The sequence below is a fragment of the Mycolicibacterium novocastrense genome, assembly GCF_001570485.1.
In the GTDB taxonomy this organism is placed as follows: Bacteria; Actinomycetota; Actinomycetes; order Mycobacteriales; family Mycobacteriaceae; genus Mycobacterium; species Mycobacterium novocastrense.
This window is the reverse complement of sequence record NZ_BCTA01000056.1, coordinates 1-57,671: the sequence shown is the minus strand read 5'-3', so window position 1 is coordinate 57,671 and position 57,671 is coordinate 1. Positions and strand designations below refer to the sequence as shown.

Annotated in this window: 51 protein-coding genes and 3 tRNA genes (1 of these 54 running past the window's edge); 17 read left to right on the top strand and 37 right to left on the bottom strand. The window is 66.4% G+C overall.

What is annotated here, in order from left to right; all coding sequences use genetic code 11:
- The 5 genes from RMCN_RS20910 to RMCN_RS20890 all read right to left on the bottom strand — a co-directional run.
- Positions 1-26: the 5' portion of a PaaX family transcriptional regulator C-terminal domain-containing protein gene (locus RMCN_RS20910; protein ID WP_067393269.1), read on the bottom strand. The gene continues 733 nt to the left of window position 1, outside the view; 26 of the gene's 759 nt are visible here — the first part of the coding sequence; the start codon lies at positions 24-26; its stop codon lies beyond the left edge, outside the window.
- A complete protein-coding gene (locus tag RMCN_RS20905; protein WP_067393266.1) occupies positions 26-964 on the bottom strand; it encodes a crotonase/enoyl-CoA hydratase family protein in 939 nt (312 codons plus the stop codon). Before RMCN_RS20905 ends, RMCN_RS20910 begins: the two co-directional genes overlap by 1 nt.
- Entirely contained in the window at positions 961-2,616 is a 1,656-nt protein-coding gene (locus tag RMCN_RS20900; protein ID WP_067393264.1) for an acyl-CoA dehydrogenase family protein, read from the bottom strand. Before RMCN_RS20900 ends, RMCN_RS20905 begins: the two co-directional genes overlap by 4 nt.
- A 63-nt stretch (positions 2,617-2,679) precedes the next feature.
- Entirely contained in the window at positions 2,680-3,909 is a 1,230-nt protein-coding gene (locus tag RMCN_RS20895; RefSeq protein WP_084377614.1) for a phosphatase PAP2 family protein, read from the bottom strand.
- Between the two features lie 55 nt (positions 3,910-3,964).
- Positions 3,965-4,720: a deoxyribonuclease IV gene (locus tag RMCN_RS20890; protein ID WP_064345563.1), complete on the bottom strand. Its 756-nt coding sequence runs from the start codon at positions 4,718-4,720 to the stop codon at positions 3,965-3,967.
- 116 nt (positions 4,721-4,836) lie between these two features.
- Between RMCN_RS20890 and RMCN_RS20885 the strand changes: the two genes are divergently transcribed.
- Positions 4,837-5,934, top strand: a complete 1,098-nt coding sequence (locus RMCN_RS20885; protein ID WP_234787736.1) for a YihY/virulence factor BrkB family protein — start codon at positions 4,837-4,839, stop codon at positions 5,932-5,934.
- Here RMCN_RS20885 and RMCN_RS20880 read toward each other — a convergent pair.
- The 13 genes from RMCN_RS20880 to RMCN_RS20820 all read right to left on the bottom strand — a co-directional run bounded on the left by RMCN_RS20880 (position 5,858) and on the right by RMCN_RS20820 (position 28,822).
- Entirely contained in the window at positions 5,858-6,853 is a 996-nt protein-coding gene (locus RMCN_RS20880; protein WP_067393259.1) for a calcium/sodium antiporter, read from the bottom strand. The two genes, RMCN_RS20885 and RMCN_RS20880, sit on opposite strands and share 77 nt — an antisense overlap.
- A gap of 134 nt (positions 6,854-6,987) precedes the next feature.
- Complete coding sequence (locus tag RMCN_RS20875; RefSeq protein ID WP_067393256.1) at positions 6,988-10,932, bottom strand: DNA-directed RNA polymerase subunit beta'; 3,945 nt, start codon at positions 10,930-10,932, stop codon at positions 6,988-6,990.
- Positions 10,933-10,964: 32 nt separating this feature from the next.
- Positions 10,965-14,468, bottom strand: coding sequence for a DNA-directed RNA polymerase subunit beta (gene rpoB, locus RMCN_RS20870; protein ID WP_064415487.1), 3,504 nt, complete (start codon positions 14,466-14,468; stop codon positions 10,965-10,967).
- Between the two features lie 381 nt (positions 14,469-14,849).
- Entirely contained in the window at positions 14,850-16,799 is a 1,950-nt protein-coding gene (locus tag RMCN_RS20865) for an alpha/beta hydrolase (protein WP_110765900.1), read from the bottom strand.
- Between the two features lie 58 nt (positions 16,800-16,857).
- A complete protein-coding gene (locus tag RMCN_RS20860; protein ID WP_067393254.1) occupies positions 16,858-19,098 on the bottom strand; it encodes a molybdopterin-dependent oxidoreductase in 2,241 nt (746 codons plus the stop codon).
- 40 nt (positions 19,099-19,138) lie between these two features.
- Positions 19,139-20,218, bottom strand: coding sequence for an ABC transporter ATP-binding protein (locus RMCN_RS20855; RefSeq protein ID WP_064415484.1), 1,080 nt, complete (start codon positions 20,216-20,218; stop codon positions 19,139-19,141).
- 193 nt (positions 20,219-20,411) lie between these two features.
- Positions 20,412-20,804, bottom strand: a complete 393-nt coding sequence (rplL, locus tag RMCN_RS20850; RefSeq protein ID WP_064345556.1) for a 50S ribosomal protein L7/L12 — start codon at positions 20,802-20,804, stop codon at positions 20,412-20,414.
- Positions 20,805-20,902: 98 nt separating this feature from the next.
- Positions 20,903-21,436, bottom strand: coding sequence for a 50S ribosomal protein L10 (gene rplJ, locus RMCN_RS20845; RefSeq protein WP_064345555.1), 534 nt, complete (start codon positions 21,434-21,436; stop codon positions 20,903-20,905).
- A gap of 337 nt (positions 21,437-21,773) precedes the next feature.
- On the bottom strand, positions 21,774-22,211 hold the full coding sequence (locus RMCN_RS20840) for an anthrone oxygenase family protein (protein WP_067393250.1): 438 nt from the start codon (positions 22,209-22,211) through the stop codon (positions 21,774-21,776).
- A 136-nt stretch (positions 22,212-22,347) separates the two neighbouring features.
- Positions 22,348-23,274, bottom strand: coding sequence for an ROK family protein (locus RMCN_RS20835; protein ID WP_067393248.1), 927 nt, complete (start codon positions 23,272-23,274; stop codon positions 22,348-22,350).
- Positions 23,274-23,840 (bottom strand): DUF7158 domain-containing protein, encoded by a 567-nt coding sequence (locus RMCN_RS20830; protein ID WP_067393245.1) that lies wholly within the window; start codon positions 23,838-23,840, stop codon positions 23,274-23,276. The genes RMCN_RS20835 and RMCN_RS20830 overlap by 1 nt, the downstream gene beginning before the upstream one ends.
- A complete protein-coding gene (locus tag RMCN_RS20825; RefSeq protein WP_067393242.1) occupies positions 23,837-28,012 on the bottom strand; it encodes a glycoside hydrolase family 38 N-terminal domain-containing protein in 4,176 nt (1,391 codons plus the stop codon). Before RMCN_RS20825 ends, RMCN_RS20830 begins: the two co-directional genes overlap by 4 nt.
- Before the next feature lie 42 nt (positions 28,013-28,054).
- Positions 28,055-28,822 (bottom strand): endonuclease/exonuclease/phosphatase family protein, encoded by a 768-nt coding sequence (locus RMCN_RS20820; RefSeq protein WP_067393290.1) that lies wholly within the window; start codon positions 28,820-28,822, stop codon positions 28,055-28,057.
- 60 nt (positions 28,823-28,882) lie between these two features.
- On the opposite strand from RMCN_RS20820, the gene RMCN_RS20815 reads away from it, so the two are divergent.
- Positions 28,883-29,434 (top strand): nucleotidyltransferase family protein, encoded by a 552-nt coding sequence (locus tag RMCN_RS20815; protein WP_110765899.1) that lies wholly within the window; start codon positions 28,883-28,885, stop codon positions 29,432-29,434.
- Here RMCN_RS20815 and RMCN_RS20810 read toward each other — a convergent pair.
- Positions 29,424-30,377: a helix-turn-helix transcriptional regulator gene (locus RMCN_RS20810; RefSeq protein WP_067393237.1), complete on the bottom strand. Its 954-nt coding sequence runs from the start codon at positions 30,375-30,377 to the stop codon at positions 29,424-29,426. The genes RMCN_RS20815 and RMCN_RS20810 overlap by 11 nt on opposite strands.
- A gap of 61 nt (positions 30,378-30,438) precedes the next feature.
- On the opposite strand from RMCN_RS20810, the gene RMCN_RS20805 reads away from it, so the two are divergent.
- A complete protein-coding gene (locus tag RMCN_RS20805) occupies positions 30,439-30,969 on the top strand; it encodes a DinB family protein (protein ID WP_067393234.1) in 531 nt (176 codons plus the stop codon).
- Positions 30,970-30,971: 2 nt separating this feature from the next.
- Positions 30,972-31,574 carry a DinB family protein gene (locus RMCN_RS20800; protein ID WP_067393231.1) on the top strand — a complete coding sequence of 201 codons (603 nt, stop codon included), beginning with the start codon at positions 30,972-30,974 and terminating at the stop codon, positions 31,572-31,574.
- Here the strand turns inward: RMCN_RS20800 and RMCN_RS20795 are convergent.
- On the bottom strand, positions 31,569-31,919 hold the full coding sequence (locus tag RMCN_RS20795) for a hypothetical protein (protein WP_067393228.1): 351 nt from the start codon (positions 31,917-31,919) through the stop codon (positions 31,569-31,571). The genes RMCN_RS20800 and RMCN_RS20795 overlap by 6 nt on opposite strands.
- A 191-nt stretch (positions 31,920-32,110) precedes the next feature.
- Positions 32,111-32,707 carry a TetR/AcrR family transcriptional regulator gene (locus RMCN_RS20790; RefSeq protein WP_067393288.1) on the bottom strand — a complete coding sequence of 199 codons (597 nt, stop codon included), beginning with the start codon at positions 32,705-32,707 and terminating at the stop codon, positions 32,111-32,113.
- Between the two features lie 102 nt (positions 32,708-32,809).
- On the opposite strand from RMCN_RS20790, the gene RMCN_RS20785 reads away from it, so the two are divergent.
- The 7 genes from RMCN_RS20785 to RMCN_RS20755 all read left to right on the top strand — a co-directional run bounded on the left by RMCN_RS20785 (position 32,810) and on the right by RMCN_RS20755 (position 41,538).
- On the top strand, positions 32,810-33,808 hold the full coding sequence (locus RMCN_RS20785; RefSeq protein WP_067393285.1) for an oxygenase MpaB family protein: 999 nt from the start codon (positions 32,810-32,812) through the stop codon (positions 33,806-33,808).
- Positions 33,809-33,959: 151 nt separating this feature from the next.
- Positions 33,960-35,327 carry an ABC1 kinase family protein gene (locus RMCN_RS20780; RefSeq protein ID WP_067393225.1) on the top strand — a complete coding sequence of 456 codons (1,368 nt, stop codon included), beginning with the start codon at positions 33,960-33,962 and terminating at the stop codon, positions 35,325-35,327.
- The gene (locus tag RMCN_RS20775) at positions 35,328-36,260 is read left to right on the top strand and encodes an alpha/beta fold hydrolase (RefSeq protein WP_067393222.1); all 933 of its coding nucleotides are present in this window, start codon (positions 35,328-35,330) and stop codon (positions 36,258-36,260) included.
- A 123-nt stretch (positions 36,261-36,383) separates the two neighbouring features.
- The gene (locus RMCN_RS20770) at positions 36,384-37,253 is read left to right on the top strand and encodes a cyclopropane mycolic acid synthase family methyltransferase (RefSeq protein WP_067393219.1); all 870 of its coding nucleotides are present in this window, start codon (positions 36,384-36,386) and stop codon (positions 37,251-37,253) included.
- A gap of 143 nt (positions 37,254-37,396) precedes the next feature.
- Positions 37,397-38,293: a cyclopropane mycolic acid synthase family methyltransferase gene (locus RMCN_RS20765; RefSeq protein ID WP_064415470.1), complete on the top strand. Its 897-nt coding sequence runs from the start codon at positions 37,397-37,399 to the stop codon at positions 38,291-38,293.
- Between the two features lie 60 nt (positions 38,294-38,353).
- Positions 38,354-38,653, top strand: a complete 300-nt coding sequence (locus RMCN_RS20760; RefSeq protein WP_067393216.1) for a hypothetical protein — start codon at positions 38,354-38,356, stop codon at positions 38,651-38,653.
- A 137-nt stretch (positions 38,654-38,790) separates the two neighbouring features.
- Positions 38,791-41,538, top strand: a complete 2,748-nt coding sequence (locus RMCN_RS20755) for a helix-turn-helix transcriptional regulator (protein ID WP_308206390.1) — start codon at positions 38,791-38,793, stop codon at positions 41,536-41,538.
- Positions 41,539-41,541: 3 nt separating this feature from the next.
- Here the strand turns inward: RMCN_RS20755 and RMCN_RS20750 are convergent, their stop codons facing one another.
- From RMCN_RS20750 to RMCN_RS20680, 15 genes are all read right to left on the bottom strand, one after another.
- A complete protein-coding gene (locus tag RMCN_RS20750; RefSeq protein ID WP_084377612.1) occupies positions 41,542-42,969 on the bottom strand; it encodes a sugar nucleotide-binding protein in 1,428 nt (475 codons plus the stop codon).
- A 13-nt stretch (positions 42,970-42,982) separates the two neighbouring features.
- Positions 42,983-43,981 (bottom strand): dTDP-glucose 4,6-dehydratase, encoded by a 999-nt coding sequence (rfbB, locus tag RMCN_RS20745; protein WP_067393209.1) that lies wholly within the window; start codon positions 43,979-43,981, stop codon positions 42,983-42,985.
- On the bottom strand, positions 43,981-44,850 hold the full coding sequence (rfbA, locus tag RMCN_RS20740) for a glucose-1-phosphate thymidylyltransferase RfbA (RefSeq protein WP_067393206.1): 870 nt from the start codon (positions 44,848-44,850) through the stop codon (positions 43,981-43,983). The genes rfbB and rfbA overlap by 1 nt, the downstream gene beginning before the upstream one ends.
- A 68-nt stretch (positions 44,851-44,918) precedes the next feature.
- Positions 44,919-46,748 carry a PE-PPE domain-containing protein gene (locus RMCN_RS20735; RefSeq protein WP_067393204.1) on the bottom strand — a complete coding sequence of 610 codons (1,830 nt, stop codon included), beginning with the start codon at positions 46,746-46,748 and terminating at the stop codon, positions 44,919-44,921.
- A gap of 298 nt (positions 46,749-47,046) precedes the next feature.
- Positions 47,047-47,754 (bottom strand): 50S ribosomal protein L1, encoded by a 708-nt coding sequence (gene rplA, locus RMCN_RS20730; RefSeq protein WP_067393201.1) that lies wholly within the window; start codon positions 47,752-47,754, stop codon positions 47,047-47,049.
- A 100-nt stretch (positions 47,755-47,854) separates the two neighbouring features.
- A complete protein-coding gene (gene rplK, locus RMCN_RS20725; RefSeq protein WP_059101294.1) occupies positions 47,855-48,283 on the bottom strand; it encodes a 50S ribosomal protein L11 in 429 nt (142 codons plus the stop codon).
- Positions 48,284-48,373: 90 nt separating this feature from the next.
- A complete protein-coding gene (gene nusG / locus RMCN_RS20720) occupies positions 48,374-49,198 on the bottom strand; it encodes a transcription termination/antitermination protein NusG (protein ID WP_067393198.1) in 825 nt (274 codons plus the stop codon).
- Between the two features lie 41 nt (positions 49,199-49,239).
- Positions 49,240-49,653: a preprotein translocase subunit SecE gene (gene secE / locus RMCN_RS20715; protein ID WP_067393194.1), complete on the bottom strand. Its 414-nt coding sequence runs from the start codon at positions 49,651-49,653 to the stop codon at positions 49,240-49,242.
- A 75-nt stretch (positions 49,654-49,728) separates the two neighbouring features.
- A tRNA-Trp gene (locus tag RMCN_RS20710) sits at positions 49,729-49,801 on the bottom strand.
- A 193-nt stretch (positions 49,802-49,994) separates the two neighbouring features.
- Positions 49,995-50,558 carry a (3R)-hydroxyacyl-ACP dehydratase subunit HadC gene (hadC, locus tag RMCN_RS20705; RefSeq protein ID WP_067393191.1) on the bottom strand — a complete coding sequence of 188 codons (564 nt, stop codon included), beginning with the start codon at positions 50,556-50,558 and terminating at the stop codon, positions 49,995-49,997.
- 2 nt (positions 50,559-50,560) lie between these two features.
- The gene (hadB, locus tag RMCN_RS20700; RefSeq protein ID WP_064415459.1) at positions 50,561-50,989 is read right to left on the bottom strand and encodes a (3R)-hydroxyacyl-ACP dehydratase subunit HadB; all 429 of its coding nucleotides are present in this window, start codon (positions 50,987-50,989) and stop codon (positions 50,561-50,563) included.
- On the bottom strand, positions 50,976-51,452 hold the full coding sequence (gene hadA, locus RMCN_RS20695) for a (3R)-hydroxyacyl-ACP dehydratase subunit HadA (RefSeq protein WP_064415458.1): 477 nt from the start codon (positions 51,450-51,452) through the stop codon (positions 50,976-50,978). Before hadA ends, hadB begins: the two co-directional genes overlap by 14 nt.
- A gap of 52 nt (positions 51,453-51,504) precedes the next feature.
- On the bottom strand, positions 51,505-51,672 hold the full coding sequence (gene rpmG, locus RMCN_RS20690) for a 50S ribosomal protein L33 (protein ID WP_059101288.1): 168 nt from the start codon (positions 51,670-51,672) through the stop codon (positions 51,505-51,507).
- Positions 51,673-51,709: 37 nt separating this feature from the next.
- Positions 51,710-51,783 (bottom strand) — tRNA-Met (locus RMCN_RS20685).
- Positions 51,784-51,816: 33 nt separating this feature from the next.
- Positions 51,817-51,889 (bottom strand) — tRNA-Thr (locus RMCN_RS20680).
- 133 nt (positions 51,890-52,022) lie between these two features.
- On the opposite strand from RMCN_RS20680, the gene RMCN_RS20675 reads away from it, so the two are divergent.
- The 6 genes from RMCN_RS20675 to RMCN_RS20650 all read left to right on the top strand — a co-directional run bounded on the left by RMCN_RS20675 (position 52,023) and on the right by RMCN_RS20650 (position 57,343).
- Positions 52,023-52,883 (top strand): NYN domain-containing protein, encoded by an 861-nt coding sequence (locus RMCN_RS20675; RefSeq protein WP_064415457.1) that lies wholly within the window; start codon positions 52,023-52,025, stop codon positions 52,881-52,883.
- A 34-nt stretch (positions 52,884-52,917) separates the two neighbouring features.
- Positions 52,918-53,631: an MBL fold metallo-hydrolase gene (locus RMCN_RS20670; protein WP_067393188.1), complete on the top strand. Its 714-nt coding sequence runs from the start codon at positions 52,918-52,920 to the stop codon at positions 53,629-53,631.
- A 207-nt stretch (positions 53,632-53,838) separates the two neighbouring features.
- Positions 53,839-54,894 (top strand): phospholipase effector Tle1 domain-containing protein, encoded by a 1,056-nt coding sequence (locus RMCN_RS20665; protein ID WP_067393185.1) that lies wholly within the window; start codon positions 53,839-53,841, stop codon positions 54,892-54,894.
- 140 nt (positions 54,895-55,034) lie between these two features.
- Entirely contained in the window at positions 55,035-55,853 is an 819-nt protein-coding gene (locus tag RMCN_RS20660) for a DUF8453 domain-containing protein (RefSeq protein ID WP_084377618.1), read from the top strand.
- 170 nt (positions 55,854-56,023) lie between these two features.
- Complete coding sequence (locus RMCN_RS20655) at positions 56,024-56,725, top strand: crotonase/enoyl-CoA hydratase family protein (RefSeq protein ID WP_067393182.1); 702 nt, start codon at positions 56,024-56,026, stop codon at positions 56,723-56,725.
- Between the two features lie 9 nt (positions 56,726-56,734).
- Positions 56,735-57,343 carry a TetR/AcrR family transcriptional regulator gene (locus RMCN_RS20650; protein ID WP_064426551.1) on the top strand — a complete coding sequence of 203 codons (609 nt, stop codon included), beginning with the start codon at positions 56,735-56,737 and terminating at the stop codon, positions 57,341-57,343.
- Positions 57,344-57,369: 26 nt separating this feature from the next.
- Here RMCN_RS20650 and RMCN_RS30855 read toward each other — a convergent pair whose 3' ends face one another.
- On the bottom strand, positions 57,370-57,639 hold the full coding sequence (locus RMCN_RS30855; protein WP_131808585.1) for a hypothetical protein: 270 nt from the start codon (positions 57,637-57,639) through the stop codon (positions 57,370-57,372).
- Positions 57,640-57,671: the final 32 nt, after the last annotated feature.

Sequence of the window (57,671 nt, the reverse complement as noted above, 5' to 3'; positions counted from 1 at the left end):
GTCATCCGCGAGAGCGACTTCGCCATCAGACCTCGGATGCCCTGCGGCCGTGATCGCCGAACGGTTCGTCACGTTGGCGGACCGCTTCTCGGAATCCGTGTTCGCGCGACTGCGCGACGAATGCGTGCCCCTCGGGTGTGTGGCGGGCGATGCCGTCGAACACGGTCGAGACCATCGCGCTGTTGGCCGTCCCCTGTGAATACAGCGCGGAGTTCATCGCGAGCTTGACCATGATCAGCTGGTTGATCGGCACGCGGGCGATCCGCTCCACCAGTCGTTCGGTGCGCTCGTCGAGGTCCTCGGGTGACGGCGCCTCGACCGCCAGGCCCCACTCGGCGGCCTGTGCGCCGGTGATCGAATCACCGGTTAGCAGAAGGCGTTTGGCACGCTGATCGCCGAGGCGGTGTGCCCACATCCCGGCGGCGGGCACCCCCCACACGCGGGTTGGCGGGTAGCCGATCTTGGCGTCCGACGCGGCGATCACCTGATCGGCGTGCAGTGCGATGTCGGTGCCGCCGGCCACGCAGTACCCGTGGATCTTCACCACTGTCGGCTTGTCGCAGTGCATCAGGCTGGAGAAGCCGCGGACGAACCGGCTCATCATCTGGTAGTCGATCATCGGATCCCACGGCTGATTCGGCAGGTGGTTGACGGCCTGCGTCCTGCCCGACAGCACGGTGTCGCGATAGGGGCTGCCGCCACCGGCCGATGACGACCCCTCGGCGTAGGCGGACAGATCGAATCCGGCGCAGAACCCTTCGCCCCGACCGGAAACCAGGATCACGTGCACGTTCGGGTCGAGGTCGGCACGTTCGACGAGCGCGGACAATTCCAGCGGCGTGTCCGCGACGATGGCGTTGCCCTTCTCCGGCCGGTTGAACGTGATGCGGGCTACCCGGTCGGTGACCTCGTAGGTCATCGTTGTCAGATTGTCGAAGTCGACCGGCCTGATCGCGTGGGTCATCCGTTGTCGGTCCTGCCCGCGTCCGGAGCCTTGACCAACGCGCGTTCGATGATCGGCGCGAGATCGAGTCCGGTGGGCAGGGTTCCGAACGCGCCGCCCCAGGCGCCGCCCATGCGGGTGGCCAGGAACGCCTCGGCGACGGCGGGATGCCCGTGGCGCACCAACAGCGAACCCTGCAGCGCGAGGCTGATGTCCTCGGCGACCTTGCGGCCGCGGTACTGGATGGTCTCGAGGTCACCCAGGGCGGGCCGCAACGCGCCCACAAACGCATCCAGTCGCGCATCGACACCCGCGGTCCGAGCGAGTTCGTCGAACAGCACGTCGACGCACTCGGGGCGAGTCGCCATGGCCCGCAACGTATCCAACGCGCTGACGTTGCCCGACCCCTCCCAGATGCCCATCAGCGGCGCTTCCCGATACAGCCGCGGCATACCCGACTCCTCGACATAGCCATTGCCGCCCAGACACTCCATCGCCTCGGCCGCGTGCGGGGTGGCACGTTTGCACACCCAGTACTTTCCGGCCGCCAGGCCGATGCGCCGCAGCAAGGTCTCGCGGGCGTCGCCGCGCACTGCGGCATCGGTCGCGCCGGCCATGCGCATAGCCAGGATCGTGGCCGCCTCCGCCTCGACCGCGAGGTCGGCCAGCACGTTGCGCATCAGTGGCTGATCGATCAGGTACTCGCCGAACGCCTTTCGGTGCTGGGTGTGATGGATCGCGCGGGCCAGTCCGTTGCGCATGCTGGTTGCACTGCCGAGTGTGCAGTCCAACCGTGTCAGGTTGACCATCTCGATGATGGTCGGGACGCCGCGGCCCTCTTCGCCGACGAGCCATGCGACGGCGCCGTCGTATTCCACCTCGGACGACGCGTTGGCGTGGTTGCCGAGCTTGTCCTTCAGCCGCTGCAGGAACATTCGGTTGCGGCTGCCGTCGGGCAGGACTCGCGGCAGCAGGAAACACGAGAGCCCGCCGGGCGCCTGCGCGAGCACCAGGAAGATGTCGCACATCGGCGCCGAGGTGAACCACTTGTGCCCGCGCAGTGAGTAACTGCCGTCGCCGTTGGGGGTCGCCTCGGTGGTGCCCGCGCGCACATCGGACCCACCCTGCTTCTCGGTCATCGACATGCCCGCGGTGATGCCGGCCTTGGTGGTGGGCACCTTCAGCTCGGGGTCGTACTCGCGACTAACGAGCAGCGGCTCGTACACCGCCGCCAGTTCGGGGTTGTGCCGCAGCGCCGGCACCACGGCGTAGGTCATCGAGATCGGGCAGATGTGACCGGGTTCGGGTGTCCACACCGAGGTCTTGGCCGCGCGCACGACGTGGGCGCCGGGCCGGTCGTCAGCCCATGGCGCGGCATGCAGGCCGTGCTTGATGGCCACCGTCATCAGCGAGTGGTAGGCGGGGTCGTACTCGACCTCGTCGACGCGGTGGCCGTAGCGGTCGTGAGTGCGCAGGATCGGCTGGTTGCGGTCGGCCAGCTCGCCCCACCGCTGGGCCTGCCGCGAGCCCGACAGCGCGCCCAACTCGGTGACCTCGTCGAGGCCCCATTCACCGCCCTCGCGGATCAGCGCCTCGGTGAGTACGGGCGAGGTCGCCGGGTTGTAGTCCTCCAGCGGCGGGACCTGGTTGGTGACGACATGGGTATCGGCCATGAGACCACTATTACACTTTCACGAACAGCTGCACAATAGTCGTAACAACAGCCGCGGAAGGGGTCAGCGGCTGTCGACCTCTGCGACGACGTCCCGCCGGCGCGGCTCAGGTTCGTCAACGGGTTCCGGCTCGGCGACAGGCTGGGACTCGACCGCGGGGCTCGACTCGGTCGCTACCGCGGGATCGTCCCGCCGGTCGTAGAGCGGAACCATCTCGCCCGCGCGGTCCGCCGAGCGCGCCGCCCTCCCCCGCCGCCACCCCTGGTAGCGGTGGAGGACGGCGATGACCGCGGCCGCCAGCGCCCAGCCGAGCAGGATGTCGATGACGTAGTGCTCGGCGGTGTACACCAGCGTGAAGGCCATCAGGAGCACATATGCCACGAGCAGTGGGCGCCACGCTCCGTGCACGCGACGCCACAGGAAGGCCGCGACCGCCGCGGTCATCCCGGCGTGCAGGGACGGTATCGCCGCCACCAGGTTGACGCTGGCCTGCCCCGCATCGAGCAGCGCGCTGGCGGTGTGCATGTTCAGGTTGCCCCAGCCGCGGCCGACAATCCGCTCGATCCACGGGTTCGCCCCGTCCTGGCTGGATTGCATCGCCCCGAGCACACCGCCGTCGGGCACTCCGCGCGCCGAGCGGAACATGCAGCGCGCGTAGGCCGGTCCGCCTTCGACGTCGTCCGGGGTGCAGCGAGCCGCGGCCCACGGCGGCGCGGCAGGCACCAGGGCGTAGATGACCAAGCCCGCGAAGTTCAAGCCGACGAACAGACGCACGAACGCCTTCCACTCCGCGCGGTCACGCAGCCACAGCACCCCGGCCACCGCGTACGGAAGGATGAAGAACGACATGTAAACGCAGCTCAGGATCACCTCCCACCACGGCGGATGTCCCTGTTTGAGCTGCTCCTGAAGCCATACGGTCGGCACGGTGCCGAAGAAGAGCCAACGATCGGCCTCGACGGGCCACTCCCACAGCGTCGGGCGCCCGATCATGTCGGCGGCGCCACGGCTCAGGTCGTAGGCGATCAGTATCAACGCGAAGGGAAGCCAGTCGCGGATGACGTAGAGCATGCGGCGGACCTGGCCGATGCTCGCGGCCAGCAGACCGGTGGCGATGTAGAGCAGCACGAGCTCGCGGTTGAACGCAAAACCTTCGGTGACCGTGCGAAACACGATGACGGCAGCCCATATCGCGACGGCGGTCCGGCGCACGTACTTGAGCCGGCGTTCCCGCGTCTGGGCTGCCTTGGGGGAGCGCTGCGACGCAACTGACGACTCGTCGACCGCAGACACTCCGTTGAATCTAGTTCACCCCGCAGTTGCCGAGCGTTCGACTGCGGTTCGGTTATCAGGTCGTGATGTGCTCGCGCAGGAAGGCGATGTCGTCTTTGCGGCCCTCGTCTGCGGTTTCGCAGATGACGGGGGCGCCGGCGGCCTGCACCACCGCGACCAGCAGCTGAGGATCGATCTGGCCGGTGCCGAAGTTGGCGTGCCGGTCGGCGCCCGAACCGGCGGCGTCGCGTGAGTCGTTGCAGTGCACCAGGTCGATGCGCCCGGTGATGGCCTTGATCCGGTCGACGGCGTCGATCAGCTTCTCCCCCGCGGCCCACGCGTGGCAGGTGTCCAGGCAGAAGCCGATGCCCTTGTCGCCGATGTGCTCCCACAACCGGGCGATGACGTCGAAATGGCGGGCCATCGCGTGGTCGCCGCCCGCGGTGTTCTCCAGGTAGACGGGCACATCGGTTTCGAGATAGTCCAGCGCCTTGACCCAGCGTTCGAAGCCGGCTTCCCAGTCCTTGTCGTCGGCGTGCCCACCGTGCACGATGACCGCCGTCGCGTTGATCTCCGAGGCGGCGTCACAGGTGTCCTGCAGGATCTTGCGCGACGGGATCCGCACCCGGTTGTTGGCCGATGCGACATTGATCAGATACGGCGCATGCACGTACAGCGGGACGCTCGAAGCCTTGAGTACATCGGCGTCCTCGCGCGGTTTGGGTTTCTTCCAGCTCTGCGGATTGCCGAGGAAGAACTGCACCACGTCGGCACCGTCTGCCTCCGCGGCGGCCAGGGGGTCGTCACCGTGGACGTGCGAACCGATCAGCACGACGCCCAGTCTAGGCAGGGCCACCGACATGGCCACCGCACCGGCCCACGGTCACGGCACTCGATCGCACCACTGGCGTTCGCCGCACGCGTGACGGCGCCGCCTAGGCTCGGAGCGTGGGACCTGGAAGCGACCCGTCTCCGTTCGCGTCGTTGTCCGACGCGGTCGCCTCCGCCCGTTCGACTCTGCAACGACGCGCCCTTTCGATGTTGTCTCGTGCGCCCCGGCCGGTGCGGACGGGCCGGCTGATCGTCCGAACCGTCAACGACACGCTCCGAGACCGCGTGCCCGGTCTGGCGGCCGAGGTCGCGCTGTTCTCCTTGATCTCGCTGCCGTCGCTCCTGATCGCGGTGCTCGGCTCGCTCGGTTTCATCGCCGAAGCGCTCGGCCCTGAAGGCACGGCGCGACTGCATCGGCTGCTGCTCGAGGTGCCCAGCTCCTTCCTTGCCGAGCGGACCTTCGAGTCATACCGTCGCATGGTCGAGGCCGGGCTCACACAATCGCGTGGAAGCGTGGTCTCCATCGGAATCGTGCTCAGCCTGTGGTCGGGTTCGCGGGCGGTGAATCGGTACCTGGAGACAATCACCATCGCCTACGGTGTCGAGCCCCGGCCTGCCTGGCGACGACGGCTGCTGGCGTTGGGGCTGACCGCGGGCGGACTCCTCGGTGCCGTGGCGATTCTGCCGCCGCTCGTCCTCGGGCCCGACCTGGTGGCGTGGGTGACGCCCGACCCGTTGACCGAAAGCACCTTGCGCGCACTGGATCTGCTGTTCTGGCCCGGGGTGGCGCTGCTGATCCTGGTCGGATTGGTCACGCTGTATCACCTCGGTGTGCCCTGGCGACTGCCGTGGCGCCGCGACATTCCGGGGGCGGTGTTGGCGATGGTGCTGTGGTTGGTGGCATCGGCGGGGCTGCGCGCCTATCTGTCGGTCAGCGCACGTGACGACGCCGTGTACAGCCAGCTCGCCGTGCCGATCGCCGTCGTCGGGTGGCTTTACATCACGGCCTTCGCGGTGTTGCTGGGCGCGGAGTTCAACGCCGAGATCGAAAAGATGTGGCCGCATGAGAAGCATCCGTGGCGGCTGCGTCGGCGTCGGCGGGCAAGCCAGGACCGCCCCACCCCGCCGACACGTTCCGTCAGGTCCGGACGGTCAGCAGCAAGATCAGGTACGCCGCGTAGGCCGCAACCATCAGCGCGCCTTCGACGCGGGTGACGCGCCGACCCGAGATGAAGATCGGGATACAGAGCAACGCGACCGCCACCATGACCGGCAGGTCGATGGTCACCAGGCTGGACGGCAGGTTCAGCCCCTGAGCCGGCACCAAACAGGTCACGCCGAGGATGAGCAGGATGTTGTAGATGCTGCTGCCGATCAGGTTGCCGATCGCGATGTCGCGGTCGCCGCGGATGGTGGAGATGATGGTGGTCACCAACTCCGGCGCCGAGGTGCCGATCGCGACGATGGTCAGACCGATCAGCGCGTCGGACACCCCGAACTGTCTGGCCATGCCGACCGCACCGTCGACAAGCCAGTCGGCTCCCAGTACGACGACGGCGATACCGCCCAGCGTCATCGCGACGTTGATCGAGGTGCGATGCCCCTTGGTGGCCACCGCGCCCACCTCTTCGGTGGCGTACTCAGCGACCAGCTCGGCTGCGAATTCCTCGACGACAGCGTGGGATTCGCGACGTGCAGACCAGATCACCGCGACGGTGTAGACGAACGCGCAGGCGACCAGGATGGCGCCGTCCAGACGCGTCAGCACACCGTCGGCCGCCAGCGTCCACAGCAGCAGCGCCGCAGCGGCCATGATCGGCAGTTCGAAACGGATGGTGCGCGACTGCAATGTCAACGGCACCAGCGCGGCGCTCAGACCGAGGATGAGCAGGACGTTGACCACATTGGTGCCCGCGATGTTGCCGACCGCCAGCGCGCCGCTGCCCTCCCCGGCGGCCACCACACCGACCGCCAGTTCCGGCATGCTGGTGCCGATCGACACGATGGTCAGCCCGATGACGATCGGGCTGATTCCCAGTCGCACAGCGACTTCCGCGCCACCGCGGACCATGACCTCGGCGCCGACGATCAACGCGCCCAGTCCGAACAGGAACCACGCGGCGTTCGCCAGCATCAGATCCTCACCGCCGAGTGTGGGCTCGTGTCACGCACAGACCGCGCAGGACGTGCGGGTAACCCACGTTCGGCGCAAACCTCGAGGCACGAAAAAGCCCCCGGGTCGAAACCCGGAGGCCTTTCCGTGGACTGTTAGCGGTAATCGCTGTAGCCGTAATCGTCCAACGGCACCGCGGCACCGGTGGCCTGGCCGAAGTCCGGGCTGTAGTACTGATCCTCGTACGACGGGATCGTGTACGCCGCAGCGCGGGCTTCTTCGGTCGGCTGCACCTGAATGTTGCGGTAGCGGTTGATACCGGTACCGGCCGGGATCAGCTTGCCGATGATCACGTTCTCCTTCAGACCCTGCAGCTTGTCGCTGCGGCAGTTGATCGCCGCATCGGTGAGCACGCGGGTGGTCTCCTGGAACGACGCCGCCGACAGCCACGAGTCGGTGGCCAGCGACGCCTTCGTGATACCCATCAGCACCGGACGACCGGCCGCGGGCTCGCCGCCCTCGGCGACCACCCGACGGTTCTCGGTCTCGAACTCGCCGCGCTCGGTCAGCGAGCCGGGCAGGAACTCCGTTGAGCCCGAGTCGATGATCGTGACGCGACGCAGCATCTGCCGGACGATGACCTCGATGTGCTTGTCGTGGATCGACACGCCCTGGGCCCGGTAGACCTCCTGGACCTCCTTGACGAGGTGGATCTGCACCTCGCGGGGGCCCTGGACACGCAGCACCTCGTGCGGGTCGGCCGCACCTTCCATCAGCTGCTGGCCCACCTCGACGTGGTCACCGTCGGCGAGCAGACGCTCGGTGCCGTCGTCGTGCTTGAACACCTTCAGGCGCTGACGACGAGAGAGCTTGTCGTACACCACTTCTTCGCCACCATCGTCGGGGATGATGGTGATCTTGTAGAAGCGCTCGCCCTCTTCGAGCTGCACCCGGCCGGTGACGTCGGCGATCGGCGCCTTGTTCCGCGGGATGCGGGCCTCGAACAGCTCCTGCACACGGGGCAGACCACCGGTGATGTCCTCACCCACGCCGCCCTGGTGGAACGTGCGCATGGTCAGCTGCGTGCCGGGCTCACCGATGGACTGCGCGGCGACGATGCCGACGGCCTCGCCGATGTCGACGAGCTTGCCCGTGGCCATCGAGCGGCCGTAGCACATCGCGCACACGCCGGTGCCCGTGGCGCAGGTCAGCACGGAGCGGACCTTCACCTCGGTGATGCCGGCGGCCAGCAGTGCCTCGATCGCCGGATCGCCCAGGTCGTGGCCGCGCTCGACGACGACGTTGCCGTCCTTGTCGACCGCATCGGTGGCCAGCGTCCGGGCATAGGCCGACGTCTCGATGTGCTGATCGCGCACCAACGCGTCGCCCTGTAGCTCGGCCAGCGTGACATTGATGCCGCGCTCGGTCTCACAGTCGGTCTCGCGCACGATGACGTCCTGCGAAACGTCGACCAGACGGCGGGTCAGGTAACCCGAGTCTGCGGTACGAAGAGCGGTGTCCGCCAGACCCTTTCGGGCGCCGTGGGTGTTGATGAAGTACTCCAGCACCGTCAGGCCCTCACGGAACGAGGACTTGATCGGACGCGGGATGAACTCACCCTTCGGGTTGGTCACCAGACCCTTCATGCCGGCCAGCGTCCTGGTCTGCGTGAAGTTACCCGTGGCACCCGAGTCGACGATCGTGATGATCGGGTTGTCCTTCGGGTAGTGCGCCCGCAGCGCCTCGCCGACCTCTTCGGTGGCGTCCTGCCAGATCTTGACCAGTGCGTCGTTGCGCTCGTCGTGGTTGAGAGCACCGCGCTGATACTTCTTCTCGATCTGGTCGGCTTCCTTCTCGTAGCGGTCCAGGATCTCCTGCTTCTGCGGCGGCACCAACACGTCGGCCATCGACACGGTGACACCCGAACGGGTGGCCCAGTAGAAGCCGGCGTCCTTGAGCTTGTCGACGGTCTGCGCGACCACGATCATCGGGTAGCGCTCGGCGAGATCGTTGACGATCCGCGCCTGGACCTTCTTGTGCATCTGCTCGTTGACGAACGGATAACCGTGCGGCAGAAGCTCGTTGAACATCACCCGACCCAGAGTGGTCTCCGCGGTCCAGGCGTCGCCGGGCTTCCAGCCCTCCGGGAACAGCTCGGCTTCCAGATCGGCGGACGGACGCAGCTGCGTCAACCGAACGCGGATCTTGGCCCGCACCGACAGCGCACCGCGGTCCATCGCCATGATCGCCTCGGCGGGCGAGCTATACACACCGGTCTCCGGCTGATCCTTGGCGGCCGGCGTGTACTCGCCGGTGTCGCCCTCGATCATCGTCGTCAGGTAGTACAGGCCGGTCACCATGTCCAGACGCGGCATGGCCAACGGCCGACCCGACGCCGGGGACAGGATGTTGTTCGACGACAGCATCAGGATGCGCGCCTCGGCCTGCGCCTCCGCGCTCAGCGGCAGGTGCACGGCCATCTGGTCGCCGTCGAAGTCGGCGTTGAACGCCTCGCAGACCAGCGGGTGCAGCTGAATGGCCTTGCCCTCCACCAACTGCGGCTCGAACGCCTGGATACCGAGGCGGTGCAGCGTCGGTGCGCGGTTCAGCAGCACCGGGTGCTCGGCGATGACCTCTTCGAGGACGTCCCACACCTGCGGACGCTGACGCTCGACCATGCGCTTGGCGCTCTTGATGTTCTGCGCGTGGTTCAGGTCCACCAGACGCTTCATCACGAACGGCTTGAACAGCTCGAGAGCCATCAGCTTGGGCAGACCGCACTGGTGCAGCTTGAGCTGCGGGCCGACCACGATGACCGAACGGCCGGAGTAGTCGACGCGCTTACCGAGCAGGTTCTGACGGAACCGACCCTGCTTGCCCTTCAACAGATCCGACAGCGACTTGAGCGGACGGTTGCCCGGTCCGGTGACCGGACGGCCGCGGCGGCCGTTGTCGAACAGCGCGTCCACCGACTCCTGAAGCATGCGCTTCTCGTTGTTGACGATGATCTCGGGCGCGCCGAGATCGATCAGTCGCTTCAACCGGTTGTTGCGGTTGATCACGCGGCGGTACAGGTCGTTGAGGTCCGACGTCGCGAACCGGCCGCCGTCGAGCTGCACCATCGGGCGCAACTCCGGCGGGATCACCGGAACCGCGTCGAGCACCATGCCCATCGGCGAGTTGGAAGACTGCTGGAACGCCGCGACCACCTTGAGCCGCTTCAGTGCGCGAAGCTTCTTCTGCCCCTTGCCGCTTCGGATGACCTCGCGCAGCTCCTCGGCCTCGGCCTCGATGTCGAAGTTCTCGATGAGCTTCTTGATCGCCTCGGCACCCATCGCACCGGTGAAGTACTCGCCGTAGCGGTCCTGCAGCTCCCGGTAGAGCACCTCGTCGACGACGAGTTGCTTGGGCGCCAGCTTGGTGAAGGTATTCCAGATCTCCTCGAGCCGGTCCAGCTCCCGCTGGGCACGGTCGCGGATCTGGCGCATCTCGCGCTCGCCACCGTCGCGCACCTTGCGGCGCACGTCGCTCTTGGCGCCTTCCTTCTCCAGCTCGGCCAGGTCGGCCTCGAGCTTCTGGGACCGCTCGGCCAGATCGAGATCGCGCTGATCCTCAACGGCCTTGCGCTCCACGGCCATTTCGGCTTCGAGCGTGGACAGCTCGTTGTGGCGCATCTCGTCGTCGACGGCGGTGATCACGTAGGCGGCGAAGTAGATGATCTTCTCGAGATCCTTCGGCGCCAGATCGAGCAGATAGCCCAGCCGCGAGGGCACACCCTTGAAGTACCAGATGTGCGTGACGGGCGCGGCCAGCTCGATGTGGCCCATCCGCTCACGACGCACCTTGGCGCGAGTGACCTCGACGCCGCAGCGCTCACAGATGATGCCCTTGAAGCGGACGCGCTTGTACTTGCCGCAGTAGCACTCCCAGTCGCGAGTCGGTCCGAAGATCTTCTCGCAGAACAGGCCGTCCTTCTCCGGCTTCAGCGTGCGGTAGTTGATGGTCTCCGGCTTCTTGACCTCACCGAACGACCAGTTACGGATGTCATCCGCGGTGGCAAGACCGATGCGGAGTTCATCGAAGAAGTTGACGTCTAGCACGTAACTCCCTTTCCCCTTGCGGGACTAGAAATTTAGGCCAAATCTTCTACGGACGCGGATTCGTTGCGCGACAGGTTGATTCCCAGGTTCGCCGCGGCGCGCTCCAGATCCTCGTCGTCGCCGTCGCGCATCTCGATCGCGGCGCCGTCGCTCGACAGCACCTCGACGTTGAGGCACAGCGACTGAAGTTCCTTGAGCAACACCTTGAACGACTCGGGAATGCCCGGCTCGGGGATGTTCTCGCCCTTGACGATCGCCTCGTACACCTTGACCCGGCCGACGGTGTCGTCGGACTTGATGGTCAACAGCTCCTGCAGCGTGTACGCCGCGCCGTAGGCCTGCATGGCCCAACATTCCATCTCGCCGAACCGCTGGCCACCGAACTGCGCCTTACCGCCCAGCGGCTGCTGGGTGATCATCGAGTACGGGCCGGTGGAACGGGCGTGAATCTTGTCGTCCACCAAGTGGTGCAGCTTGAGGATGTACATGTAGCCCACCGTCACCGGGTACGGGAACGGCTCGCCACTGCGACCGTCGAACAGCATCGCCTTGCCGTCCTCGTCGACGAGCGTCTCGCCGTCGCGGTTGGGCAACGTGGACCCGAGCAGACCCTGCAGCTCCGCTTCGCGAGCACCGTCGAACACCGGTGTCGAGACGATGCTTCCCGGCTCGGACTCGAGCAGCTCCTTGGGCAACGCGCTCGCCCAGTCCGGCGAACCGTTGATCTTCCAGCCGCTCTTGGCCACCCACCCGAGGTGGGTCTCCAGGATCTGACCGATGTTCATACGACGCGGCACACCGTGGGTGTTCAAGATGATGTCCACGGGGGTGCCGTCGGGCAGGAACGGCATGTCCTCGACGGGCAGGATCTTGCCGATGACGCCCTTGTTGCCGTGGCGCCCGGCCAGCTTGTCGCCGTCGGAGATCTTGCGCTTCTGCGCGACGTACACGCGGACCAACTCGTTGACGCCGGCGGGCAGCTCGTCGTCGTCCTCGCGGGAGAACACGCGGATGCCGATCACCTTGCCGGACTCACCGTGGGGCACCTTCAGCGACGTGTCGCGGACCTCGCGCGCCTTCTCACCGAAGATCGCACGCAGCAGCCGCTCCTCCGGGGTCAGCTCGGTCTCACCCTTCGGGGTGACCTTGCCGACCAGGATGTCGCCGTCGCGGACCTCGGCGCCGATGCGGACGATGCCGCGCTCGTCGAGATCGGCCAGCACCTCATCGGAGACGTTCGGGATGTCCCGGGTGATCTCCTCGGCGCCCAGCTTGGTGTCGCGGGCATCGATCTCGTGCTCCTCGATGTGAATCGAGGTGAGCACGTCCTCTTCCACCAGGCGGTTGGAGAGGATGATCGCGTCCTCGTAGTTGTGCCCCTCCCACGGCATGATCGCCACGAGCAGGTTCTTGCCCAGCGCCATCTCACCGTTCTCGGTGCACGGCCCGTCGGCGATGACCTGACCGGCCTCGACCCGCTGGCCGGCGTCCACGATCGGACGCTGGTTGGCGCAGGTGCCGTGGTTGGACCGCGCGAACTTACGCATCCGGTAGGTGTGCCGGGTGCCGTCGTCGGCCATCACGGTGACGTAGTCGGCCGAGACCTCCTCGATCACGCCGGCCTTGTCGGCGACGACGACGTCACCGGCGTCGATCGCGGCACGCAACTCCATACCGGTGCCGACCAGCGGGGCCTCGCTGCGCACCAGCGGAACCGCCTGGCGCTGCATGTTGGCACCCATCAGCGCGCGGTTGGCGTCGTCGTGCTCGAGGAACGGGATCATGGCCGTCGCGACCGACACCATCTGGCGCGGCGAGACGTCCATGTAGTCCACCTCGCTCGACGAGATCTGCTCGACCTCGCCGCCCTTGCGGCGGACCAGGACGCGCTCCTCCAGGAAGCGGCCGTTGTCATCGATCGGCGAGTTGGCCTGCGCCACGACGTGGCGGTCCTCCTCGTCGGCGGTCAGGTACTCGATGTCGTCGGTGACAACACCGTCCTTGACCTTGCGGTACGGCGTCTCGATGAAGCCGAACGGGTTGACCCGCGCGTACACCGACAGCGAGCCGATCAGGCCGATGTTCGGACCCTCCGGGGTCTCGATCGGGCACATGCGGCCGTAGTGCGATGCGTGCACGTCGCGGACCTCGAGGCCGGCGCGCTCACGGGACAGACCGCCGGGGCCCAGCGCCGACAGGCGGCGCTTGTGGGTCAGGCCCGAGAGCGGGTTGTTCTGGTCCATGAACTGCGACAGCTGGCTGGTGCCGAAGAACTCCTTGATCGCCGCCACGACGGGACGGATGTTGATCAGGGTCTGCGGCGTGATCGCCTCGACGTCCTGAGTGGTCATGCGCTCACGCACGACGCGCTCCATGCGCGACAGGCCCACCCGGATCTGGTTCTGGATCAGCTCGCCGACGGTGCGCAGACGACGGTTGCCGAAGTGGTCGATGTCATCGACCTCGACGGGAACCTCGACACCACCCGGGACGGTCATCGTCTTGTCGCCCTGATGCAGCCGCACCAGGTACTCGATGGTGGCGACGACGTCCTCTTCGGTCAGCGTGGTCGACGTGGTCTGCGCCGGGTTCTCGGTGATACCCAGCTTCTTGTTGACCTTGTAGCGACCGACGCGGGCCAGGTCGTAGCGCTTCTCCTTGAAGAACAGGTTCTCCAGCAGGGTCTGCGCGGACTCCTTGGTCGGCGGCTCGCCCGGGCGCAGCTTGCGGTAGATGTCCAGCAGCGCCTCGTCGGTTCCGGCGGTGTTGTCCTTCTCCAGCGTGCTCATCATGATCTCGGAGAAGCCGAACCGCTCGGTGATCTGCTCGTTGGTCCACCCGAGCGCCTTGAGCAGCACGGTGACCGGCTGACGACGCTTGCGGTCGATGCGCACGCCGACGGTGTCGCGCTTGTCGACGTCGAACTCCAGCCACGCACCGCGGCCGGGGATCACCTTGACGCTGTGCAGCGTCTTCTCGGTGGACTTGTCGATGCTCTCGTCGAAGTAGACGCCCGGCGACCGGACCAGCTGGCTCACCACGACACGCTCGGTGCCGTTGATGATGAACGTGCCCTTCTCGGTCATCATCGGGAAGTCGCCCATGAAGACCGTCTGGCTCTTGATCTCACCGGTGTTGTTGTTGATGAACTCGGCCGTGACGAACAGCGGGGCCGCGTACGTCATGTCCTTGTCTTTGCACTCGTCGACGGGGGCCTTGACCTCGTCGAAGCGCGGATCGGAGAAGGACAGCGACATTGAGCCGGAGAAGTCCTCGATCGGGCTCAGCTCGGAAAGCACCTCTTCGAGGCCACCAACGGGGTTTTCCTCGCCGCGCTCCTTGGCCTTTTCACGCCAGGCGTCGGAGCCGATCAGCCATTCGAAAGACTCGGTTTGAACGTCGAGAAGCCCGGGAACCTCGAGGGGCTCACGGAGCTTTGCAAAGGAGATTCGGTTTGGTGCTCCTGGGACGGAGTTTTTAGTAGCTTCTGCTGTCTTGCTTGGGCGGGACCCTGCCAAGATGCATCCTTCCAGCACCTCATGCGACTATCGTGCCGGTAGACCACCGGTCCGTTTCGTCGCGATATCTGCGTCGGTTCGGCTGGCCACTCACGACCACAAACTTCCCGAACGCACGGCACGCGACTAGATCACTGAGCTGGGCTCAGGCTAGGACATCGGTGTCAGGTGCGGGTTTAGGTGGGCAGGATGCAGCCAGCGCAACGTCCAACAGTACCGCAGGACGGCGTATTCCTCAACATCCGCAGAACATCCACAACCCAACCGCATGTATGGCACGCATCGGGGCGCTGGCTGGCGACTCGATCCTTCTCATACGTCCATACATTGCTGCAGAACAGATTGGCCCCTCTGCGGCTTCCCGTCAAGAGATAACACGCGTTGTTGTGGAGTTTTGCGTCAGGCGGCGATCGCGTTGCTGCAGTGTCCGGACCCGGCCGAGCCGACCGATTCGCGCACACACACCGGGTCCATGGAGAACAACCCGTCGGCCAACGGCATGAACGGCTTCAGGAAGTTCAGCAGGTACGGCTTGGTCAACGTATTGGGCAGTGCGACGACGGTGGCCTGCCCGGCCGGGGTGTCGAAGCGGAACTGCTCGCCGCGCTCGAGGTAGATACCCGTCTTCCGGTCACCGGCGAACATGTCGTTGACCCAGCCGACCATCAGTATCTGCGCGGCGGCGGCGTTCTCGGGCCGCGAGAAGCCGGCCACCAGCTCCTGGGCGAACTGGATGAGCGGATTGCCGCCCCGCATGGCGTCGACGTGTGAGCCGTTGACCAATGTGACGCCGATGAACCCGGTCGGTCGCGCGGCGGCCAGAGCGTCGAGGCCGGCGCCGAAGTTGTTCCACATGTAGACCGGTGCGGCGAGCTGGTAGATCGGGATGTCGACGGGGACCTTCCTCAGCGATTCCGTCATCCGCGCCGGGTCGCCCAGCGCCACGCCGTCGAGCAGCACGACCCCGGCCAGCCTGTCGATGCGCTCGTCGTCGGCCAGGTAGCCGGCGATCCCCGACACCGCGCCGCCGCCGAGCGAGTGGCCCATCAGCACGACGCGGTCGGGGATGTCCCCTGCGTACCCGGCGGCTCGCGCACTGTCCTCCAGCGCGGTGTTTCCGTCGTCGAACAGTCCCGCCATCGCCTCGTGCATCGGCGCCCCGCCGAGCCAGCATCCGTCGACGGCAAAGAAGTTGGAGCTGATCGACGGTGCGACCACGATGCTCTGGGTCCGCTCGGCCAACGCGGCGGCGGTGTGGCTGTACCACGGGGCGCTGGCCAAAAAGCCGTGCTGCAGGTAGATCAGGCGCTCGGGCGGCTCGCCGGTCGCCGTCTCCGGGATGTACCAGTCCGCGGGCACCTCTTTGCCTTCACCTTCTGCGCAGGCGCAGTCGATCCGCAGCGTCGACGAGCGCACGGTGACCGTGCTGTTGGGCGGCAGGATCGGTGGGCCGCCCAGCAGTCGGGTTGCGACGGCGTACAGGTCGAACACGATCGTGCCGATCACCCGCAGGATGAGGGGGACCTGGGGGGCGGTCGCAGTGGTCACCGCCGGTGGCACCGACGCGAAGGCCACCGCCTGGACACCGACTTCCTCGACGTCCTCGACGACGCCGGCGACCGGCTGTTCGAGGACCACCGCCATGCGTTGCTCAGGGGGGTCGCCGGTGTCGCCTGTCTCCGAGACGAGCGCGGCCTTCTTCTCGGTCCGGTGCGGCTCGGTCCGGTCGGTGGCGTCGTTGTCCGAGGTGACCGTGGGGACGTTCGCAGAGACCCGGGCCGCCCCCTGCTGGACCGTGTGGTCACGGTCCGAGTCGGGCTTCGCGACGACCTCCTCGATCACCTCGGCGTCGGTCACGGGCTGTTCGACCACGGCGTCGACGACCGGTTGCTCGACCACGGCGTCGGTGCCCGCGGCGTCGTCGGTGGTTCGGGTGTCGGCGGTCTTGTCGTCCTTTGCCTGATCTGTTGCGGCGTCGGCGGCGTCCGTCGGGCTCGAAGCGGGCTTTTTCCGTTCCTCGCCACGGTCGGTATCGCTGGTGGCCTCGGAACCCTTCGCGTCCTTCGTGTCGTCGGGAGCCTTCGCGCCGACGCGGGTGCGCGGGGCGTCGCCGCTCGTGCGGGTGGTGCGCGCGTTCGAGGACCGGCCACCGGCCGTGACCGAGGACTCACCGGCGACCGAATCCTTCGGACTGTCAGCGGAATTCGACGACTCCGAGGCCGTGGACCCACCGCCATCTGACGACGAACCGTCGTCGGCGATCGCCGCACCCGCACCGGCGAGCACTGCGGCCGACAGTCCCGCGGTGACGACACCCGCTCTCACCCAGATCAGAAACCGGTCGACCATGACCTCTCCCGCTCGACGACGGGAGAAAGATAACGGGTTTGCTGGCCGCGAACCGGCCTTATCCGAAAGTTTGCGCCCGCTCGGGTTGCGGGGCCACCGACGCGACCCGCTCGACGCGCACCGGGACACCAGTGAGCCGGGCCATCCCGGCCAGGCTCTCGATCTCGGCCGGATCGCTGGACATCAATCGGTTGACGTTCGCGCCGCCGGCGTCGTTGGCGATTCGCCATCCCGCCGTGCCCTTGTGTCCCCAACCGTGTGGGACCGCGATCACGCCGACGACGATGTCCTTGGTGGCGATGACCGGAATCTCGATCTGGCCATGTCGCGAGGTGATCCGCACGGTGTCACCGTCGGCGATGTCGGCGGCGGCCGCGTCGTCGACGTGCATGAGTGCCCGGTGCGAACGCTCACCGCGCATCAGAAGCGGCGAGTTGTGCATCCACGAGTTCTCCGACCGCGCCTCGCGCATGCCGATCAGCCGCATCGGATAGTCGTCGGCGACGCGGCGGCGCGACAGCTTGTCGACTTCGGCGGCGACCTCGTCGTGACGCAGACGCACCCGGCCACCGCGGTAGACGACGATGTCGCCCAGCACACCGGCCCGCAGATGGTTCGCCAGCACCGTGCCGTGCGGATGGTTGGCGGTGAGTTTCGAGAAGCTCAAGCCGCGTCGCAGGCCGAACCGGTCGCCGCCCGCGGCCAACCGGATCACCGCATCGGCGAGCATCCGCGGGCTGAGTCGGACCCCGAACGCGGACAATGCCTTTCGCACACCGGCGAGCACCGCCAGGCCGGGCGTCGCCCGCCACATCCTGGCCGTGAGGTCGTCGATGATCTCCCACTCCGCGCGGGCCTGGCCCACCGGCGCGACAACGGCCTCGGTGGCTTGCCGGAACGGCGTGGGTTGCAGCGTCTGGAACGGCAGCGGAAAGTCGTCGCGTTCGTACATCGACGTGGCGGGCAGTACGTAGTCGCAGTGCGCCAGCGTCTCGTTGAGATAGAGGTCGATGCCGACCGACAACTCGAGAGACTCCAACGCGGTCTCGAGTTCGTCGCCGTTGGGCACGGAAAGCACGGGGTTGCCCGCGCCGACGAACAGCGCCCTGACCTGCCCGCGTCCCGGCGTGGTGATCTCCTTGGCCATCACGCCCGCGGGTTCGGAACCGAGGACGGAGGGAAACCCGCCGATGCGCGACCGTTTGCGCGTGTAGACGGCGCGCAGCAGTGCGCCGCCGGCCTTGTTCAGCCACCGCTCCCCAGGGATACCGAGCCGGCCGAACATGCTGCCGCCGGGCACATCAAGGTTCCCTGCCACCAGGTTGACGGCGTCGAGCAGGTAAGTCGTCAGCGTTCCGTTTTCGCCGACGCTGGTGCCGACGCGACCGTAGACCGCCGCCCGTTCGGTTCCGGCCAAGTCGCGGGCCAGGGCGCGGACGGTCTCGGGGTCGATCCCGGTGCGCGCCTCGGTGACCTCGGGGCTGAACGGTGTGGCCAGCCGCTCGAGCCAGGCCGCGCCGTCGGCCCGCTCTGCGAGCCCTCGGCGGTCGGCCAGGTTCTCACCGAACATCACATGCAGCAGGGACAGCAGCAGGTAGGCGTCGCCGTCGGGGACGATGCCCAGCCACTCGAACTGCGCTGCGGTCTCGGTCCTGCGCGGGTCGATGACCAGCACGCGGCCACCGCGCGTGACGATGTCGTGCATGCGATCCCGAATCCGCGGCGCGGTGAGCACGCTGCCGTGCGAGACGACCGGGTTGGCGCCGATGACCACCAGTAAGTCCGTCCGCAGCAGGTCGGGTATCGGGAGTGCGAGCGGCGACCCGTAGAGCAACTGGCTGGCGACGAAGCGGTTGTTGACGTCCTGCGAGCCGGCGGTGAACACGTGCAGGCCGCGGCCGGGACCGCCGAGGAGCCCGAGCCCGAATCCGCCCATCAGCATGTTGAGGGCCAGAGTGTACGAGTAGCTGAACGCGCCCGGGTTACCGAAATACCAGCCGGTTGCGCCCGCACCGTGCATGCGGTGGATGACGGAGAGTCGGGCGGCGATGTCGGTCATCGCCTCGTCCCAGCCGACGGGTTCGAACCCGGAACGAGTGCGTCGCAGCGGCGTGGTCACCCGGTCGGGGTCGTTGACCACCTCGGTGAAGGCGATGCCCTTCTGGCAGGCGAATCCCGATGAGAGCGGATGGTCCTTGTCGGGGCGCAGCTCAACCAGTCGGCCGTCTTCGACGGTCGCGATCATGCCGCACAGCGGCTCGCAGATCCGGCAGAACGTCGTCCGGTGCTCGCGCGTCATCTCTCAGCGCGAGCGCTCGTCGACGTTCACATCGGGCGGCCTACTGCTGCGCGCGCGGGATGGCGCCGGTCGGTGCTTCTTCGTCGACCGTGGTGTGCCGAGCCGTCGTGGCATCCGGGAAGGCGCTGCCCGCATGGGTGTTCGAGCCTTCGAGGTCGGCGCGGATGGCTTCCTGAGCCTTGGGCGGCAGGGTGTGCATGATCTCGCGCACCCGGGCCTGCCGGCGGTAGACGGCCTGGCGCTCCGGCATACCGGGCGTCGCCTGGATCTGCGGCGGCACACCCTCGATCTCCTCGACACCACCGTCATGGTGACCGGCGTCGATCATGGCCTGCTCCTCGGCCATCGTCGACTCGTCCTTCTCCTCGGACATACCGATCGGACCGATACGCCGACCGTTGAGGAACTGCCGCACCACCGGCTCGTCACTGGTCAACAGCACCTCGCGCGGACCGAACATCACCAGGTGCTTGCGGAACAGCATGCCCATGTTGTCGGGCACCGTCCGGGCGATGTTGATGTTGTGCGTCACGATCAGGATCGTGCAGTCGATCTGGGCGTTGATGTCGATCAACAATTGGCTCAGGTACGCGGTACGGACCGGGTCCAGACCCGAGTCCGGCTCGTCGCAGAGGATGATCTGCGGATCGAGCACCAGGGAGCGGGCCAGGCCGGCACGCTTGCGCATACCACCGGAGATCTCGCCGGGGAACTTGTTCTCGTCACCGGCCAGACCCACCAGCTCGAGCTTCTCCATGACGATCTGGCGGATTTCGCTTTCCTTCTTCTTGGTGTGCTCACGCAAGGGGAAAGCGGTGTTGTCGTACAGGCTCATCGAGCCGAACAGCGCGCCGTCCTGGAACATCACACCGAACAGCGTGCGGATCTCGTAGAGCTCCTTGGCGGTGCACTGAATCACGTCGGTGCCGTCGACGATGATCTTGCCGCGCTCGGGGCGCAGCAGCCCGATCAGCGACTTCAAGAACACGGATTTACCCGTACCGGAGGGGCCGAGCAGAACGCTCACCTCACCCGGCGGCAGGTCGAATGTGACGTCCTCCCAGATTCGCTGGGGGCCGAAGGACTTGGTCAGTCCCTCAATCTGGATACCAATGCCCACGCGAGATCCTTCCGCCAATAATCGTCACGCCACAGGCCTCACCGCTTGTGGCTTGAGTCACTGTAGCCTACCGCTCCTGGCCACAACACGAGTCTGGGGTTGATTGTGACCCATCGAGAAAACGACTGTGGGGCCGACCCGCTTTGCTGGATCGACCCCACAGTTGTGGTACTGCCGGCACGCTGGCGCGGTGCTACTTGACGGTGACCGTCGCGCCCGCGGCCTCGAGCTTGGCCTTGGCGTCGTCGGCGGCAGCCTTGTCGACCTTCTCGAGCAGCGGCTTGGGAGCGCCGTCGACGAGGTCCTTGGCCTCCTTGAGACCCAGGCCCGAGACGATCTCGCGGACGACCTTGATGACGCCGATCTTCTTGTCGCCGGCACCCTCGAGGATGACGTCGAACTCAGACTGCTCCTCGGCGGCCTCGGCGGGCGCACCACCGGCGGCGGGGCCGGCAGCCGCGACGGCGACCGGGGCAGCGGCGGTGACCTCGAAGGTCTCCTCGAACTTCTTGACGAACTCGGAGAGCTCCAGCAGCGTCAGTTCCTTGAACGCGTCGAGCAGCTCGTCGGTGGACAGCTTGGCCATGAGTGGTCCTTTCTGATTCTTACTTTCAGTGCGATTTGTGGCGTGTTACCGGCGGTCAGCGCCGGTGCGGCTCCACAAACCGCGGGGATGGTGGGTGGTTATGCGGCTTCTTCGCCTTCGCCGGCCTTCTTCTCTTGCAGAGCGGCGGCCAGCCGTGCGACCTGCGACGCCGGAGCGTTGAACAGACCGGCGGCCTTGGACAGGTTCGCCTTCATCGCGCCGGCCATCTTGGCCAGCAGCACCTCGCGCGACTCCAGATCGGCGATGCGCTCGACCTCGGACACGCTCAGCGGGCGGCCGTCCATGTAGCCGCCCTTGATGACGAGGGCCTTGTTGTCCTTGGCGAACTTCTTGATCGCCTTAGCGGCGTCGACGGCCTCGCCCTTGACGAACGCGATCGCGGTGGGGCCGACGAACAACTCGTCGAGCCCCTCGATGCCCGCCTCCGCCGCGGCACGCTTGACCAGCGTGTTCTTGGCGACTGTGTAGGTGGCGGAATCACCGAGCGAACGGCGCAGGTCCTTGAGGTTGGCCACCGTCAGCCCGCGGTACTCGGTGACGAGCGTCGCCGAAGCCTCCTTGAACTGCTCGGCGATGTCGGCAACCGCGGTGGCCTTGTCAGCCTTGGCCATGCATGCCTCCTCGTGGATGGGAACCGCGGGCCGAGTAAGGGTTGCGGGGCCGGAAACGACGAACGCCCCGACGCAGACAGGTCGGGGCGCGCAACAGCTGTAGCCTCGTCCTCCTGCGTGGGCCGCCCGGGTGGTCCGGGACCTTCAACCGATTGCTCGGTGACCGACGGTCTTCGGTGGAACGCCGTCGAGAATAGCCGACCACCTGCTCATCAGCCAAAACGCACCCGATCCACGCGAATCCCTTTCCGCGCGACCGTGCGCGTCTGCCCACGACACACCGCAATTTTCCAGCAGCTCGCGCACCCTCACCCGGACGCGGGCGTGCGCAAACCGCCTAAACCCCCGCCACCGCGACGACCGCCAGCCCGAACACCACGACAAGTAAGGCCACCCGACGCCAATGCAGCCGATCCCACTGCCGCGCCAACCCGCGGTCGACGTCGGCACCGGAGGACCAGCGCCCGATGCGGTTGTTGATCGGCACCATCAACGCCACGGTCGCCACCACCGCCAGCGCCATGGTCAGGGCCGCGGTGATGAACAGCCAATCCGTCCGCAACAGCACGGCCGCCGCGATCAGAACGACAAGCGCCGCGGCGTACCAGAACGGCATCACCTTTCCCAGTACCCGCCCGCTGTCGCTGCGAGCCTGTGCAAACGCTTCGTCGGGCAGCCGGCCCAGCACCGGGTTGAGGAACACTGCGACCGCGAGTTCGACCCCGACCAACGGTCCGACGATCAGCAGGGCCAGCACGTGCACAATTGCGTCCATACCTCGACCGTGCCCATCACGCTGACACAAAACAAGGCACTGACACATTCGGCAGCTTGGGAGAGCCTGCGCGACTGGGGCCGAAAGACATGGGCCGCACGCACTCCAGGCAGGCACAGGAGGACACGCAACCGGCTCAGGTCAGCCGTCCCCCCGTGTGCTCGCGTAGCAGGGCGGCCGCCCCGACCAGGCCGGCGTCGCCGCCGAGTTCGGCCGGCACCACTTCGACGCCGCGGATGAAGTCCAGCCCGGCGTGGGACGCGAGCGCTTCCCGCACGGGGTCGAACAGCAGCGCCCCCGACTTGGCCACGCCACCGCCGATCACAACCCGGTCCAGGTCGCAGACGGCGCCGACCGACGCGATCATCGCCCCCACCGCCGCCGCACCGCGGCGAAACGCGCTCAGCGCCACCGCGTCTCCGGCATTGGCGGCATCGGCGAGTTCCTTGGCGTCGGCATCGGCGGGGGCCACCCACCCGTGCTCGCGGGCCCACTGCGCCATGCGCGGGCCACCGGCGATGGTTTCGACGCAGCCGCGCCCGCCACACGTGCATGGCGCGCCGTTCGGGTCGACGACGAGGTGCCCGACGTGGCCCGCGTTGCCGGTCCGGCCGTCGTAGGGGGCGCCGTCGAGCACCAGGCCTCCGCCGACACCGGTCGAGACCACCATCCCGAGCAGGAAGTCGGCGCCGCGTCCGGCGCCGCGCCAGTGCTCCCCCATCGCCATGCACAGGCCGTCGCCGGCAAGTCGCACCGGTGCGCCGACGGTCATCGCCACCCGCTCGACGATCGGAAACCGTTGCCACGAGCCGATGTTGATCGGACTGACGGTGCCCGCCGACAGATCGATCGGTCCGGCCGAGGCGATCCCGGCGCCGCGGACCCGTCCGTCGGCGGTGGCCAAGGCCTCGGTGAGCAGCGAATCCGCGACGGCCCAGATCGTTTCCGCATCACCGTCCGGTGTCGGCAATGTGGCTCTGTGCACCAGCGTGCCCGCATCGTCGACGAGACCGACGGCGATCTTCGTGCCGCCGATGTCGAGCGCGAGAACGAGGTCGGCCATCAGTGCCGGTGGGTGTTGTCGGGCTGACGGGGATCCCCGGGATGTTCATAGCCCGGGGCGAGCTGGACCACCGCCGCACAGCGGGCGTCCAGCCAGAGCCGGAAGGCCCGGCGCCGCGCGGCGGCACGCAGGTGCGCCGCGGCCGAAGCTATATCGCTGAAGCGCAACGGGTTTCGCTCCCGGTACGCGGCCACCTCGTCGTCGGTGACGTCGGTACCGGCCGTCACCTCGGCGAACACCGCGCGGGCCAACGGGTCGGCGAGCACCGAAGCAGCCACGCTGCCGATCTCCATCCGCACGGTCATGTCCGGCAGCACCTCGGCCTCGGCCGGCGCGTCATCGACGTTCACTCCGCGTGCCGCGGCCTCGGTCGTCACGACGCGCTCGGCAACCAGGAGCTGGGTCAGCCAACGCCGCAGCTGTCGACCTTCGCTGGTGCCGGGGCGCGGCAGCGAGGACGCGATCGGTGAGGCGCGCAGGGTGGCTTCGCGAGCATCGACCTCGTCGACCGACACCGGCACACCGTCCACGGTAGCCGCGACGCCGGCCCACCCGGAATCGTTCACCGCACCGTCACCTTCACCGCGGGTGAATAGACGAGGTGTCCGGCGGCGGCCAATCGGATGAGCGCCCACCACTCACCCGGTTCGACCCACTCCGGCGGGGCGACCTCGAAGTCGATCTCAGTCGTGCCGCGAGCGCTCAGCTCGACACCGGATACCGCCGGGCCCAACCATTCCCATGTACCCCACGGGCTGATCAGGTGTGCCTCGACCGCGACGTCGGCGCACGCGTCGGTGCCGACGGTGACCCCGATACGGGCCGTGTCACCTGCCACCACGTCGACCGGCTCCGGTCCAGCGACGAGGCGCAACAGGGCGTCGTCCGGAAGCGCGTCGACCGCGACGACACACACGTCCTCGACCACCTGGCGCCACGATGGCGGGATCGAAACGTGCGCACCGGTCAACGCGAGTTCGGCACGTATGGGATACAGCCCGGGTGACACGGCATTCGACGGGGTTACGTTCACGGTGGTGTCCACGTATTCGCCGGGCGGCAGCATGAACGGCAACACATCGGGTTCTGCCGCCCAACCATCCGGACACAGCAGCCGCACCCGGCCGTGCAGAATCTCGTCGCAACAATCGCTGGCCACGGTGAGACGAAGCTGCAGCGCCGAACCCGATGACACCACGTGTTGCGGGTGCAGATGGGCGACGGCGGGCAGGCCGCCGAGCGGGGCCGGACCGCGGTTGTGCAGCCAGTACCTGGCATACAGCGGCTGGGCCTGCTCCGCCTCCGGTGCGAGCGCGGCATGATCGGCCTGTAGAACCTGCGGCAGATTGAACCGGGCCAGAACGGTGGCGACCTCGAAACCGTGCAACGACAGGCCTTCGGGCGTCACCTCCTGCACCCGCGGTTGCTCGAGCAGATCCACCCGGACCGCGGCGGACACCCGGCGCAACCCCGAAGTGACCGTGACTTCGGTTGTGCTGCCGGTGGTTTCGACCAACCTCATCGCGACGCCGTCAGAAGGGTGGACCGGTCGCGCGCTACCGCTCGCGAGCGGGTTGCCCGCGGCCTTGAGCGCGGCCAGCCGCACCGAGCCCGTCGGCTGAATCTCCAACAGCGAACCCGACGGCGGCAGACCGCCCACCGCGCCCCACTTCTCGGTCACCGCCAGGAGCGGATTCGAGAACTCGATGCTGCGAGCCGGAACACCGGCCCGGCGCCAGTCACCGTCCCCGCAGACCAGCGCGTAGTCGAACGTGTGTGTCCAGTGCTGCAGTTGGAAGTTGGACCCGTCCGGCGCGGTGCGTCGCGGCGGATCGATCCACGTGCCCGAGGGCCAACCGGTGCATGACCGCATCAACGAAAGGTTCAGCGTTCCATCCGATTCGACGGCGAACCCGGGCACGCCGCGGTTGAGCAGTGCGACCGTCCGGTCTTCGAACGGTTCGATATCGGCCGGCGCGGCCTGCTCGACGATGATCTCCCAACCGCGCAGGTCGTCGACAACACCCTGCACCACATGGTCCAGGGCCGACCCGGCCAGAATCAGCACCGGCAGCGCGCGCACATCGCGCAGATCCGCGCTCGGCACCCACGCCGCTTCCAGGCGACGGGCCGCCGGTACCCATACCCTGGCCGCGCCGGTCGCGTCGAGCTGTCGCTTCACCTCTTCGGCGTACGACGAATCGGCGGCATCGAGAACTGTTGCGGTGAAGCGGTTCTGGTCTGAGCCACCGAGTGCGATCCGCACATCCGGAAGGTTGGAGTCGACGGTGAGATCGCCGTAGCGCGGCCTGTCGGAGCCGCTGCATGTCGCGGTGACACCTGCGCGCGCGAGCGCGACCATCAACGGCCGCACCATCGCGGCTTCGTCTTCGGTCGGGGTGATCACCTCGGCAACCGAGACCGCCCGACACTCCTTGCCGACCCGGATCCGCATCGTCGACGACAGTCCGAACCAGCCGTATGCGGGGTTGTCCAGCGTCCACGGATGCGTCGCGGCGTCGATCGCCGTGTCCCGGCCGCGTTCGTGCAGCAGCGCGAACCCGCGTCCGATCACCGCGTCACCGACCTCGCTGACCGGCATCGCCCCGGGAACCGGACACGGCCAGCGCAACCGCAACAGCCGGTCGGCGCCGGTGAATTCGTTGATCGTGGTTCGGCAGTCGACGCGCGCCACACCGTGCCACAGGGTCAGAACCTGCGTGTAGCGCAGCACATCGGCAACGGCGCCGTCGATCACCAGACGCTCTCCGAGCACACCTCGGTAAGCCTGCACCGTGGCAGGCGATGACGAGGAGCCGATGACTGGGCCCTTGGGCAGAAGGTGCCATGGCCCCTCTCCCGCCTCGGGATGCGCGGGGTACTCGTCGTACACCACCAACTCGTTGCCGACCCGGCCGGGAGCGATCAAGGACCGGCCCGAACCACATTCGACCAACGACTCGACCGCACCGCCCCGTGACGGATCGACCCGCAGCCGGTAATGGTCGTTGCCGATCTCGTTCCCGCTCACCGGTTTCCAGCCCGCCGCCGAGCCCTCCGACCGCTCGATTCGGTAGGACTGCCACCCCACCGAAGGCACGTCACCGGCGAGCCAGGTGACCGTTCGTCCGCCGTGCTCGACGTGAGCGGGTATATCCTCACCCGCGGAGCCGACAACCCGCACCGCTCCGACGGCCTGCGGGATGCGGGCGGTGACGACGTCGGTGCGCTTCTGCGCGACGGGATTCCACACGACGACCGATTCGTCGACCGCCCCCGACAACACGGCCAGCGCATGGTCGCGGGCGGTCCTGCCCAGCTCCCATGCGTCTCGCCAGCTTGTCAGCAGGTCGAGGTACACCTGGTCGGATTCCGAGCCGGTGATCGCATCGTGGTGCGCACCGTAGGCCAATTGGACCCACGCCTTGGCCAGAGCGGCCTGAGGATAGGTCGCACCACCGAGAAGCCCGGCGAAAACCGCGAACTTCTCGGCGTCGAGCACGACGTCCTCGGCCGCCCGGTTGGCCTGCTTGGTATCGATGTAGGAGACGTCTTTGCCGGTGTAGATCGGGTTCATGTCCCGGGTCTGCGGTGACGCCTCGACACCGCGCTCGGCCAGTTCGGCGCGGACCGCGGCGAAGAACTCCTTGGGCACCGCACAGATGAACCGCGGCCAGGTGTATCGGGCGTTCCAGTCCCGGTGAATCTCGGTGACCCACTTGTTCGGTGGCGTGTAGTCGGTGCCCACCGGCAGGAGGACGTTGCGAGTCAACGCCACCTTCTTCAGTGACGTGAACAGTCCATAGGTCTCGGCTTCGGCCGCCTCCAACGTCGGTGCCGAATCCATCCACCACCCGGCCGCGTAGTGCGCGGGCATGTAGTGCGTCAGCAGTCCGCGCCCGGACGGGGAGAGCCACTCGAATTCGCTGCTGAACTGCATACGCTGCGGGTCGCCGCCGCCGGCCATCGGGCCCCACTGATGGTGTGGGCCACGGGCCCACGAACTCGACGTCAGCCCGACGTCGGCGGCCATACCCGGAAACTGCGGGTCATGGCCGAACGCGTCGAGCTGCCAGGCTGTGGCCGGGTCGGCGCCGAGCACATCGCGCTGAAACCCGATGCCGTGCACGAAATTCCGGATGGTCGTCTCGGGACTGGTGAGGTTGGTATTCGGCTCGTTGTACGTTCCGCCCATGATCTCGACGCGACCCTCGGCGACGAAGCGGCGCAAATCGTCGCGGTCCTCGGGGTGGGTGTCCCAGAACGGTTTGAGGTAGTCGACCTCGGCCAACACGAACTTGTATTCCGGTTCCCGGCGGGCCATTTCGAGATGGGCGCTGACCAGATCGAAGCCGTTGGTCTGGCGGCACCGGCCCGGCGGGTCCTCGCTCCACACACTGGTGTACGCCGCCTGCGTGTTCCACCACACCGGGTCGTAGTGGAAATGGCTGATCATGTACATCGTCCAGCCGGGTTCGGCGACGGTGAACACGAACGGTGTGATGCCGTCGCCCGTGACGATCCGCGCCGGGCGCCGCTCACCGGGGACGGGGTCGGTGACCGTGACCGCCACCTCGACGCTGCCGTCGCCGGCCGCCGCTCGCGCGTGGCCCTCGAGCCCGTCACCGGCGACGCGCACCTCACCCGCGCCATCGGTATAGGTGACCCGCACGATCTGCGACGGCGCGTCCGCGGGCCCGACGAACAGATCCGTCGACTCCGCCGAAATGACCCGCACAGCCAAACCCTACGTGCGGTCACCCCCGCATCGCGGTGGAAATCAGGCTCGGGAGATGTCGACGACCAGGGCGCGGTGATCCGATATCGGAAGCGAAGGGGCGCAGCACCGCTCCACCCGCAGGCCGGGGTCGTCGGTGACGATGTGGTCGAGTTGGCGGTCGGGCCCGTCGGCCGGAAACGTCACTGCCGAGGCGAGCGGTCGCAGGCGGGTCCAGCGACGGATCGTTCGCGGCACCATGTTCAGATCGCCCATCAGCACTCGCGGCGACGGGAAGCCACGCAGGTCGCGCAGCAGCCGGCGCAACTGCACCCGATTCCACCCCGGCACGAACGACAGATGCGTGTTGGCGACGGTCAGTGGTCCCAGCGCAGTGTTCAACTGGCCGACCACCGCCGCCCGAGGCTCCTCGTTGACGATTTGCACCCGGTTCGGTCCCGGCAGATACATCGGAAAGGGCACCGGGATCCGCGGTAGGCGCAGCACCTGCCACGACTCGGCGGGGAATCGCGACAGCAGCGCGATGCCGTAGGCGGCGGTTCCTGGCTGCTCGTCGCCGGTGGCCGCCATCCAGGTGGCTCCGGGCGTTCCGGAGATCGCCGCCACGAACCGGTGGCTCACCGCACCCATCGCTTCGGCGGCGACCGCGGTCAGGTCGGCCATTCCCGAGCGCGGCTGGTCGAGGTCGACTTCCTGCAGGGCCAGGATGTCGGCGTCGAGTTCCCGGACGGCCTCCACGAGGCGGTCTCGGTGAACGAGCCCGTCGTGCACGCTGCGTCCGTGCAAGATGTTGAAGGTGGCCATCCGCATCTGCATGGGTACTAGCTACCCACAATGGCTGCTAGCCGATCAGCCGGCCCCAGGAGAGTAGTGCCCCAGAGAAACGATGATCTGCGCGACGCGCTCAAACGTGCCGCGTCGGCGTTGCGCGCACAGGGCCCCGATTTCGCCTTGGGCGGCAGCTATGCGCTGTGGGTGTTCGGCGGTCCAGAACCCGTGCACGACGTTGATTTCGTTGTCGCCGAGCCCGACACCGAGAAAGCCGCGGCGACGCTGGAGGAGGCGGGTTTCCGCGTCGAGCGCACACCGGAGGACTGGTTGTTCAAGGCATGCGTCGAGGACGACTTCGTCATCGACGTCCTGCACCGGCTCAACGGCGTTCCGGTCGACAAGGAGAGCATCCTGGCGGCCGAGGAGTACGACGTGCTCGCGGTCCGGATGCGTGTGCTGGCGCCGACCGAGGTCATGCGCGAGAAGCTGAACTCCCTCAACGAACACCATTGCGACTTCGGCGCACTGCTTCCCGCCGTGCGTGCGGTTCGCGAACAGCTGGACTGGGAGCAACTGCGCGCCGAGACCGCCGACAACCCGTTCGCCTCGGCGTTCCTGATGTTGGCCGACCGCTTGGGGCTCACCGGCTGACGCTTCGTCGCAGGCGTTTCCAGACCGCCTCCGCCGCGTGTATCACCTCCGGCGGTGAGAGCACCCGGAAATCGCATCCGACCGCCGCGAAGTAGAGCACCATGCGTTCGGGGTCGTCGGCGCCGGCCGTGACGACGCATGCGTCCGGACCGTCAGGCTCGACCATCGCCGAGGACGGCGAGAAATGCTGTGCGACAACGCTTTCCGGAGCACTGAAGTGAACGCGCGCGACGTAGCGGTACGGTGAGCTGCTGATCGACCGCCGCACGTACGCCGCCGCGTCGGGCGCCTCGCGCGGCACGAAGGTGCTGCCCTGCGCGCGCACGTCGTTCATCCGGTCGAGTCGCAGGCTGCGCCAGTCCTGCTTGTCGCGGTCGTAGGTCAGCAGGTACCAGCGCCGACCGGTGGTGACCAGCTGATAGGGCTCGACCCGACGCATGGTCGCATTGCCGCGGATGTCGACGTAGCCGGTCGCCACGTGCTCGTGGTCGCGGCAGGCCCGCGCGAGGGTCATCAGAACGTCGGGTTCGACCGTATCGGAGGTGGGCGCCATCAGCGTGACGGTCGAATCGTGCACCGCGGCCACCTGCGACCGCAGCTTGGACGGCATCACCTGATCGAGCTTGCTCAGCGCCCGCAGCGCCGATTCGCCGACGCCCGCCACGGTTCCGCCCGCGGCCAGGCGCAGGCACACCGCCATCGCGACGGCCTCATCGGGGTCGAGCAGCAACGGCGGCAACGCCGCACCGGCGCCGAGTTGATAACCGCCGCCGTGGCCCTTGCTGGCGTGGACCGGATACCCGAGGTCGCGCAGCCGTTCGACGTCGCGACGCACGCTGCGGGTCGTCACCCCCAACCGCTCGGCGAGCTCCTCACCCGTCCACACCCGCCGCGACTGCAGCAACCCCAACAGCTGCAGTATCCGGCTCGTCGTCTCCGACATGAATGCAGCCTGCCTCATTCAGAGGACCGAAACTGTCCTATAACCCTGTCAGAGTGATTCTATGCCGACGAAGATCTCTCACGAGCTGGCCGAGCAGGCCGACTTCCACTGGGCCAACTTCCTGCGCCCCCGGTTCGAGGGGCTCACCGACGACGAATACTTCTGGCAGCCGGTCCCCGACTGCTGGACCGTCCATCCGGACGGGTCGATCGACTTCGATTACCCCGAACCGACCCCGGCACCGTTCACGACGATCGCCTGGCGCCTCGCGCACGTCATCGTCGGAGTGTTCGCGATGCGCAACCACAGCCATTTCGGCGCCCCGTCCGCCGATTACCAGTCCTGGCAGTACGCCACCGACGCCGCGACGGCACTGCGGCAGCTCGACGCGCAGTACCAAACTTGGATCGCAGGTGTGCGCGGGTTGTCCGACGAGGATCTGAACCGACCGTGCGGGCCGGCAGAAGGTCCGTACGCCGAGTACCCGATCATCGCGCTCGTCCTGCACATCAACCGCGAGTTCATCCATCATGGCGCCGAAATCGCTTGCATTCGAGACCTGTACGCCCACACCGATCGAAAGGGAAAGTAACTATGCCAGGAATGCCGCCGCCCGGCGCAGACCAACGTCAGACGCTGGTGCACTTCCTCGCCTTCCAGCAGAACGCGTTCTTCTCGGTGGCGTACGGACTGACAGACGAGCAGGCACGGTCGACGCCGTCGGTCAGCACGCTGTCGATCGGCGGTTTGGTGAAACATGCCGCCGGTGTGCAAAAGGGCTGGACGGAGCGGATCGTCGCGGCGCCGCACTTCCCGCCGAAGGACGACCGTCCGATGGACGAGATCATGGCCGAGTACGCCGACCAGTACGTGATGCGCGACGACGAGACACTCGTCGGCCTGCTCGACACGCTGCGGGCACAGAACGAATTGACGCTGCAGGCCCTTCGTGAAGCCGATCTGTCGGCACCGGTTCCCATCCCGCACGAGGTGCCGTGGTTCCCGCACGACATCGACCACTGGGACGTCCGCTGGGTCGCGCTGCACCTGATCGAGGAGCTGTCCCGACACGCCGGCCACGCCGACATCATTCGCGAATCGATCGACGGCGCAACGATGTACGAGCTGATGGCCGCCAATGAGGAGTGGCCGGAGACGGACTTCGTCAAGCGGTGGCGTCCCACCGTGGCGTCATAGCTCGTCGCCGCACAGCCGGTTCCAGAAACTGTCGGACTCGTCGTCGGCCGCGAGCGCGGCGGCCTCCTCGCGCAGCGCCATCACACGCCGGTGGATGTAGTGCTCGGTGGAGCGCGGCATCGCGCCGGGGCCGTAGCGGCCGCGTCGGAGCCGCCGGACGCGGCCACGCCGAACCTCCCACCGCAGCGCGTCGGACACCGTTTTGGAGGGCCGCCCGTCGACCGTGAAGAAGTGGTGGTCGAGTAACCGGATCAACGCGTCGACGCTGGTCGCCCCATGCACCGCGAGATACATCGTCAACACGTGACGTAGCTCGGTGCCGCGCAACACTTTCCGTCGCGTCATACCTCGACGGTGGCATCGGCCACCGACACAAACCGCCGTCGTGGCCGGCCCTGTGGATAACCGGCGCCCTGCGGGAGTATGCGCCTCTCTGCCAGCCTCGGAGCGACAATGTCGCTCACCTACTATCGGCCGTCATCATTTCAGCGACAAAGTCGCTCAGAGGCTGGCAGAGAAACAGGTGGCACCCCGGCCTAGCGCAGCCACTGCCGCACGGCGTGCTCGACGACCGCGTCCAAATCGGTCCCGAGCCGGCCCGTCAGCCACTGCTGGGCCAGTTCTGCCATCGCGCCGGTGTACATCGCCGCACCCACCTGCGCCGCGATCGGATCAGAGTCCCGCTCCAGTCGCCAGCCCTCGGTGAGCACGCCTTCGCGCAACAGATCCTGCGTCGCCGCACGCCGAGCCGCCAGCACCGGATTCGATCGCGCATCGGTGAAAAGCACCCGGCCGCGGCGTGGATCCTCGGAGCTGAACCCGAGCACCGCCGCGATCCCGGCCCGGGTCCTGGCCCGCAGAGATTCGCTGGCCTGCGACATGGCCCCTTCGATCGCATCGGTCAGTTGGGCGCTCACCTCGTCGTAGACAGCCCCGAGGAGGTCATCGGTATCGGCGAAACTCTCATAGAAATACCGCGTGTTCAGCCCGCATTCACGGCACACCGACCGCACCGACAGGGCGGTCTCGCCGCCATCGCCGAACAGCCGGAAGGCGGCGTCGATCAGCTGCGCTCGGCGCTCGGCGCGGCGGTCCGTCAGCGGCACGCCCGCCCATCGGGTCGGACTGGACACCATCCCAGCGTAGGCGGCATCGCGCCAACTCTGGTCACATACGTGACCAAAATGTATTCTGGCTACAGCCGTGACCAGAGTTTGGACTTAGGAGCCGACGTGATTCTGCTGCCGCACCAGTTCCTCGGAGAGGCCCTCAACCAGCGCTTCGACAAGGACATCCGGCGCAACTACTTCCGCGGTATGGAGTTCGCGGCGCCGGTGGGCGACCCGGGCTGGTTCGGCCCCGGCAGCGCGGTCTGGCATGTGCACTCGCACATGCAGGCGCTGATCTTCGGTCTGCAGTGCGCGGCGTTCATGGAGCGGCTCGATCCGTCGATCTACTGGATGGGCATGCACCACTCACGGCTGGTCAAGCGCGACCCGAAAACAGGGGTCGCCGTTCCCGAGATCGACCCCAAAGGCGCGGCGGTACGCCTGGGCCACTCGATCGCGTTCTTCATCGGCACCGCCTACGGCTCAACCGAGACCGCCGAGCGCCTGGCCAAGGCCGTCCGCTCGATGCACCACACCATCAAGGGCACACGTCCTGACGGCGCCCGCTACGACGCCGACGACCCGGACTGGTTGCGATGGAACTACGCCACCGTGGTGTGGGGCCTGGCCACCGCGCACGAGCTCTACCATCCGAACCCGTTGCGCGGCAACAAGATCGACCGCTACTACCGCGAGTTCGTGCGGGTTGGCCACGCACTGGGCGGCACCGACCTGCCCGAGACCAAGGCCGAGGTCGCCGACTGCCTCGAGTCCTACCTACCGCGATTGGCCGTCACGCACGGCACGGCGCTCGCCACAGGACCGGGCCTGCCGCTGGCGCAGAGCGCGATCAACTGGGCCATCCGCGACACGATGCCGCGCTGGGCCAAGCAATTGATCCAGCACAAGGACCCCAACATCCTCGAGCGCACCGCGCGCCGGGCGACCGTCTGGTCGGTGATCAACGGGTTGCACCTCGCGCAGGGCCCGATACCGGAGTTCCGCCAGGCGCAGGACAGGGTGGCGTCGGGAACCGATGTACCGCACACGCTGCCGACGTACCGGTTGGGCGACGACCAGGTCCTCAGCCGCGACGAGGTCGAGCGCAGTTTCGCCGAGGCATGAAGACCGCCGCGAAACGGCATTCCAGCAGGAAAAGTACGGGTAACGGCCTGCTGGAATGCAATTTCGGCGCCACGGGGCCCCGTCGTAGTCCGATTGTGAGCCGGTGCACAGGTTTTTACGCGCCACCGCGGATTTTGAGACACTGGCTCCCATGAGTGCCACGCGAAAGACGCAGCACCGCGATGTAGCCAAACTGGACAGGGTCCCCCTGCCGATCGAGGCTGCCCGCGTCGGTGCCACGGGTTGGCAGATCACCCGAACCGGTGCGCGGGTCGTCTCCAAGATCGGCGGCCGCGGTTCGCTGCAGCAGAAGATCATCAAGCAGGTCCCGCAGGCCTTCGCCGACCTTGGACCCACCTACGTGAAGTTCGGCCAGATCATCGCCTCGAGCCCCGGCGCGTTCGGTGAGCCGCTGTCCAAGGAGTTCCGCAGCCTGCTCGACCGGGTTCCGCCTGCGGACCCCGAGGAGGTGCACAAGCTGTTCGTCGAGGACCTCGGTGACGAACCCGCGAACCTGTTCAAGGCCTTCGACGAGAAGCCGTTCGCATCCGCGTCGATCGCCCAGGTGCACTATGCGACGCTGCACAGCGGGGAAGAGGTCGTCGTCAAGATCCAACGGCCCGGCATCCGCAGGCGGGTCGCCGCGGATCTGCAGATCCTCAAGCGCGGGGCGCGGCTGGTCGAATTCGCCAAGCTGGGTCAGCGCCTGAGCGCTCAGGACGTCGTCGCCGACTTCGCCGACAACCTGGCCGAAGAGCTCGACTTCCGGCTCGAGGCGCAGTCGATGGACGCGTGGGTCGCGCACATGCACGCCTCGCCGCTGGGCAAGAACATCCGTGTGCCGCAGGTCTATTGGGACCTGACCAGCGAACGCGTGCTGACGATGGAACGCATCCAGGGCACCCGCATCGACGACGTGAAAGCCATCCGCGAGAAGGGTTTCGACGGAACCGAACTGGTCAAGGCCCTGCTGTTCAGCGTCTTCGAGGGCGGCCTGCGGCACGGCCTGTTCCACGGCGACCTGCATGCGGGAAACCTCTACGTCGACGACGACGGCAAGATCGTGTTCTTCGACTTCGGCATCATGGGCCGCATCGACCCGCGAACCCGTTGGCTGCTGCGGGAACTGGTGTACGCGCTGCTGGTCAAAAAGGACCACGCCGCTGCAGGCAAGATCGTCGTGTTGATGGGCGCCGTCGGCACCATGAAGCCCGAGGCGCAGGCGGCCAAGGACCTGGAAAAGTTCGCGACGCCGCTGACCATGTCGACGCTGGGCGACATGAGCTACGCCGAAATCGGCAAGCAACTGTCGACACTCGCCGAGGCCTACGACGTCAAGCTGCCGCGCGAACTGGTGCTGATCGGCAAACAGTTCCTCTACGTCGAACGCTACATGAAACTACTCGCGCCGAAGTGGCAGATGATGTCGGATCCGCAGCTGACCGGCTACTTCGCCAACTTCATGGTCGAGGTCAGCCGAGAGCATGACGCGGAACTCGACAGCGAGGTTCGGAACTGAATGCAGGTCCGAACCGGCATCGCCAAGTCGAAAGATGCCAAGTCGAAAGATGCCAAGTCCGGCGATCTCGACATCCATTACGAGGACATGGGCGACCCGAACGATCCGGCGGTGCTGCTCATCATGGGACTCGGCGCGCAGCTTGTGATGTGGCGCAGGGATTTCTGTGAGCGGCTCATCAACCAGGGCCTGCGAGTCATCCGATTCGACAATCGCGACGTCGGCCTCTCGTCCAAACTGCGCGGGCTGCATACCGACGCACCGCTGGTGCCGCGGATGCTGCGCTCGCTGCTCGGGCTGAGCAGCCCGGCCGCCTACACACTCGAAGACATGGCCGATGATGCGGCCGCCGTGCTGGACCATCTCAAGATCGAGCGCGCCCACATCGTCGGCGCGTCGATGGGCGGGATGATCGCCCAGGTGTTCGCCGCCCGGCACAAACCGCGCACCCAGTCGTTGGCGATCATCTTCTCGAGCAACAACCAAGCGCTGCTGCCGCCGCCGGGTCCGCGACAGCTGCTCGCAATCTTGCGCCGGCCCAAGGGCAACACGCGCGAGGCGGTCATCGAGAACGCCACCAGGGTCAGCAAGATCATCGGCAGCCCGGGTTTCCCCGCGTCCGAGGAGCGGCTGCGCGCCGACGCGATCGAGGACTACGACCGCTGCTACTACCCGGCCGGGATCGGCAGGCATTTCGCAGCGATCCTGGGCAGCGGCAGCCTGTTGCACTACGACCGCGAGATCACGGCGCCCACATTGGTGTTGCACGGCAAGGCCGACAAATTGATGCGACCGTCCGGCGGCCGAGCGATCGCCAAGGCCATCGAGGACGCCCGGCTGGTGCTGTTCGACGGCATGGGTCACGAACTGCCCGAGCCGCTGTGGGACGACATCATCGGTGAACTGAAATCCATTTTCGCCGCGTCTTTTTGACGTCGGCGCAAGTGTTCCACGAGTGGCCGGCCGGAACGGCTGCGCGTACATTCGTCCCGAGTGCTTCGGGCTTGAACTGTCACAGGCGACGCGAGCTCTGATTCCGCCCAGAAAGGCACCATCGTGGCCGCAACACGCAACTTGACACCGCACTTCGCCGACGTGCAGGCGCACTACGACCTCTCCGACGAGTTCTTCCGGCTCTGGCTGGATCCGACGCAGACCTACAGCTGCGCGTATTTCGAGCGCGACGACATGACGCTCGAGGAAGCTCAGCGCGCCAAGGTCGACCTCGCGTTGGGCAAATTGGGACTCGAGCCGGGGATGACGCTGCTCGACGTCGGATGCGGCTGGGGTTCGACGATGATGAGGGCGGTCGAGAAGTACGACGTCAACGTCGTCGGACTCACCTTGAGCGAGAACCAGCACGCCCACGTCGAGAAAGTCTTCGCGGCGTCCGACAGCCCGAGGTCCAAGCGGGTGCTGCTCCAGGGCTGGGAACAGTTCGACGAACCTGTTGACCGAATCGTGTCGATCGGCGCGTTCGAGCATTTCGGCAGGGACCGATGGGACGACTTCTTCGGCATGGCTCATCGCGTCCTACCCGATGACGGGGTGATGCTGCTGCACACCATCACCGCGCTCACGCTTCCGCAGATGGCCGAGAGGGGTATGCCGCTGACGTTCTCGGTGGCCCGGTTCGTGAAGTTCATCCTCACCGAGATCTTCCCGGGCGGCTATCTGCCGACCATCGAACTGGTCGGCGAGCACGCCGAAAAGGCCGGCTTCGAATTGATCCGGCGCCAGAGCCTGCAGCCTCACTATGCGCGCACCCTCGACTGCTGGACTGCGGCGCTGCAAACCCACGAGGACGAAGCGATCGCCCTCCAATCCCGGGAGATCTACGACCGCTACATGCACTACCTGACCGGCTGCGCGCACGGCTTCCGCGTCGGATACATCGACGTCAACCAGTTCACGCTCCAGAAATAGCCCCGGCCTCACAAATCGCCGCCCCCGTGGCGGCAAGCCGAATTAGGGTCTGGCAAGCGCCGAACGATATGGTGTCGACCAGATCATCGCGTGACGGCGTGCAGGCCCGCGTCACGCATTGGGAAAGGCCAAGCAGGGGAAATATGTCTGACAACTCAACCGGCACGAAGGACATGCGGCCTCATTTCGAGGACATCCAGGCGCACTACGACCTGTCGGACGACTTCTTCGGCGTGTTCCAGGATCCGACGCGCAAGTACAGCTGCGCATACTTCACAGGCCCGAATGTCACGCTGTCAGAGGCGCAGATCGCCAACGTCGACCAGCACCTCGACAAGCTGGACCTCAAACCCGGTATGACCCTGCTGGAGGTTGGCTGCGGGTGGGGCCTCACGCTGCAGCGTGCGATGGAGAAGTACGACGTCAACGTGATCGGGCTGACGTTGTCGAAGAACCAGCAGGCCTACTGCAACCAGCTGTTGAGCAAGCTGGACACCCAGCGCACCTACGACGTCCGGTTGGAGGGCTGGGAGCAGTTCCACTCCCCCGTCGACCGCATCGTCTCCATCGAGGCGTTCGAGCACTTCGGGTTCGAGCGCTACGACGACTTCTTCAAGACGTGCTTCGACATCCTGCCCGACGACGGCCGGATGACCATCCAGAGCAGCGTCGGCTATCACCCCTATGACCTGGCCGCACGCGGTAAGAAGCTGACCTTCGAGATGGCTCGCTTCATCAAGTTCATGATCACCGAGATCTTCCCGGGCGGCCGCCTTCCTACGACGCAGATGATGATCGAGCACGGCGAAAAGGCCGGCTTTCAGGTTCCCGAGGCCATCTCCCTGCGCAACCACTACATCAAGACGCTGGGCATCTGGGCCGACCGCCTCGAGCGCAACAAGGACGCCGCGATCGCGGCCGCCGGCGAAGAGAACTACGACCGCTACATGCGGTACCTCAAGGGCTGCCAGTGGTACTTCATCGACGAGGGCATCGACGTCAGCCTGGTCACCTATCTCAAGTCCGGCGCGGCCGCGTAGGGACAGAACGTAGGGAAATACCTGATTCGCCCGGTGTGAGGAATCGCTACCGTTCGACAGATGAGCGGGAGTCGGGAGTCCGCGTGTTACCTGGCGGAGTGGTACCTGCCCGAGTTGAGCGAGCAATCCGTCGAGGATCTCGTCGCGCGTCTTGACGCCGCGGCGGCCGCCGCCACGGGCGAGGGGACTCCCGTCGAGCTGTTGATCACCCTGGCCGTCCCCAGCGACGAGGTGCTCTACGGCGTCTTCGGCGCCGACTCCCGAGAGATCGTCTCCCGGACCTGTCTCGCGGCGGGTGCGCCGCACCAGCGGCTGTCCGCTCCGGTGGGCACCCGGATTCGCCCGCATAACCGCACATGACGTTGCCGAACCTCGCGCCCCGTCCCGGCTCCGCTCATTAAGCGCACCTCTTAGCTGCATCTCTTCGCCCTACCACTACTGCACTCATACGTCAGCGGGATATCCTCGATTTGCTGTCGATGGGGGGTGTGGGTCTGGTGTCCGGCGTAATCGAGCGTCCGGCCGAATTTCGGGCGGTGGGCGATTTCCTGGAATCCGTCAGCAGCGGGCCCTGTGCAGTCGTCATCGAGGGCGATGCCGGAGCCGGCAAGACCACCCTGTGGCTGACCGGTATATCGGCGGCCCGCGAACGCGGTTTCCGTGTGCTGACGGCGCGAGCTGGTCAGGCGGAGACCACCCTCGCATATGCGGCCGTCGCCGACCTTTTCGGCGACATACCCTCTGAAGTCCTCGCCGACCTGCCGGAACTGCAGCGCCTCGCTGTGGATCGCGTGCTGCTGCACACCGACGGTGACGGCCCGCCGACAGACCAGGGAGCGGTGGCGGCCGCCTTCACCGCCGCCGTCCAGCAACTGTGCGAGGACGGGCCGGTGCTCATCGCCCTCGACGACGTGCAGTGGCTGGACCCGTCCAGTCAAGCCGTTGCGGCCTTCGCCGCGCGGCGGTTCAGCGGGCAGGTGGGCATGCTCGTCACCGAACGCACCGAACATGAGGGACCCGGCGCGGGGCGTTGGCTGCAGCTGAGCGACGCGTCCGGTGTGCGCCGGGTACACGTGGGACCGTTGAGTCTTGGCGGGTTACACGCCCTGATCTCGACACGGCTCGGCCGCAGCTTTCCACGCCCGACGATGGTCCGGATTGCCGAGATCTCGGGCGGCAACCCGTTCTACGCCCTCGAGCTGGCACGGGCGATCGACGCGGGCGGTTCCCAGTCGGTGTTGCCCGCGACGCTCGCGGAGCTGATGCGCCGACGCATCGGGCGCCTGGAACCCGAGACCCAGGTCCTGTTGCTGGCCGCCGCGTGCGAGGCCGCCCCCACCGTCGACCTGCTGGCGCGGGTCACCCGCAGCACGGGCGATCGCACCGCCGAACTGCTGGCCGAAGCAAGAAACAAGGGCATCCTGACCGTCGATGGCGACGCTGTGGCGTTCTCCCACCCGCTGTTGGCGCGCAGCGTCTACACCGATGCCAAACCGAGTGAGCGACGCGCGATGCACCGGTCGCTGGCCGAGGCGGTGGTGCTCGAGGAGTCGAGAGCCAGGCACATGGCTTTGGCCGCCGCCAGCGCCGACCCGGCCACCCTGCAGGCGCTGGACATCGCGGCCGATACGGCGGTGGCACGCGGTGCGCCTGCCGCGGCCGGCGAATTACTCGAACTGGCAATCGGTCTGGGCGGTGATACGCCGACGCGGCGGATTCGCGCGGCTGACCACTACCTGCATGCCGGCGATCTGGAGCGCACACGATCGCTGCTGGACGGGTTGACCGAGCGCGTGAGTAGTGGCGTGCACCGGGCGATGGCGTTGAACTTGTTGGCCAGCATGCGCATCCAGCACAACAGCTTCACCGATGCCGTCGTCCTACTCGAACAGGCGCTGGACCACGACGAGGGCGACCGCGAAGTTCGTGTCCGCACACTACTGCTCTTGGCATACTCGCGGCTCAACGCCGGCGATTTCGGGGCAGCACTGCAGAGCGCGGAACGGGCGGCCGCGTACGCGGAAGACGTGGGGATCGCCGACCTCACGAGTCAGGTTCTGGCGGTGCGCACCAACATCGCCTGCATGTGCGGTCGCGGCGTCGACTGGGCGGACATCAGCCGAGCGCTGGCACTGCAGGATCTGACCAGCGAGGCGCCGATCGCATTCGGGGCCAGAGCCAATCACGCCGTATTGCTGGGGTTCGTGGGGCGGTTGGACGAGGCGATCGATGAGATGGCCTTCGTCCGTGCGCGTTGCGTCGAGCGAGGGGCCGAAACCGATCTGATCTTCGTCGCGGTATTCAGTGCGCTGATCGAGATCTGGCGGGGACGCTACGAGGAGGCGACCCGCATCGCCGAGGAGACCGTGGAGCGGGCACAACAGCTCGGCGGCGAGCACATGCGAGTGGTCGCCAAGACCATTCAGTCCGCGGTCGCGGCGTATGCCGGAAGGCAGGACGAGACCCGCGCTGTCGCGCGGAAGGCGATCGACCTCGCCGAACGTTGCGGTTCGCCCCGGCTGGCGGACTGGGCCTCGGCCACCCTGGCGTTCCTCGAGGTGTCGTTGGGAAACTACGAGCAAGCGCTGCACATATTGCAGCCGTTGGTCGACCGGTTCCCGTTCCTGCCCGGCACGGAGATCATCACCGCGGGATTCGTCCCCGACGCGGTCGAGGCGATGGTCGCGCTCGGCCGCGCAGCCGAAACCGAGCCGATGATCGAGGCGCTGGAAGCCAACGGGGGGCTGTTGGACAGGCCGTGGATGCTGGCCATGGCCGCACGGTGCCGAAGTCTCTGGCTGGCAGCCCAGGGTGAGGTCGACGAGGCGGCCGACATGGCGAGGCGAGCGTTGGCCCACCACGAGCGCCTGCCGATGCCCTTCGAGCGCGCCCGAACGCTGTTGCTGCTCGGCCAGTTACAGCGGCGTCAGCGGCAGAAGGAAGCGTCGCGCACGACGATGAGCGAGGCTTTGCACGTGTTCGAGAGCTTGGGCACCCCTCTGTGGGCGCAGCGGGCGCGCGCCGAACTCGCGCGAGCCGGCGCGTCGAGCAACGGACATCTGGGTCTGACGCCGTCGGAGCACCGCGTCGCCGAACTCGCCGCATCAGGTATGACGACCAAGGATGTGGCCACCGCGCTGTTCATCAGCCCCAAGACGGTCGAGACGAACCTGTCTCGCATCTACCGGAAGCTCGGAATCAGATCTAGGGCTGAACTGGGCCGCGTGTTCGGCGAAAACCGTTGAACTTCAGGATGCCCCGACGGATTCCCGTCGAACGTAGTTCACCAGAGACGCGTCGGCGTCGGCGGGCTCGAATCCAACCGACTGGATCTTGGCAAGATCGAGGACGCTGTTAGCCGGTCGAGGCGCAACGAGTTTCGATGCGTCGGCGAAGTACTGCTCGGTCGTGACATCGGTGATCCGACCCGGGTCGTGACCGGCCAGTTCGAACGTCCGCCTCGCGACGTCGGCCCACGAGCGCACAGGTCCGGAACCGGTGAGGTTGTACGTGCCGTACGGCGCCCGTGTGTCGATCAAATGCCTTATTGCCCTTGCGATCTCGGATGTGAAAGTCAGGCGGCCGTGTTGATCGCTGACGACCGATGGGTTGACCCCACGATCGGCGAGCGAGAGCATCGTGCGCACGAAATTGTTCCCGTCTCCGATCACCCACGAAGTCCGAACAATGTAGTGCCGGTCGACCGTTGCCACGACGAGGTCACCGGCGGCCTTGGTCTGGCCGTACACACCGAGTGGTGACACCGGATGGTCCTCGCGGTAGGCCTCGGAGGCGTTGCCGTCGAAGACGTAGTCACTAGAGATGTGCACCAGCGTGATGTTGTTGTCGGCAGCGGTACGTGCAAGGGCGGCGACACCGGCGACATTGGTGGACCACGCCGCCGCACGGCCTTCGGGCGTCTCGGCCGCGTCAACACCCGTGAAGGCGGCGGCGTTGATGATGGTCTCGTATTCGCGCCAGCGGCGCGCGGATTCGATACCGGGGGCAGTGAGATCGATATCGGCGCGTTCGGCGAATTCAACGCCAGGGGTGTCGGCGAACACCTCACGAAGTGCCCGACCCAGCTGACCACCGGCGCCAAGGACCAGGGTCTTGCGTGGCGGGATGGGCTTGACGTCGGCCAGCCGTGGATTTTCGCGATCCTTCGCCGACAACTCCGCGTGTTCCAGTGGGATCGGCCAGTCGATAGCGACGGTCTCGTCGGCCAGATTCACCGAGGTGTACTGGGCATCGGGCGAGTAGTGATCGTTCACCAGGTAGATATAAGCGGTGTTCTGCTCCAGGTTCTGGAACGCATTGCCGACACCGCGAGGAACGAAAACCGCTCTGGATGGGTCGATTTCTGTGGTGAAGGTAGCGCCGAACGTGGGGCCGTCCCGCAGGTCGACCCAAGCACCGAAGATCCGCCCGGTCGCGACGGAGATGAATTTGTCCCACGGCTCGGCATGGATCCCGCGTGTGGTGCCCGCACTCTCGTTGAGCGACACGTTGTTCTGCACCGGCTTGAAATCTGGCAAACCGAGCGCGACCATCTTCTCGCGCTGCCAGTTCTCTTTGAACCATCCACGGTTGTCTCCGTGTACGGGCAGCTCCCACACGACCAATCCCGGTATGGGTGTCGTCATGGCGCGCAGGGGCTTACCGAACTCAGTCACAAATAGGCCTTCTTCACTGACCCATCCGGGCATAAAAGCTCTCGGTGGCGTCTTTGGCGGGGGCCCACCATTCTTCGTGGTCGCGGTACCACTGGATCGTTGCGGTCAGACCTTTTTCGAAGTCTTGATATCGCGGTCGCCAGCCGAGTTCGTCCCGCAGCTTGGTGGAATCGATGGCGTACCGCAAGTCGTGGCCGGCTCGGTCAGTGACGTGGTCGTACGCGTCGGCCGGCTGGCCCATGAGGGTGAGGATCAACCCGATGACGGTCTTGTTGTCCTTCTCACCGTCGGCACCGATCAGGTACGTCTCGCCGATACGGCCCTTGTCCAGGACGGTCAGCACCGCCGAGGAGTGGTCGTCGGCGTGAATCCAGTCCCGCACATTGCGGCCCTCGCCGTAGAGCTTGGGGCGGATCCCGCGGAGCACATTGGTGATCTGTCGCGGAATGAACTTCTCGACGTGCTGATAGGGACCGTAGTTGTTGGAGCAGTTCGAGATCGTGGCGGCCACACCGAACGATCGAACCCACGCCCGTACCAGCAGATCGCTTCCCGCCTTCGTTGACGAGTACGGAGACGACGGGTTGTACGGCGTCTGCTCGGTGAACCGGCGCGGGTCGTCGAGTTCCAGATCCCCGTACACCTCGTCGGTCGAGATGTGATGAAAGCGCGTGCCGTGCTTGCGCGCAGCCTCCAGCAGGGTGAAGGTGCCCGCGAGGTTGGTGTGCAGGAACGGCTCGGGGTCGGCCAGTGAGTTGTCGTTGTGCGATTCGGCGGCGTAATGCACGACCGCGTCGGCGTCGGCGAACAATTCGTCCACCAGAGGGGCATCCGCGATGTCGCCGTGCACGAAAGTCATTCGGTCTTCGGGCAATCCGGCGAGAGAGGCGCGATTGCCGGCGTAGGTGAGCTTGTCGAGCACCGTGACGTGATGGTCGGTGTGGTCGATGACGTACCGCACGAAATTCGAGCCGATGAAGCCCGCTCCACCGGTGACGAGAAGTCGCGACATCAGCGTCCTCTCTCCAGGAGGTTCAACAGATAGTTGCCATAGCCGGACTTCACCAAAGGCGTGGCACGTTCCCGTAATTCGTCGTCGCTGATCCAGCCCTGCAGCCAGGCGATCTCTTCGGGGGCGCCGATCTTCAGCCCGGTGCGCCGTTCCATGGTGCGCACGTACTCGGCGGCGTCGGTCATCTGGTCGAAGGTGCCGGTGTCCAGCCACGCGGTTCCGCGGGGCAGCACGTGCACCTGAAGGCGCTCCCGCTCGAGGTAGCAGCGGTTGACGTCGGTGATCTCGTACTCGCCGCGGGCACTGGGCTTCAGGCCCTTGGCGATCTCGACCACGTCGTTGTCGTAGAAGTACAGACCCGGGACGACGTAATTGCTCTTGGGTCGGTCGGGTTTCTCCTCGAGTGAGATGGCCAAACCGTTGTCGTCGAATTCGATCACGCCGTACGCGGACGGATCCGCCACCCAGTAGGCGAAGATCGCACCGCCGTCGATGGTGGTGAACCGTTTGAGCTGGCTGCCCAGGCCGGGCCCGTACAGCAGGTTGTCACCGAGCACGAGGGACACATTGTCGGTGCCGACGAACGTCTCGCCGATCGTGAAAGCCTGTGCCAGACCGTCCGGAGACGGCTGCTTGGCGTAGGTGATCGACACTCCGAAGCGCGATCCGTCACCGAGCAGGCGTTCGAAGCCCTCCGCGTCGTGGGGCGTCGTGATCACCAGGATGTCGCGAATGCCGGCCAGCATCAGCGTCGAGAGCGGGTAATACACCATCGGCTTGTCGTAGACGGGCACCAATTGCTTCGACACACCCAGGGTTATCGGGTGCAGACGCGTGCCGCTCCCGCCCGCCAAGATAATGCCCCTCACGCGACCAATCGTGACACACAGCGAATTTGCGTTCGCAGAGAGACGCTGGTCCCGACGGTTGAGCGCGATCAGGCCGCGGCCGGCTCAGAATCCTGCGAGACGTCCGCGTCGTCGGCGTCCTGCGCATCTTTGATGGCCCCGGTGGGTTCGGGCTTCGTCGTGAGGCCCTCAGAGGGCTCCGGGCTCGGCGCGGTGATTTTCTGCACCGCGCCGTTCCCGGCATCCTTGGGCGTTTCACCGGACTGGTTCGGCGAGGCATTCAACGACACGCTGCGACCGTTCGCGTCGATCCGGTTCTGTGGGAGGTTGCTCTTGAGCTGGGGGGCCATTTGTCCCTCGGGATCCTTCTTGACCTCCGGATCCTTCACGGCAACCAGGGCGTTGCCGTCGGCCGGGTCGGTCATCTTCTCCTCCACGATTTCCGGGTCGGAGATCGGGATGGGCTCGAGCACGGCCCCCGGCAACTCCTCACCCTCGATGACCTCGCCCGCATTCGGGTCCGTGATGATCTCGCCCTCGGCCGGATCGGTGATGGCCGGGTCTTCCGCGCCTGCAGTCAGCGCGAGTTCTCCGTTGCCGGTGACGGCGAGCACCGTTCCCTCGGCGTCTCCCCGCGCGGCGAATCGCCGCAGATTGTCGCCTTGATTCTCGCCGGCATCCGCCAGATTCTCGACCTCATTGTCCAGCGAATCGTCCTCATCCGACCCAGGCGCGAGCGACGTGGTCGCCGGTTCGGGCGTGATCTCAATCGGCTTCGGCGCCAGCGACGGGATGAAGTTGCCAAGGAAATTCACGACGCCCTGGAACACAGCCGGAATCATCCTGAGCACCAGCGTGATCGGGTTGAAGAACGGGATCAATCCGATCGGGGAGTACTGCCCGAACGGGATGTTGCGGTTGTATCCGGTCTCCTCGATGAGCACCTCGAGTATCGGTTCCCAAAAATCTGCGATCGGCTTGCCGATCAATGGGATGGAGTGCAGCGGGCGCACCAGCGGAAGCACCTTCGGCCTGACGGTGTAGTACGTCGTGTCGCTGTTGGGGAGTTTCTGAATCTGGACGAGGTCCGGGTGCTTCTCGGGGTAAGTGGTGAGCTCTTTCCACTCGGCGACGGTGTATCCGGCGGGAGTCTCGCCAGGATCACTCTTGCCGTTGATCGCGAGGTAGGTGCCGTGGTCGTAGTAGAAGCCCATGACCGAGTTGAGGATGGCAAGCGGGTTTAGCAGGTACTGCGGGAAGTCCGCGATGCCCTCCCACCGAATAGCCCAGTCCTTTGTTTCGAAGGGTGTGTTCGTCGGCGTGGGCTGACCGGTCGTCACGTCGAGAATCGGGATATGTCCCAGAATTCCGAACCGCGACAGGATGCCGCCGTTTGGGCGGTTCGGGTTGCCGATATAGACGAATTCGATGGAGTCCGCGCTATCGACCAGATCTTTCCACTGTCCGCTGGCGAACTGCATCTTCGAGATGGTGACCACGCGCGACCCCTGGGAATAACCGGCGATCACGAGGTCGCCGTCGTACCCGGCGCGCTCCATCGCCGCCAACACCTCATTCAGGTTCTTCACGCCATCGGCCACGGATACGTCAAACTTTTCGCATCGACCCGGGTCGCACCAGCCCGGCAACGGTATCGGCCAGAACGATGCGAAGTAATCGATGCCGTCCAGCTGGCAGTTGTTGGCGACGGTGCAGTCCGTCCGCTTCATGTAGTAGTCGCGGTAATTCGGCATGTAGTCGGTGACGTCGTTCGCGTTCGGCGTTCCCGTTCCCGGAACGATCAGCGCGGTCGTGGCGGCGAGGCTGACCGCCGCCAGCAGCGCGGTCGCGGCGCTGAGGACGGCAGCGCTCAGCAGGCCTAGCAAAGAGAGAAAGACGACCCGAATGCACTTACGCATGGGTCAACTTTCACACAGGAGCAGCGCCAGCGACGACGAAACAGGCGAAGTTCGCCGAGGGATTTTCGGTTGGCCAGTTCGCTACTCGCCCAACGCAGCCGTCGTCCCCGCTGCGCCGCCGACGACGTGGACTTTCCCGAGGCGTCGGTCGGTGATCTCGAGCCGACCGAAGAACGGGCCTTGAGTCGCTTAGCGCAACTACCAGCTACCGATCGCCATCAGTCGGGCGAAGCGCCCCCGAGGGTGTTCTCGGCTCAATGGCCCTACGTCGTGGCGCAAACCCGCACCACGGGTTTGCTCAGGCCTCGGCGAAGTTGCGCGTCACCGACGGATCGACCGGAATGCCCGGGCCGGTCGTGGTCGAGATGACGATCTTCTTGAGGTAACGGCCCTTCGACGACGACGGCTTGGCCCGCAGGATCTCGTCGATCGCGGCGCCGTAGTTCTCCGCCAGCGCCTTCTCGTCGAACGATGCCTTACCGATGACGAAGTGCAGGTTGGCCTGCTTGTCGACGCGGAAGTTGATCTTGCCGCCCTTAATGTCGGACACGGCCTTGGCGACGTCGGGCGTCACGGTGCCGGTCTTCGGGTTCGGCATCAGGCCACGCGGGCCCAGGATCCGCGCGATGCGGCCGACCTTGGCCATCTGGTCGGGAGTCGCGATCGCGGCGTCGAAGTCCAGCCAGCCGCCCTGAATCCGCTCGATCAGGTCGTCGCTACCGACGGCGTCGGCACCCGCGGCCTCCGCGGCCTCGGCCTTGTCACCGACCGCGAACACCACAACGCGGGCGGTCTTACCGGTGCCGTTCGGCAGGTTGACGGTGCCGCGCACCATCTGATCGGCCTTCCGCGGGTCGACGCCCAGACGGATCGCCACCTCGACGGTCGAGTCCTGCTTCTTCGATCCCGTCTCCTTGGCCAGCTTCGCCGCCTCCAGCGGCGTGTACAGCCGGCTGCGGTCCACCTTCTCGGCGGCTTCGCGGTATGCCTTGCTCGTCTTGCTCATTTGTTTCTCCTAGTTGCTGAGTTGTGGTCTGTGATGAACGCTCTTCGCGCGAGCGCTCATCGCCGGGCCGCAGCTGGCCCTCCCACGAGGATCGGTCGAACTATTCGACCGTGATCCCCATCGACCGGGCGGTGCCGGCGATGATCTTGGCGGCCTGATCGATGTCGTTGGCGTTCAGGTCTTCCTTCTTGGTCTCGGCGATCTCGCGCACCTGATCCCAGGACACCTTGGCGACCTTGGTCTTGTGCGGCTCGCCCGAGCCCTTCTGCACACCGGCGGCCTTCAGCAGCAGCTTGGCCGCGGGCGGTGTCTTGAGGTTGAAGGTGAAGCTGCGGTCCTCGTAGACGGTGATCTCCACGGGGATGACGTTGCCGCGCTGGTTCTCCGTCGCGGCGTTGTACGCCTTGCAGAACTCCATGATGTTGACGCCGTGCTGGCCGAGCGCCGGACCGACCGGCGGGGCGGGGTTGGCCTGCCCGGCCTGGATCTGCAGCTTGATCAGCCCGACGACTTTCTTCTTCGGGGCCATTGGTGTGGTGTTTCCTCTCTCGGTTCTCTGCGATTTGTGCACGGTTCGTTGCGCCGCCGAGCGCTCCTAGACGTGCCCAAATCGCCGGGCTTAGATCTTGGCGACCTGGTTGAAGGTCAGTTCGACAGGTGTCTCGCGACCGAAGATGGACACCAGCACCTTGAGCTTCTGCTGCTCGGCGTTGACCTCGCTGATCGAAGCGGGCAGCGTCGCGAACGGGCCGTCCATAACGGTGACCGACTCGCCGACCTCGAAGTCCACCTCGATCGGCGCGCGCTCGATGCCCCCGGCCTCCGCGGCGGTCGCACCCGCGGCGGCGGCGGCCTTCCCGGGCTTCTTCGCCGCGGCGGGCGGCAGCAGGAACTTCACCACGTCGTCCAGCGACAGCGGCGACGGCCGCGACGTCGCACCAACGAAGCCCGTCACACCCGGCGTGTTGCGCACCGCGCCCCACGACTCGTCGTTGAGCTCCATGCGCACCAGGATGTAGCCGGGCAGCACCTTGCGGTTGACCTGCTTGCGCTGACCGTTCTTGATCTCGGTGACCTCTTCGGTCGGCACCTCGACCTGGAAGATGTAGTCGCCGACGTCGAGGTTCTGCACGCGGGTCTCGAGGTTGGCCTTCACCTTGTTCTCGTAACCGGCGTAGGAGTGGATGACGTACCAGTCGCCCGGCTTGGTCCGCAGCTCCTTCTTCAGCGCGACCGCCGGATCCTCTTCCTCGGGCTCGACTTCAGCGGCGGGCGCTTCACCAGCCGCGTCGTCCGTGGTGGCCGCCTCGTCGCTCACGGCGTCACCGGCGACGTCGGCGTCCTCGGTCGCCGGGTCGGTGGTCGCGTCGGTCGTCGCGTCCGTCGTCTCGTCGATCAGGTCAACGCTGTCGGCCGAAGGCGTATCGCCCTCGAAGCTAGTCACTTGTCAGTCCTCTCGAAGTTCTCATCCGTCGCGCGTACTCGTCAGCCGAACACCAGCGAGACCAGCTTGGCAAGGCCGAAGTCGACGCCGCCGATCATCGCCAGCATGAAGGCCAGGAACAGCAGCACCACGCCGGTGTAGGTGGCCATCTGCTTGCGGTTCGGCCAGATCACCTTGCGCAGCTCGGCCACGACCTGCTTCAGGTAGTTCCAGACGAACAGGAAAGGGTTCCGCGACGGTCCGTCGGCGCGCTTCCTGGCGGCCTTCTTCGCGGTGCCCGACCCGTTCTTGGTGGGTGACGCCGCGGTGCCGGTGGACAGGTCGACGGCTTCGCTGGCGTCTTCGCCGGCGGCTGCCCGACGGGTCCGCTTGCCCGACGGACGGGTGGGTCGGGTCACGACGGCGCCGCGGCCGTTTTCGGTGTCGGAGCCGGCATCGTCGTGCTCGTCGCTCACCGCATGCTCCCTTGTCTGGTCATCTGGTTTGTGGGTCACCTTCCAGTGTCCACACTTGTCGAGTATTCAGTTGAGCAGGGGCGACAGGACTTGAACCTGCAACCTGCGGTTTTGGAGACCGCTGCTCTGCCAGTTGAGCTACGCCCCTTCAGAGTGGCACTGCGAAAGGCCACCCGTTCGGGGCTCACACAATTCGCGCGCTCCCCGATCGGTCGATCTTCAAACCGACGGACAGCGCGCTGGACTGGGAAAACCCCGAGGACCGAGTGTAGCGCGCCACCCGTCCGAGTTACTAATCCACCGGCGAGCCGGTCATCAGGCTTCGACCGGCAAGCCGGCGATCAAACAGACGCCTCGCCGTTCACGCTCTCGGCGCCATCGGGATCCTCGACCGGATCGTGGACGACGGGCTTGCGTACGACCTGCCCCGTCTCCGGATCCCAGCCCGCCGAGATCGAGTTGTCGCCCTCGTGGCCCATCAGGGTGGTGAACGACTCCATCACGAGCCCACCGTTCTGGTCGACCAGCATGTTGCGGGTGGTCACGATGTCGGCGCCGAAGCGCTCGTCCACCGACTGAATCTCCAGCGTCCCGGTCAGCACATCACCGGCCTGGATCGGACGATGGAACTTGAACTTCTGGTCGACCTGCACGATCTGCATGGTCTCGAAGCCCACATCGTTGTGCTGGAAGAAGTGCCGCTGAATCATCACCGCGAAGATCGACATGAACGTCGGCGGCGCGATGAGCCCGTCATGACCGGAAGCCTTGGCCGCCTCCACGCTGTGGCTCTGCGGATCGTGGGCCTTGACGGCGTTCGCGTACTGGCGAATCTGCTCCGTGCCGACGTGATAAGGCTCCGGATACTCCCAGACCATTCCCTTGATGTCGATTTTGAGAGCCACGGCTACGCCAGCTTCGCGACGGCCACCGCGCGGCCGAAGATCTTCTTGCCCCCAGTGGTTGCCGAGAGCGCGATGGTCACCGACTTGGTCTCGGGTTCAACGGATTTCACGCGTCCGTTGAAGACGATCTCCGCCCCGATGCCGTCGTTGGGCACCGGCACCACAGCGGTGAACCGCACGTTGAACTCGGTGACCGCCGCCGGATCGCCAACCCACTCGGTGACGTACCCGCCACCCAGGCCCATGGTCAGCATGCCGTGCGCGATTGCGGTGTCCAGGCCGACCTGCTTGGCGATGTCGTCGTCCCAGTGGATCGGGTTGAGGTCACCCGACACCCCGGCGTAGTTGACGAGGTCCTGCCGCGTCAGCGGAATCACCTTCTCGGGAAGCTCGTCGCCCTTCTTCACCGAGGCGAACTCACGCAGTGGCATCTGAAAAACCCTCTTCTCCGTCACCCGTCCGACCCGCCAGGGTCGTGAACGTCTCCTGCACCACGTCACCGGCTTGGTTGGTGACGATGTTCTTCAACACGACGATGTCGGTGCCATGCGCCTGACGCACGGAGTCGACCTGCACCTCGCAGTAGAGTTTGTCGCCCGCGAAGATCGGCTTGAGGTACTTGATCACCTGGTCGACCTGCACGATCTTCGCGTCTTTGATCCCGACGCCCGCGTGCTCGAAGAACGATATCTGCGCCATGTACCCGAGGACGCTCATGAATGTCAGCGGTGCGGGCAGCGCCTTGTGGCCGAGTTCGGCCGCGACATCCTCATCGAAGAACGCGGGATGGTCGTTCTTCACCGCGACCGCGTATTCGCGAACCTTCTCGCGACCGACGACGTAGTGGTCGGGGTAGCGGTATTGCATCCCGACGATGCGCTCGGACAACGACACAGTTAGTGAACCTACCTAGCACCCGGGCGACGCGCCTACGGGCTGACTCGTCTTAGCGCGATTCCTTATGCGGCTGGTGCTTGCCGCAGTTCGGGCAGAACTTCTTGATCTCGAGCCGGTCCGGGTCGTTGCGGCGGTTCTTCTTGGTGATGTAGTTGCGGTGCTTGCACACCTCGCAAGCCAAAGTGATCTTCGGCCGTACGTCGGTACTGGAGGCCACGTTCTTCGTCCTTCGTTTACGCGTTCGATGTTGCCTGTAGCGGTGGGGGGGCTCGATCCCCCGACCTCACGATTATGAGTCGTGCGCTCTAACCAGCTGAGCTACACCGCCCCGGGATCCGGGCGGATGTCCGCCCGCTCACCGAGCCCCCTAACGGAATCGAACCGTTGACCTTTTCCTTACCATGGAAACGCTCTGCCGACTGAGCTAAGGGGGCCTGCCTACTTCGAGGTTCGCGCAGCGCGGCGCGAGCCTTAAAGAGGGTACAGTCTCGCCGATTGCCGCGCCAAACCGCTGATCACCGCAACCGTTACTGTCCGACTCTAGTCGCCGAATGATAGGACGGAACAGTGACCGAACCCGGCGCGACCCGTGTGGCGGTGTACCTCGACTTCGACAACATCGTGATCTCCCGGTATGACCAGATCCACGGGCGCAACTCGTTTCAGCGCGACAAGGCGGCGGGCTTTCACAAAAATCCGGGCCGGCTGACCCAAGCCACCGTGGACGTCGGTGCGATCATCGACTACGCGTCGTCGTTCGGCACGCTGGTGCTGACCAAGGCCTACGCCGACTGGTCGACCGACGTCAACGCCGACTACCGCGACCAGCTCGTCGGACGGGCGGTCGACCTGGTGCAGCTGTTCCCGGCCGCCGCGTACAGCAAGAACGGGGCCGACATCCGGCTGGCGGTCGACACCGTCGAGGACATGTTCCGGCTGCCCGATCTGACCCACGTCGTCATCGTCGCCGGCGACTCCGACTACATCCCGCTCGCGCAGCGGTGCAAACGCCTCGGGCGCTACGTCGTTGGGATCGGCATCACCGGATCGATCAGCCGCTCGCTCACCGCTGCCTGCGACGAGTACGTCTCCTACGACGCGCTGCCCGGCGTTCCGGCGGTGAAGTCGGAAGCGCCGAAGCGGCGCCGCACCAAGGCCGACGCCGAGCAGGAACCGGAGCAGCCCGACCCGCAGGCCGCCGCGACCGCGCTGCTCGAACGGGCGCTGCGCATCGCGCACGGCAAGGACGACTCCGACTGGCTGCACAACTCGGCGGTCAAGGCTCAGATGCGGCGCATGGACCCGTCGTTCTCGGAGAAGTCTCTCGGGTTCAAGTCCTTCAGCGACTTCCTGCGTTCGCACACCGACCTCGTCGAACTCGACGAGAGCAGCACCATCCGCATGGTGCGGTTGCGCAGCCAGGACTGAGCCCCGAAGTCCGGGCCCAGATACGCTGACGGACATGGCTTCGGATCGGCTCTACTTCCGCCAGTTGTTGTCCGGTCGCGACTTCGCGGCCGGCGACATGATCGCCCAGCAGATGCGCAACTTCGCCTATCTGATCGGCGACCGCGAGACCCGCGACACGGTGGTCGTCGACCCCGCCTACGCCGCAGGCGATCTCGTCGACGCGCTGGAGGCCGACGGCATGCGGCTGTCCGGCGTGCTGGTCACCCACCACCACCCCGACCATATCGGCGGCTCGATGATGGGGTTCGAACTCAAGGGACTCGCCGAACTGTTGGAGCGCACGAGCGTGCCGGTGCACGTCAACGCGCTTGAGGCGGACTGGGTTTCGAAAGTCACGGGCATCGCGCGCAGCGAGCTCACCGCACACCAGCACGGTGACGTCGTCAAGGTCGGCGACATCGACATCGAACTTCTGCATACGCCCGGTCACACCCCCGGCAGCCAGTGCTTCCTGCTCGACGGGCGCCTCGTCGCCGGCGACACCCTGTTTCTGGAGGGCTGCGGCCGCACCGACTTCCCCGGCGGCAACGTCGACGACATGTTCCGCAGCCTGCAGGCGCTGGCGAAGCTCTCCGGTGACCCGACGGTGTTCCCCGGCCACTGGTACTCGGCCGAGCCCAGCGCCTCCCTGTCGGAGGTGCGCCAGACCAACTACGTCTACCGGGCGAGCACCCTCGACCAGTGGCGCATGCTGATGGGCGGCTGACCTTCGCCGGCACCCGCTCCAACGCGATGCGCGGAAGGTGCGCCACCATTCGGGCAACTGCGACATGAGTTTGCCGACGATTCGGCTACTGACTTTTTTCGCAGGTTGCCGGCATATGGGTCAAGAAGCACGAATTTCTGGACAAGATGGCCGCGCGGGGGCAAACTTGTAGACCCTAGCGTCAATTATTCGGGCCGGGGGGCCACTATGAAGAAGCTAGTGCTGTGCTTCGACCGCACCCGTGGCTATCCCGAACCCCAGACGGCGACCAACGCGCATCGACTCTTTCGTCTTCTCGACGACGTCCCCGACCAGCTCACCTGGTATCACCCGGGAGCCATCGCGAGCCCCGGGAAGACGCTACGCCCCTTCAGGGCCGCCGCAGACGACGCCCGCGGTGCCATCGCCGAGGCTTATCGGTTCCTGGTCGACAGCTGGGAGCCTGGTGATCCGATCTATCTGTTCGGCGTCGGTCGCGGCGGTTACTGCGCTCAGACCCTGACCCGGTTGCTGTCCACCGTCGGGGTGCTGCCCGAGCTGACGGATTTCGTGCTCGGCGCGTATGCCCTGCCGCGGACCGGACGCGACCAACAGGACTGGACGCGCGTCACGCAGATCGCCTCGCGGCTGGACCAGCAGCGCGAAATTCCCGTCCCCGTGCGGTTTTTGGGCATCTGGGACGCGGTGAGCATCCCTGGTTTGACGCGTCGGTCGATGCCGGCGCCGATGCCCAACGTCGAATCCGGCAGGCACGCGGTCGCGATCGACGGGCGCCCCGGCGAACGGTTGACGACCTCGGCGTCGCAGCGTATCGAGGAAGTCTGGTTCCGCGGCGCCCACTGCGACGTCGCCGGAGGGCCGGGGGCATGCATCCCGCTGGCCGAAATCAGCTTCGACTGGATGCTCGACGGCGCGCTGAGCGCCGGGCTGTCGATTTCCGACGAGCACATGGACACGCTGCCCGCACCCGGTCAGTACGACGCGCTCGCCGAGACCGCCCACACCGTCTCGCTGCGCAAGCTGCCCGACAACGCGGCCGTCCATTCCAGCGTGGAGTTGTACCTGCGCGAGCGTCCGCAGTATTGGAAGCGCTTGCCGACCCGCGTGACGTGGTCGGATCTGGACTGGGCGGCGCGCGGTGAGCGATTGGTCCACCCGAGGGCTGCGACGGCCGATCGTGTGATGGCCGACTTGGGGCTCGCCGCGTCGTTCGGCGAGCTGGTCAGCAATACCGCGGAGTTGACGCCGGCAAGCCGGCCGTGACGAATTGCGCCGGTCAAGATCGTCGGCGCCGGGCCTTCTAATCGACGTGACCGCCAAAATAGCAAAGGGTGTGGGATCCGCGGCTGCATGATATACAGCGGTGCGTGGATGCGGATGGGGTTCTGGGCCTCTCGGCCGGCATGTGGACGGCGCTGGCCGCCTGGCTCGCCGTCGTGGTGGGGATCGCCGCCCTGGTTTACGCCTGGCGGCAGTATCAGCGGGCACGTCGGCAGAGCGAAGAGCTGATGCAGCCCAACGTGGCGATGTTCATGGAGCCGGCGGCCAACGACTGGCACCTGATCGAGCTCGTGGTCAAGAACTTCGGCCGGACGCCGGCCTACAACATTCGGTTCGACTTCGCGCATCCGCCGACGGTGGCCAAATACGAGAACGTCTACGACGACCGCTATGTCGACATCGCACCGCTGAACCTGCCCGCCGAAATCCCGTATCTGGCGCCCGGACAGGAATGGCGCATCGTCTGGGATTCGGCATTGGACCGTCGCGAGCTCGGCGAGGCCATCGCATCCCGATTCGACGGTGCAGTCACCTATTACGACCGGCAGGGGTACGCCAAGAAGAAGGGCTCACGTCACCGGTACCGCTCGACGGCGGTGCTGGACTGGTCGACGCTGCACCCGGTCGAGCGGCTCGAGCTGTTGACCACGCACGACCTGGCCCGTCAGGAGAAGCAGAAGCTGGAGCTGCTGCGTCATCTGTTGACCTACTACCACTACGCGGCCAACGAGAGCCGCGAAGACGTGCTGCGTCAGGAGATCAACCGGGTTCGGTCCTCGGTCGACGAGATCCGCGATCGGTACCGCACGGAAACCGAAGGGCCGCAGCGCAAGCCACGCAACGGGGCGGTTCAGAGTCGGCCGGTCGACATCGACGCCGAATTCGAAGAAGCGCACACCCAGATCCTCAAGACCAACACGGCGCGGCACCGTATCGCGTGATCCCGGGCGGGGGCGATGGAGCCCGGCAACCCCTCGCCACCGGGCTCCTCGAACGGTACGAGGGCGGCCTTCGGGCGTCGCGCGTAGCCGACTACCCCAGATTTCTTGGCATACGTATCGGTGTTTCGTAACATCGATACGATTAGCCGCCAGCATTCGAAGGAGAAGCGATGAGCAGCCCCGTTGGCTATGAACACCACGATTCGGTCGCCACGATCACGCTGGACGACGGCAAGGTCAATGTCCTGGGCCCGGCCATGCAGACCGCGATCAACGAGGCGCTCGACCGCGCGGAGAAGGATGCCGCCAAGACGGTCGTGCTCGCGGGCAACGGTCGCGTGTTCAGCGGTGGCTTCGACCTGACGGTGTTTCAGTCCGGCGACGCGCAGGCCGCACTGGGGATGCTCGCGGGCGGGTTCGAGCTCGCGGTGCGGTGCCTGACCTTCCCGGTGCCGGTGGTCATGGCCGCGACGGGTCCGGCCATCGCGATGGGATCGTTTCTGCTGCTGTCCGGCGACCACCGGGTCGGCCAGCCGAAGACCCGCTGCCAGGCGATCGAGGTGGCGATCGGCATGACGATCCCGGTCGCCGCACTGGAGATCATGCGGTTTCGGCTGACCCCGGCGGTCTACCAGCGGGCCGCGGCGCTGGCGTCGACGTTCGCCGGCGACGAAGCCGTCTACGGCGGGTGGCTCGACGAAATCGTCGAGGCCGATCGCGTGTTGGCGCGAGCGCAGGAGGTGGCCGCGGAACTGGCGAACACCGTGCACACCAGCGCACACGTCGCGACCAAGATGAAGGCCCGCGAGTCGGCGCTACAAGCCATTAGGGCCGGAATCGACGGACTGGCAACCGAATTTAGCCTCGGCTAGGCCGGCACGGTGCCGAGGGCGAAACGGCGCACGCCCGAGCTGAAAGACCACCTGCTGGAGGTGGCGATCGCGACGCTGTCCGAGGAAGGGATCTCGGGGTTCACCACGCGCCGCGTCGCCGAGCGGGCGGGCACGTCGGTACCCGCGGTGTACGAGCTGTTCTCCGACAAGGCGGGACTGCTGCGGGCGATGGTCTTCGAGGGCTTCCGGCTGCTGGGCGCCGAACTGGAGACCGTGCCGCTGACCGAGGATCCCCTCGCCGATCTCGAACGGCTGGTGCCGGTCTTCCGGTCGTTCTGCCGGTCGTATCCCCGCCTTGCCCAGCTGATGTTCGCGCGGCCGTTCGCCGAGTTGGACCCCGGGCCCGACGAAGCGGCCGCCGGCGCCTCGGTGCGCGCGGCGTTCACCGGCCGGATCCAGCGCTGCGTCGACGCGGGACTGCTGACCGGTGACGTCGCCGACATCGCTCACGTGCTGCTGGCGCTCGCCCAGGGGCTGGCGGTCCAGGAACTCGGGCGGTGGCTGGGGTCGTCGGCGCCCTCGATCGAACAGCGGTGGCGCCTCGGCGTGCGCTCCCTACTGGCAGGCCTGCGCCCCACCCTCCCAGGCGATTTGTGAGTGATCCCGTTCGTTCACGGGCGCTGTCAAGCTGCGTGGAGTCGGTCGAGGTCGTTTTCTGGGGGGAGGTTGATGCCGACGACGGGGTTGGGGTTGTTGGTTTGTGGGCGCTTGCGGAAGCGTTCGGGGTGGGTGTCGTAGTAGGCCTGCAGGGCTTGGTCGCGTTGAAGCCATTGCTGTATCCAGGCTCCGCTGTGGACCTGATCGGGGGTGAACAACGCGATACCGCTGTGGAGGCGTTTCTCTGGGGGTCCTGCCCGGCTGCCGTGACGGATCTCCGCGTTTCCGCAGGTCACGTGGCTAGTGTCTGAAGGTTATCCATTGCAAC

Bases quoted from the DNA above. Each gene is read 5' to 3' on its own strand.
- rplA (WP_067393201.1), bottom strand. From the start codon at position 47,754: ATGAGCAAGACGAGCAAGGCATACCGCGAAGCCGCCGAGAAGGTGGAC.
- RMCN_RS20665 (WP_067393185.1), top strand. From the start codon at position 53,839: ATGAAGAAGCTAGTGCTGTGCTTCGACCGCACCCGTGGCTATCCCGAA.
- rplJ (WP_064345555.1), bottom strand. From the start codon at position 21,436: ATGGCCAAGGCTGACAAGGCCACCGCGGTTGCCGACATCGCCGAGCAG.
- RMCN_RS20905 (WP_067393266.1), bottom strand. From the start codon at position 964: ATGACCCACGCGATCAGGCCGGTCGACTTCGACAATCTGACAACGATG.
- RMCN_RS20800 (WP_067393231.1), top strand. From the start codon at position 30,972: ATGCCAGGAATGCCGCCGCCCGGCGCAGACCAACGTCAGACGCTGGTG.
- hadB (WP_064415459.1), bottom strand. From the start codon at position 50,989: ATGCCACTGCGTGAGTTCGCCTCGGTGAAGAAGGGCGACGAGCTTCCC.
- RMCN_RS20765 (WP_064415470.1), top strand. From the start codon at position 37,397: ATGTCTGACAACTCAACCGGCACGAAGGACATGCGGCCTCATTTCGAG.
- RMCN_RS20880 (WP_067393259.1), bottom strand. From the start codon at position 6,853: ATGCTGGCGAACGCCGCGTGGTTCCTGTTCGGACTGGGCGCGTTGATC.
- RMCN_RS20860 (WP_067393254.1), bottom strand. From the start codon at position 19,098: ATGACGCGCGAGCACCGGACGACGTTCTGCCGGATCTGCGAGCCGCTG.
- RMCN_RS20835 (WP_067393248.1), bottom strand. From the start codon at position 23,274: ATGGCCGACCTCGTTCTCGCGCTCGACATCGGCGGCACGAAGATCGCC.
- RMCN_RS20795 (WP_067393228.1), bottom strand. From the start codon at position 31,919: ATGACGCGACGGAAAGTGTTGCGCGGCACCGAGCTACGTCACGTGTTG.
- RMCN_RS20810 (WP_067393237.1), bottom strand. From the start codon at position 30,377: ATGTCGGAGACGACGAGCCGGATACTGCAGCTGTTGGGGTTGCTGCAG.
- RMCN_RS20865 (WP_110765900.1), bottom strand. From the start codon at position 16,799: ATGGTCGACCGGTTTCTGATCTGGGTGAGAGCGGGTGTCGTCACCGCG.
- rfbB (WP_067393209.1), bottom strand. From the start codon at position 43,981: ATGTCGCGACTTCTCGTCACCGGTGGAGCGGGCTTCATCGGCTCGAAT.
- rplK (WP_059101294.1), bottom strand. From the start codon at position 48,283: ATGGCCCCGAAGAAGAAAGTCGTCGGGCTGATCAAGCTGCAGATCCAG.
- RMCN_RS20735 (WP_067393204.1), bottom strand. From the start codon at position 46,748: ATGCGTAAGTGCATTCGGGTCGTCTTTCTCTCTTTGCTAGGCCTGCTG.
- RMCN_RS20775 (WP_067393222.1), top strand. From the start codon at position 35,328: ATGCAGGTCCGAACCGGCATCGCCAAGTCGAAAGATGCCAAGTCGAAA.
- RMCN_RS20780 (WP_067393225.1), top strand. From the start codon at position 33,960: ATGAGTGCCACGCGAAAGACGCAGCACCGCGATGTAGCCAAACTGGAC.
- RMCN_RS20840 (WP_067393250.1), bottom strand. From the start codon at position 22,211: ATGGACGCAATTGTGCACGTGCTGGCCCTGCTGATCGTCGGACCGTTG.
- RMCN_RS20805 (WP_067393234.1), top strand. From the start codon at position 30,439: ATGCCGACGAAGATCTCTCACGAGCTGGCCGAGCAGGCCGACTTCCAC.
- RMCN_RS20900 (WP_067393264.1), bottom strand. From the start codon at position 2,616: ATGGCCGATACCCATGTCGTCACCAACCAGGTCCCGCCGCTGGAGGAC.
- RMCN_RS20670 (WP_067393188.1), top strand. From the start codon at position 52,918: ATGGCTTCGGATCGGCTCTACTTCCGCCAGTTGTTGTCCGGTCGCGAC.
- RMCN_RS20660 (WP_084377618.1), top strand. From the start codon at position 55,035: ATGTGGACGGCGCTGGCCGCCTGGCTCGCCGTCGTGGTGGGGATCGCC.
- rplL (WP_064345556.1), bottom strand. From the start codon at position 20,804: ATGGCCAAGCTGTCCACCGACGAGCTGCTCGACGCGTTCAAGGAACTG.
- RMCN_RS20760 (WP_067393216.1), top strand. From the start codon at position 38,354: ATGAGCGGGAGTCGGGAGTCCGCGTGTTACCTGGCGGAGTGGTACCTG.
- RMCN_RS20655 (WP_067393182.1), top strand. From the start codon at position 56,024: ATGAGCAGCCCCGTTGGCTATGAACACCACGATTCGGTCGCCACGATC.
- RMCN_RS20820 (WP_067393290.1), bottom strand. From the start codon at position 28,822: ATGCGGATGGCCACCTTCAACATCTTGCACGGACGCAGCGTGCACGAC.